34 protein-coding genes and 3 pseudogenes (1 of these 37 cut by a window edge) are annotated in these 47,388 nt (G+C 71.6%); 19 read left to right on the forward strand and 18 right to left on the reverse strand.

All coding sequences use genetic code 11. The features are described 5' to 3' along the window. The 7 genes from IE140_RS26760 to IE140_RS26790 form a co-directional block, all read left to right on the forward strand. Positions 1 to 867, forward strand: partial view of a LacI family DNA-binding transcriptional regulator gene (locus IE140_RS26760; protein ID WP_150194285.1) — the 3' portion only. The gene continues 234 nt to the left of window position 1, outside the view; the window shows 867 of its 1,101 coding nt (coding positions 235-1,101); the start codon falls outside the window, past its left edge; its stop codon occupies positions 865 to 867. Positions 868 to 925: 58 nt separating this feature from the next. After that, on the forward strand, positions 926 to 2,539 hold the full coding sequence (locus IE140_RS26765; RefSeq protein ID WP_093436000.1) for an FAD-dependent oxidoreductase: 1,614 nt from the start codon (positions 926 to 928) through the stop codon (positions 2,537 to 2,539). Between the two features lie 226 nt (positions 2,540 to 2,765). Continuing rightward, on the forward strand, positions 2,766 to 4,895 hold the full coding sequence (locus IE140_RS26770; RefSeq protein ID WP_150194283.1) for a hydantoinase/oxoprolinase family protein: 2,130 nt from the start codon (positions 2,766 to 2,768) through the stop codon (positions 4,893 to 4,895). After that, complete coding sequence (locus tag IE140_RS26775) at positions 4,892 to 5,524, forward strand: hypothetical protein (protein ID WP_150194279.1); 633 nt, start codon at positions 4,892 to 4,894, stop codon at positions 5,522 to 5,524. The genes IE140_RS26770 and IE140_RS26775 overlap by 4 nt, the downstream gene beginning before the upstream one ends. Before the next feature lie 4 nt (positions 5,525 to 5,528). After that, complete coding sequence (locus tag IE140_RS26780; RefSeq protein WP_032774640.1) at positions 5,529 to 6,809, forward strand: TRAP transporter large permease subunit; 1,281 nt, start codon at positions 5,529 to 5,531, stop codon at positions 6,807 to 6,809. 28 nt (positions 6,810 to 6,837) lie between these two features. Then, complete coding sequence (locus tag IE140_RS26785; RefSeq protein WP_150194277.1) at positions 6,838 to 7,875, forward strand: glycoside hydrolase family protein; 1,038 nt, start codon at positions 6,838 to 6,840, stop codon at positions 7,873 to 7,875. 108 nt (positions 7,876 to 7,983) lie between these two features. Then, a complete protein-coding gene (locus IE140_RS26790; RefSeq protein WP_150194274.1) occupies positions 7,984 to 8,940 on the forward strand; it encodes an alpha/beta hydrolase in 957 nt (318 codons plus the stop codon). Between the two features lie 35 nt (positions 8,941 to 8,975). Here the strand turns inward: IE140_RS26790 and IE140_RS26795 are convergent, their stop codons facing one another. The 3 genes from IE140_RS26795 to IE140_RS26805 are packed head-to-tail and all read right to left on the reverse strand — an operon-like array spanning position 8,976 to position 20,910. Further along, positions 8,976 to 16,337, reverse strand: a complete 7,362-nt coding sequence (locus IE140_RS26795) for a non-ribosomal peptide synthetase (protein WP_150194272.1) — start codon at positions 16,335 to 16,337, stop codon at positions 8,976 to 8,978. Then, the gene (locus IE140_RS26800) at positions 16,334 to 19,651 is read right to left on the reverse strand and encodes a type I polyketide synthase (RefSeq protein WP_150194270.1); all 3,318 of its coding nucleotides are present in this window, start codon (positions 19,649 to 19,651) and stop codon (positions 16,334 to 16,336) included. Before IE140_RS26800 ends, IE140_RS26795 begins: the two co-directional genes overlap by 4 nt. Beyond that, positions 19,651 to 20,910 carry an MFS transporter gene (locus IE140_RS26805; RefSeq protein WP_150194268.1) on the reverse strand — a complete coding sequence of 420 codons (1,260 nt, stop codon included), beginning with the start codon at positions 20,908 to 20,910 and terminating at the stop codon, positions 19,651 to 19,653. Before IE140_RS26805 ends, IE140_RS26800 begins: the two co-directional genes overlap by 1 nt. A 528-nt stretch (positions 20,911 to 21,438) precedes the next feature. On the opposite strand from IE140_RS26805, the gene IE140_RS36445 reads away from it, so the two are divergent. Together IE140_RS36445 and IE140_RS26810 are read left to right on the forward strand one after the other, a co-directional pair. Then, positions 21,439 to 21,570, forward strand: coding sequence for a hypothetical protein (locus IE140_RS36445; protein WP_268252789.1), 132 nt, complete (start codon positions 21,439 to 21,441; stop codon positions 21,568 to 21,570). Positions 21,571 to 22,159: 589 nt separating this feature from the next. Continuing rightward, the gene (locus IE140_RS26810; protein ID WP_150194266.1) at positions 22,160 to 22,753 is read left to right on the forward strand and encodes a hypothetical protein; all 594 of its coding nucleotides are present in this window, start codon (positions 22,160 to 22,162) and stop codon (positions 22,751 to 22,753) included. Between the two features lie 170 nt (positions 22,754 to 22,923). Here IE140_RS26810 and IE140_RS26815 read toward each other — a convergent pair whose 3' ends face one another. From IE140_RS26815 to IE140_RS26825, 3 genes are all read right to left on the reverse strand, one after another. Next, positions 22,924 to 23,664 carry a hypothetical protein gene (locus tag IE140_RS26815; protein WP_150194264.1) on the reverse strand — a complete coding sequence of 247 codons (741 nt, stop codon included), beginning with the start codon at positions 23,662 to 23,664 and terminating at the stop codon, positions 22,924 to 22,926. A 153-nt stretch (positions 23,665 to 23,817) separates the two neighbouring features. After that, complete coding sequence (locus IE140_RS26820) at positions 23,818 to 24,483, reverse strand: hypothetical protein (protein ID WP_150194262.1); 666 nt, start codon at positions 24,481 to 24,483, stop codon at positions 23,818 to 23,820. Beyond that, a complete protein-coding gene (locus tag IE140_RS26825; protein ID WP_032765492.1) occupies positions 24,480 to 24,944 on the reverse strand; it encodes a DUF2199 domain-containing protein in 465 nt (154 codons plus the stop codon). The genes IE140_RS26820 and IE140_RS26825 overlap by 4 nt, the downstream gene beginning before the upstream one ends. Positions 24,945 to 25,135: 191 nt before the next feature. Here IE140_RS26825 and IE140_RS26830 point away from each other — a divergent pair, with 191 nt between their 5' ends. Further along, entirely contained in the window at positions 25,136 to 25,642 is a 507-nt protein-coding gene (locus IE140_RS26830; RefSeq protein ID WP_109181095.1) for a DinB family protein, read from the forward strand. Between the two features lie 94 nt (positions 25,643 to 25,736). On the opposite strand, the pseudogene IE140_RS26835 reads toward IE140_RS26830, so the two are convergent. Then, positions 25,737 to 26,105, reverse strand: a pseudogene (locus IE140_RS26835) (transposase); the annotation flags it as partial. Positions 26,106 to 26,298: 193 nt separating this feature from the next. Here IE140_RS26835 and IE140_RS26840 point away from each other — a divergent pair. Continuing rightward, on the forward strand, positions 26,299 to 27,126 hold the full coding sequence (locus tag IE140_RS26840) for a hypothetical protein (protein WP_167533473.1): 828 nt from the start codon (positions 26,299 to 26,301) through the stop codon (positions 27,124 to 27,126). A 154-nt stretch (positions 27,127 to 27,280) separates the two neighbouring features. Here the strand turns inward: IE140_RS26840 and IE140_RS26845 are convergent, their stop codons facing one another. Further along, the gene (locus IE140_RS26845; RefSeq protein ID WP_150194258.1) at positions 27,281 to 27,733 is read right to left on the reverse strand and encodes a hypothetical protein; all 453 of its coding nucleotides are present in this window, start codon (positions 27,731 to 27,733) and stop codon (positions 27,281 to 27,283) included. Positions 27,734 to 27,912: 179 nt separating this feature from the next. Continuing rightward, positions 27,913 to 28,605 (reverse strand): hypothetical protein, encoded by a 693-nt coding sequence (locus tag IE140_RS26850; protein ID WP_150194255.1) that lies wholly within the window; start codon positions 28,603 to 28,605, stop codon positions 27,913 to 27,915. Between the two features lie 216 nt (positions 28,606 to 28,821). Here IE140_RS26850 and IE140_RS26855 point away from each other — a divergent pair, with 216 nt between their 5' ends. Then, positions 28,822 to 32,268 (forward strand): DNA polymerase III subunit alpha, encoded by a 3,447-nt coding sequence (locus tag IE140_RS26855; RefSeq protein ID WP_189460768.1) that lies wholly within the window; start codon positions 28,822 to 28,824, stop codon positions 32,266 to 32,268. Continuing rightward, positions 32,265 to 33,329 (forward strand): DNA polymerase Y family protein, encoded by a 1,065-nt coding sequence (locus tag IE140_RS26860; RefSeq protein ID WP_150192941.1) that lies wholly within the window; start codon positions 32,265 to 32,267, stop codon positions 33,327 to 33,329. Before IE140_RS26855 ends, IE140_RS26860 begins: the two co-directional genes overlap by 4 nt. A gap of 52 nt (positions 33,330 to 33,381) precedes the next feature. Here the strand turns inward: IE140_RS26860 and IE140_RS26865 are convergent, their stop codons facing one another. Both IE140_RS26865 and IE140_RS26870 read right to left on the reverse strand, forming a co-directional pair. Beyond that, the gene (locus IE140_RS26865; protein WP_229826909.1) at positions 33,382 to 33,630 is read right to left on the reverse strand and encodes a GyrI-like domain-containing protein; all 249 of its coding nucleotides are present in this window, start codon (positions 33,628 to 33,630) and stop codon (positions 33,382 to 33,384) included. A 3-nt stretch (positions 33,631 to 33,633) separates the two neighbouring features. Beyond that, positions 33,634 to 34,425 carry a DUF4328 domain-containing protein gene (locus IE140_RS26870; RefSeq protein ID WP_167533408.1) on the reverse strand — a complete coding sequence of 264 codons (792 nt, stop codon included), beginning with the start codon at positions 34,423 to 34,425 and terminating at the stop codon, positions 33,634 to 33,636. Positions 34,426 to 34,551: 126 nt separating this feature from the next. Here IE140_RS26870 and IE140_RS26875 point away from each other — a divergent pair, with 126 nt between their 5' ends. The 4 genes from IE140_RS26875 to IE140_RS26890 all read left to right on the forward strand — a co-directional run bounded on the left by IE140_RS26875 (position 34,552) and on the right by IE140_RS26890 (position 38,830). Next, the gene (locus IE140_RS26875; RefSeq protein WP_229826910.1) at positions 34,552 to 34,863 is read left to right on the forward strand and encodes a TspO/MBR family protein; all 312 of its coding nucleotides are present in this window, start codon (positions 34,552 to 34,554) and stop codon (positions 34,861 to 34,863) included. Positions 34,864 to 35,325: 462 nt separating this feature from the next. Further along, positions 35,326 to 36,564, forward strand: coding sequence for a lycopene cyclase family protein (locus tag IE140_RS26880; RefSeq protein ID WP_189460770.1), 1,239 nt, complete (start codon positions 35,326 to 35,328; stop codon positions 36,562 to 36,564). Further along, positions 36,561 to 37,277 (forward strand): class I SAM-dependent methyltransferase, encoded by a 717-nt coding sequence (locus IE140_RS26885; protein ID WP_109181090.1) that lies wholly within the window; start codon positions 36,561 to 36,563, stop codon positions 37,275 to 37,277. Before IE140_RS26880 ends, IE140_RS26885 begins: the two co-directional genes overlap by 4 nt. Continuing rightward, positions 37,277 to 38,830 (forward strand): FAD-dependent oxidoreductase, encoded by a 1,554-nt coding sequence (locus tag IE140_RS26890; RefSeq protein WP_150198721.1) that lies wholly within the window; start codon positions 37,277 to 37,279, stop codon positions 38,828 to 38,830. The genes IE140_RS26885 and IE140_RS26890 overlap by 1 nt, the downstream gene beginning before the upstream one ends. Positions 38,831 to 38,872: 42 nt before the next feature. Here the strand turns inward: IE140_RS26890 and IE140_RS26895 are convergent, their stop codons facing one another. The 6 genes and pseudogenes from IE140_RS26895 to IE140_RS36200 form a co-directional block, all read right to left on the reverse strand. Continuing rightward, entirely contained in the window at positions 38,873 to 39,874 is a 1,002-nt protein-coding gene (locus IE140_RS26895) for a Rieske (2Fe-2S) protein (protein WP_189460773.1), read from the reverse strand. Further along, positions 39,871 to 40,899, reverse strand: a complete 1,029-nt coding sequence (locus tag IE140_RS26900) for a phytoene/squalene synthase family protein (RefSeq protein ID WP_150196134.1) — start codon at positions 40,897 to 40,899, stop codon at positions 39,871 to 39,873. The genes IE140_RS26895 and IE140_RS26900 overlap by 4 nt, the downstream gene beginning before the upstream one ends. After that, the gene (locus IE140_RS26905; protein ID WP_189460775.1) at positions 40,896 to 42,413 is read right to left on the reverse strand and encodes a phytoene desaturase; all 1,518 of its coding nucleotides are present in this window, start codon (positions 42,411 to 42,413) and stop codon (positions 40,896 to 40,898) included. The genes IE140_RS26900 and IE140_RS26905 overlap by 4 nt, the downstream gene beginning before the upstream one ends. Beyond that, positions 42,410 to 43,618: a polyprenyl synthetase family protein gene (locus IE140_RS26910; RefSeq protein ID WP_150197115.1), complete on the reverse strand. Its 1,209-nt coding sequence runs from the start codon at positions 43,616 to 43,618 to the stop codon at positions 42,410 to 42,412. The genes IE140_RS26905 and IE140_RS26910 overlap by 4 nt, the downstream gene beginning before the upstream one ends. Before the next feature lie 239 nt (positions 43,619 to 43,857). Then, positions 43,858 to 44,726 (reverse strand): annotated as a pseudogene (locus IE140_RS36680) (DNA-3-methyladenine glycosylase family protein). Positions 44,727 to 44,841: 115 nt separating this feature from the next. Then, entirely contained in the window at positions 44,842 to 45,081 is a 240-nt protein-coding gene (locus IE140_RS36200; protein ID WP_229826911.1) for a hypothetical protein, read from the reverse strand. A 296-nt stretch (positions 45,082 to 45,377) separates the two neighbouring features. Here IE140_RS36200 and IE140_RS26925 point away from each other — a divergent pair, with 296 nt between their 5' ends. Continuing rightward, a complete protein-coding gene (locus IE140_RS26925; protein ID WP_150197116.1) occupies positions 45,378 to 45,806 on the forward strand; it encodes an ATP-binding protein in 429 nt (142 codons plus the stop codon). A gap of 280 nt (positions 45,807 to 46,086) precedes the next feature. On the opposite strand, the pseudogene IE140_RS36685 reads toward IE140_RS26925, so the two are convergent. Further along, a pseudogene (locus IE140_RS36685) lies at positions 46,087 to 46,498 on the reverse strand (Tn3 family transposase); the annotation flags it as partial. Between the two features lie 64 nt (positions 46,499 to 46,562). Here IE140_RS36685 and IE140_RS26935 point away from each other — a divergent pair. After that, on the forward strand, positions 46,563 to 46,880 hold the full coding sequence (locus IE140_RS26935) for an STAS domain-containing protein (protein ID WP_150197117.1): 318 nt from the start codon (positions 46,563 to 46,565) through the stop codon (positions 46,878 to 46,880). Positions 46,881 to 47,388 lie beyond the last annotated feature (508 nt).

Below are 47,388 nucleotides of genomic sequence, written 5' to 3' on the forward strand. Positions count from 1 at the left end.
GCCGCCGCGCGGAACAATCTGCTCGGGGTCTTCAGCTTCACGTCCACGTTCCCGACCGACGTGCAGCACTCGTACTACCCGTTCCTGGTCGGCGTCGAGCAGGAAGCCGCAGCCCGCGGCTACGACCTGGTGCTCTTCACCGGGTCCAGCACGGGCGGGGCGGGGGCTGCCGGGCCGAACGCCCTGGCCCGGGTCCGGCTCGCCGACGGCTGTCTGTTCCTCGGGCGGCACGCGCCGGCCGAGGAGTTGCGGCGGCTGGTCGCCGACGGCTTCCCTGTGGTCCACCTGGGCCGCCGGGACGAGCTGGAAGGGCTCGCCTGGGTCGGCGCGGACTACATCAGCGCCAGCCAGGAGGTCGTCGGCCATCTCACGGCGCTCGGGCACCGGCGCATCGTGCTGGTCCGGGAGGACGACGATGCGCCCGCCTCCACCGACCGTGAACACGGCTTCCTCAAGGGCCTGGAGGAGGCGGGGCTGCCCGGCGGTCCCGCCGCCGTCTTCCGCTCCGCCGACCCCGAGCGGGACCTGACCGCGGAGCGGCTGCGCGGCTGGCTCGACGAGGGCGTCACCGCGTTCGTCGCGGAGGAGACCGACACGGGGGACGCCTGGCGCGCCCTGCACGGAGCCGCCCACTTCGTCGGGATCGACTGCCCGCGCGACGCCTCGCTGGCGCTGCTCGGCAGCCCGCCGCCGGACCTGGCCGAGGAGCCCGCTCCCACCGGATTCGACATCCCACGGCCCCAGTTGGGCGCGGCGGCCGTCCGGATGCTCGCCGCACTGGTCTCCGGGGAGGAGGCGGCCGAACCCCTGGTCGCCTGCACCTTCCGGCCCGGTTCCACGGCGGGCCCGGCCCCCGCCCGGTACTGACCTCCAGACCTGAGGGCCTGTCACCGCACCACGTACATCCAGCACTTCAAGGAGAACCGTGATACCCGAACCCGACATCCTCATCGTGGGCGGCGGACTCGGCGGGGTCGCCGCCGCCATCGCCGCCTGCCGGGTGGGGCGCACCGTCGTCCTCACCGAGGAGACGGACTGGATCGGCGGCCAGCTCACCTCGCAGGCGGTCCCGCCGGACGAGCACCCGTGGGTCGAGGAGTTCGGCACCACCGCCTCGTACCGCACCCTGCGCGAGTCCATCCGCGACTACTACCGCCAGTGGTACCCGCTGCGGTCCGAGGCGCTGGCCCTGCGCACCCTCAATCCTGGTGCGGGCCGCGTCAGCAAGCTGTGCCACGAGCCACGCGTCGCGCTCGCGGTGATGGAGGCGATGATCGCCCCGTACCGCTCCGCCGGACTGCTCACGCTGCTCACCGAGCACCGGCCGGTGGCCGCCGAGGCGGGCGACGACGACACCGTACGGTCCGTCACGCTCGCCGACACACGCAGCGGCAACCGTCGTACGATCAGCGCCCGTTACGTCATCGACGCCACCGAGACCGGCGAGCTGCTCGAACTCGGCGGTGTGGAGCATGTGATCGGCGCGGAGGCGCGGAGCGAATTCGACGAGCCGCACGCCCCCGAGGAGGCGCAGCCCCTCAACCAGCAGGGCATCACGGTGTGTTTCGCGCTCTCGCACCACGAGGGCGAGGACCACACCATCGAGCGCCCGGCCGACTACGACTTCTGGCGCACCTACCAGCCGGAGTTCTGGCCCGGTCCGCTGCTGGGCTTCCTCGCCCCGGACCCGCGCAGCCTGGAGGCGGTCCCGCGCACCTTCGTGCCGAACCCGGAGCTGGACCCGCTGGACGTCAGCGCCGACCAGTCCGCCGACGCGGGTGACAAGGAGCTGTTCGGCTTCCGCCGGATCCTGGCCCGTAAGCTGCACCGTCCCGGCGCGTTCGACTCGGACATCACGCTGGTCAACTGGCCCTTGAACGACTACTGGTTGAAGCCTCTGATCGGCGACGGCGAGGAGACGGCGGCCGCCGCGCTGCACGGGGCGCGCCAGCTGTCGCTGTCGGTCCTGTACTGGCTCCAGACCGAGGCCCCCCGGGCCGACGGCGGCCGGGGTTTCCCGGGGCTGCGGCTGCGGCCGGACGTCACCGGCACGGCGGACGGCCTGGCGAAGGCCCCGTACGTCCGGGAGTCGCGGCGGATCAAGGCCGTCACCACGGTCACCGAGCACGACGTGTCGATCGACATCGTCGGCCCGTACGGCGGCACCCGCCACCGGGACTCGGTCGGCGTCGGCAACTACCGCATCGATCTGCACCCGTCGACCGGCGGCGACAACTACATCGACATCGGCTCGGTGCCGTTCGAGATCCCGCTCGGCGCGCTCATCCCCCGCCGGGTCCGCAACCTGCTGCCCGCGGGCAAGAACATCGGCACCACGCACATCACCAACGGCTGCTACCGGCTCCACCCGGTGGAGTGGAACATCGGCGAGGTCGCCGGCGCCCTGGCCGCCCACTGTGTCGCCGAGAACGTCGAGCCGCACCGGGTGCAGGCCGAGGACAAGCGGTTCGAGGTGTTCGCCCGGCTGCTGGAACGCGACGGCATCCAGCGCCACTGGCCGGACGTACGCGGCTACTGACCGGGGACGCCCCGGCCCGCCCCGTGGACGTCCCGGCCCGCTCCGGGGACGTCCCGGCCCGCTCCATCTGCACGACCTGTTTCACCGCACGGCCCCCAGGGGCGGTCGCGGAGCGCCGGGCGGGCGCAGCTCCACCTGTACCCGCCCGGCCCAGGACCCACGGCGTCTGCCGACACCCGGTCCTGCCGCCCTCGCCCTGCCCACCCGCACGAGGAGGTGCCCAGCCATGAACACCCACCGCATCCGCGTCGGCATCGACGTGGGCGGGACCTTCACCGACGCCGTGGCCGTAGACGCCACGACCCTGCAACTACTGGGGCAGGTGAAGGTACCCACCAGCCACCACCACGAGGACGGTGTCGCCCACGGCATCGTCGAAGCTCTCGACCGGCTGCTGGAGCAGACCGGCCACACGCCCGAGGACGTGACGTTCCTCGCCCACGGGACGACCCAGGCTACCAACGCCCTGCTGGAGGGCGATGTGGCCACCGTCGGGCTGATCGGCATCGGCACCGGTCCGGGCGCCACGCTGACCCGCCGGCTGGCCGCCTTCCGCAAGCTGGAGCTGACCCCGGGCAAGCGGCTGCCGCTCGCCTACGCCCATGTCGCCGACCCGGACGACGCCCCCGCCGTACGCGCCGCGCTCGACGAGGTCGTCCGCGAGGGGGCCGAAGTCGTCGTCGCCAGCCAGCCGTTCAGTGTCGACCGCCCGGAGGGCGAGGAGGCGGTGGCGGTGGCCGCCCGGGAGCGTGGGCTGCCGACGACGGCCGCCCACGACATCACCTCGCTGTACGGGCTCCACAAGCGAACCCGGACGGCGGTGGTGAACGCGGCGATCCTGCCGCGGATGCTCGCCACCGCCGACCTGGTCGACGCCTCGATCACCAAGGCGGGCGTGAGCGCGCCGCTGATGGTGATGCGCTGCGACGGCGGGGTGATGTCGCTGGACGAGATGCGGCGCAGACCGCTGCTGACGGTGCTGTCGGGTCCGGCGGCGGGCGTCGCCGGGGCGCTGATGCAGGAGCGCGTCAGTGAGGGCCTGTTCCTGGAAACCGGCGGCACGTCCACGGACATCAGCGTCGTGCGACGCGGCAAGGTCGCCGTGCGGCACGCCACGATGCTGGGCAGGTCGTCGTACCTCTCGGCGCTCGACGTACGCACGGTGGGCGTGGGCGGCGGTTCGATGGTCCGGATCGACGGCGGCAAGGTCGTCGGCGTCGGGCCGCGCAGCGCACACATCGCGGGCCTGCCGTACGCCTGTTTCGCGGACGCGGAGGACCTGCGGGACGCGAGGGTGACCACGATCCGGCCGATGGCCGACGACCCGGCGGACTACGCGGTGCTGGACGCGGCGGGCGGCCGGTTCGCGATCACCATGACCTGTGCGGCGAACGCGCTCGGGAGGGTGCCGGAGGGCGACTTCGCCCGCTGCGACCAGGAGGTGGCGCGGGCCGCGCTCGCCCCGCTGGCCGCCGCGCTCGGCACGGATGTCGCCACGGCGGCGACGAAGCTGCTGGACGCGGGTACCGACCAGGTGAAGTCGGTGGTCGAGTCGATGATGCGCGACTACCGCCTGGAGAAGGACACCGCGGTGCTCGTCGGGGGCGGCGGAGGGGCCGCCTCGGTCACCCCACACCTGGCGGCCGTCACCGGCCAGGAGGGGCGGATCGCCCGGCACAACGAGGTGATCAGCCCGATCGGGGTGGCCCTCGCCCTGATCCGCGAGCAGGTCGAGCGGATCATCCCGGGCGCCGGCCAGGAGCAGATCCTCGCCGTACGGGCGGAGGCCGAGGCGGCCGTCATCGCCCAGGGGGCCGCCGCCGACGGGGTGGAGGTGGAGGTCACCGTCGACCCGCAGACCAGCACCGTACGGGCGGTCGCGACCGGTGCGACCGAGCTGCGCACCCAGGACCGCGCCCACCGGGCGGACGACGCGGACCGGCTGCGGGCCGCCGCGACGAGCCTACGCACCGACCCGGCGTCCGTGCGGGTCCTCGCGGGCACCCCCGCCCACACGGTGTACGGCACCGAGGTGCGCCGCCGCTTCCGCGCGGACCGGCACCCGGTGCGGGTGGTGGACGCGGACGGCGTCGTACGGCTGCACGCCCCGGACGCCCGGGTCGAGACGACCACGGTGGGGCGTGCCCCCGAGATGCTGGCGGGCCTCGTGAAGGAGGCCACGTCGTACGGGGACGGCGGGGTACGGGCTCCGGCGCTGCGGCTGCTGCTCGGCTCCCGGATCGCCGACCTGTCGGGGGTGCTCGATCCGGACCCGCTGCTGGCGCTGGCGCGCAGCGAACTGCGGTCGCGGGCGGCCGACGAGCCGGTCGTGGCCGTGGTGGAGGTCCGGTCGTGACGGCCGCCCTGCTGGACCGCGCGGCGCGCGCGGCGATCGCGGAGCTGGAGGCCGCGGACGACGTCGAGTTCGGCGTACGGCTGCTGCGGAACACGCCCACGCACGAGCGGCGCGATCCGGCGCTGCTGCGCCACTGGGCCGCGACGGCCGACGCGTTCGGGGCGGGGCTGGAGCCGGTCGCCGCCACGGCGCGGATCGTGGAGAGCGACGGGGGCCTGGCGAGGGGGCTGCTGGCCCGTTACACCTCGCGGCCGGTGCCGACCGTCGAGCTGTTCACCGACACGCTGGCGCTCGCCGACGAGCTGATCGACCTGCTCGGCTGGCGGCACTGGTATCCGGCGGGGTCGGTGCGTGCCGCGGCCGTCGCCCACGAGGCGGTGCACGAGCAACTGCACCACGGGCCGCGGAAGAAGGACCTCAAGCGCGCCCTGGACCACGTCGTGCTGCGCGCCGGACGGCACACCCTGTACGGCCATGTCGCGGGCGCCGACGAGATCGCCGCCCATGCCCACGCCCGCACGGTCTGCGGCCTCGGCCGCAGCCCCCTCCTGCTGACGGCGGCGCTGGCCACGGCGGCCGAGCCGCAGCACGGGTCCCCGCAGGGATCCCCGCACGGAAGAGAGAAGTAACGCCATGGGCGTCGTCATCCTTCTTGTCATGGCGGCCGGTGTCGCCGCGATGCTCACCCGCAAGCTCCCCACGGGCTTCGCGCTCGTCCTGCTGGCCGTCGCCATCGCCTTCATCGCGGGCGCACCGCTGACCGGCGAGAACAGTGTCCTGGACACGGTCCTCCAGGAGGGCGCCCCGGCGCTCGCCGCGACGATGGTCGCCATCCTGCTCGGCTCCTGGCTGGGCAAGCTGCTGGACGAGACCGGTATCGCGGGCACCCTGGTCCGCAAGATCGTCGAGTTCGGCGGGGACCGGCCGGTGGTGGTCGCCCTCGGCGTCCTCGCGGTCTCCACGCTGGTCGGTACGGTCACCGGGTCGGCCCCCGCGGCGATGCTCGCCGGGATCATCGGCATCCCCGCCATGATCGCCGTCGGCATCCCCAAGGTCACCGCCGCCGGGACCATCCTCATGGGTATCGCCGCGGGCATGCCCTTCGAGCTGCCGATCTGGCAGTTCTTCTCCACGGCGCTGGAACTGCCCGTCCCGACGGTGCGCGGCTTCATGCTGAAGCTGTTCCCGTTCGCGCTGGCCGCCGCCGTGCTGTTCGTCCTCGTCGAGACGCGGCGGCGCGGCGTGGAGCACGCCTGGTCGCTCAAGTCGGCCTCGGCGAAGCCCGTTTCGCGCCGTGAGCAGCTCGGCGACGCCCCGTGGTACGCGCTGCTCACGCCGGTCGTGCCGCTGGTGCTGGCCCTCGGCTTCGAAGTGGCGATCCTGCCGTCGATGCTGGCCGGCGTGCTGTACGCGCTGCTCACCACCACCCGGCCGCGCGAGATGAACAAGCGGCTGCTGCGCACCCTGTACGGGGCGTTCGAGGTCGCGGCGGCCCCGATGGTGCTGTTCATCGCGATCGGCATCCTGCTCGCGGCGGTCAAACTGCCGGGCGCGGTCGAGTCGTTGGAGCCGCTGGTCAAGGCGGTCAGCCCGCAGAACCCGGTGCTGTTCGTGCTGGTGTTCACGCTGCTGGTACCGCTCTGCCTGTACCGCGGTCCGCTCAACGTCTTCGGTCTCGGCGCGGGGATCGCCGGGGTCCTCATCGCGGCGGGCATCTACCCGGCCGTCGCGGTGCTGGGTCTCGCCACCTCGTACAACCAGGTCTTCGGGGTGTCAGACCCCACCAGCACCCAGACCGTGTGGAGCGCGCAGTACGCCGGGGTGACCCCGCAGCAGGTGATGCTGCGGACCCTGCCGTACGTCTGGGCCGTCGCGCTCGGCGGCTTCTGCGTCACCGCCGCCACCTACCTGTGATCCATCACTTCTCGGGACGGAGAACGACATGACACAGCACCAGGACTCACCCCGCACGCCCGACGCGGAACAGCCGAGCCGCCGGTTCTTCCTGCGCGGGACGGTCGCCGGGATCGCGGCGACCGCCGGACTGGCCGCCACCGGAGCGACGGCGAGCCCGGCAGCCGCGGCACCGGGCGGTTTCCCGGACTACAAGCACCTCAAGCCGCTCCTGACGCCCTCCCAGCTGAAGTACAACCCGACGGGTGAGATCATCTTCCCCTGCATCCGGGGCGTCTACGACCGGCTGGCCAACCCCTTGGGCCGCTACTACCTCTACTACGCCCCGCACGACGCCCCCGGCGGCATCTGCCTGGCCTACGGGAACTCGTTGGAGGGCCCGTTCACGGAGTACCCGGCGAACCCGATCGTCTCCAACAACTGGCAGCCGCACTACAAGGTCAGCCATGTCTCCTCGCCGCACGTCCTGTGGAACGAGGACGTCAAGGAGCTCTGGCTGTACTTCCACGGCGAGAACCACACCACCCGGCTCGCCCGCTCCAAGGACGGCATCAATTTCACGTACGACAAGACCGTGCTGACCAAGGACATGCTTCCGGCCGGCACCAGCGAGACGTCGTACGCACGGGTGTTCCGGCACAACCTGCCCGCGCGCGACGCCCGTTACGTGATGCTCTTCATGGTCAACAACCAGTCGAACCACCGTGACATCGGCTGGGGCTGGTCGAAGGACGGCCGCAACTGGACGTTCGCGCAACAGCCGTTGATCCGGCATTCCGACGTCGGCGCGAACAACATCAGCGGCGCGCACCTGCTGACCCGCAACAACAGCACCTACGTCGTCTACCACACCGGCAAGGAGACCGGCGGGAACATGCTGATCACCGAGGTCGGCAACGACTTCTCCCGCCGCAACCACCTCGGCCTCTTCTACGATTCGAGCAACGCCGCACCGGAGAACGGCCGGGCCGCCGCGCCCAGCTTCGGTACGGACCGGGGTGTGCCGTACATGGTCTACGAGGCGGGCGAGCGCCTGAAGGGCTCGATCTGCGTGGCCCGCGGCTGACACGGGAGCGCGGGGGTGTGCGGGGGCGCCTGTCCCCGCACACCCCCACGCTGTACGCCACACCACGGACACCCGCACCTTGTCGCACCGAGGAAGGCTTGGCCCGCCATGCCCCACCACCCCAATCTGGACCCCGAGATGGCCGCCGCGCTCGCGGCCGACCCGCCGCCGCCCACCGTGCTCGACGGGCTGCCGTACGAGAAACTGGACGCGCTGCGGGCCGAGCGCGCCGCCCGGTCCGCCGGCCCGCCCGCCGAGGGCGTCGTGGTGACCGACCACCGGCTGCCCGGCCCCACCCCGCTCCGGGTCCGGACCTACCGGCCACGGGCGGCGGGCGCCCGCGCGCTGCCCTGTCTGGTGTGGATGCACGGCGGGGGCATGGTGCTGGACTCCCCCGAGACGGACGACGCCCGGGTCTCCGCGTACGCCCTGGAGGCCGACTGCGCCGTGGTCTCGGTGGACTACCGGCTGGCGCCCGAACACCCGTATCCCGCACCCGTGGAGGACTGCTACCGCGCCCTTCGCTGGGCGGCGGACCAAGCGGAACCGCTGGGGCTCGATCCCGGGCGCCTGGCGGTCGGCGGGATCAGCGCGGGCGGCGGGCTCGCGGCCGCCACCGCACTCCTGGCCCGGGACAGCGGCGGCCCCGGTCTGATCTTCCAGTTCCTGCTCTGCCCGATGCTGGACGACCGCAACACCTCCGGTTCCAGCCGGGAGTTCACCGAGGCCGTCAAGTGGCCACGCGCCAACAATCTCTACGGCTGGGCAGCGCTGCTCGGCCCGCTCACGGAGAGCGACGACGTCCCTCCGTACGCCGCACCCGCCCGCGCGACCGACCTGTCGGGACTCCCTCCGGCGTACGTCGACGTCGGCGAGCTGGAGGTCTTCCGCGACGAGTGCGCGCGGTACGCGCTGCGCCTGATCGAGGCGGGGGTGTCGACCGAGTTCCATCTGTGGCCGGGCGCGTTCCACGGCTTCGACGGCGTGCTCCCCCACCTCACGCTGCCGCGCCGGGCGGCCCGCGAACAGATCGCGGTGCTGCGCCGGGCACTGGGCGGGGGTTGAAGGGCGGCCGTAGTCTCCGACCGCCCTTCTCCGGGTCAGGCCCCCGCTTCGCGGGGCGCCTCACCCACCTCCTCCCCCAGCAACCGCACGTACTCGCGGGTCCACTCCTCGATGGTGGTGGCGTCCCAGAGGTCCGCCGAGAACTCCACCGCGCCCTCCAGCACATCGCCGGTCGGAGTGAGCACCATGATGAACTCCGACCGGGCCGCCTCGGGGGCGATCTCCGCCACGGTGGCGGTGAGTCCGAGCAGTTCCAGCCCGGTGTCCAGCGAACTCTCGTAGGCCAGGCCGATGTCCAACCGGTCCGGGATGCGGATGCCCTTGCGCCGGAGCATCGCCGGGACCACCCTGCGCGGCGGCATCGCGTGCTCCATGCCGAGGACCGTGGTGCGGCCCACCCGGTCCACCAGCTCCGCCAGCGTGCCGTCGCGGGCGTCGCGGACCCGCAGGGCGAATCCGGTGGCCGTACAGCCGACCAGGGACTCGAACGCACGGCTGTCCCGGCCCGCGTAGGAGATGTTCAGGACCACCTCGTCCTGTTCGGCCCGCGTGGTCAGCAGGCGGCTGAGCGCGGCGGCGGCCACCGCGAAGGGCGTGGTGGACCGACGGGCGGCGAGCCGCTCCGCAGCCGCCCGGACCTCGGCGGGCACGGTGAACCGGACCACGCCTCCCCTGCCGCTGAGCTTCTCCGGCCGGGGCCGGTCCAGGGGGAGGCCGAGGGTGAAGGAGGCGTCGGCCAGCTCCTCGATCCAGTAGTCCGTGCGCCGCTCGTCCGTCGCCTCGTAGTGGGCGGCCTGCCATCGGGCGAACTCCACCTGCTGGGGGGCCGGGGGCAGCCCGTGCCCGTCCCCGGTGACCGCCGCGCGGTACAAGGCGGCGAGTTCCTTGAGCAGGGTGGTCACGGCCCATCCGTCGCACGTGCAGTGGTGTGTCACCAACAGCAGCATCCACTCCTCGGCGGCGGTGCGCAGCAGCCGGACGGCGAGGACGTCGCCGGTGGACGGGTCGAGGGCGGTGTCCGACGCCTGTTCGACGATACGGCGCACCTCCTCGGCCCGCTCGGCCTCCGGCCGGGAGGTGAGGTCGTCCAGTGGCAGATCGACCGGCTCGTGGTCGAGCACTTCCTGCCGCCAGCCGCCGGAGTCCTCCCGGACCAGTCGAGTGCGCAGCGACTCGTGACGCCGCACCAGGTTCTGGATCGCCCCGTGCAGAGCGGTGGTGTCCAGCGGTCCGGAGAGGTCGACGCGCAGCCCGACGTTGAAGACCTGCGGCCTGGCGTGCTGGGAGTGCAGGTTCGCGAAACGGGCCTGCTGTTCGGTGGTGGGGCCGACGCGGACGACGGTCCGCGTCCCGGTGTCACCACCGGCCAGGAAGGCGGTCAGGGCGCGCAGGGTGGGCTCCTGGTAGAGCCGGGACAGCGGGTACTCCACGCCCCACTTCTCCCTGATCCGGTTGATCAGGCGCATCGCCGTGAGCGAGTGCCCGCCCAGGTCGAAGAGGGAGGCATCGAGGTCGACGCGGTCTGCGACGAGGTCCAGTTCGGCCGCCCAGAGCACGCGCAGCCCCCGCGCCACGTCGACGGGCGAGCCGGCCGGAGTGGGCGACGTGTCCGCGCCCGGTTCCGGCTCGGCCCCGGCCGGGGCGGCCGGTTCCACCGACGGGAGCCGGTCGCGGTCCAGCTTGCCGCTGCTGTTGAGCGGCAGCCGGTCCAGCGTCCGCCAGGAGCGCGGCACCATGTACTCGGGCAGGCGCTGTTCCAGCTCGCGGGCCCACCGCTCGGTGCGCCGCTCGTCGTCCGCCGCGTCCCCGGTGTCGGGCTCGGCGGGCACCACGTAGGCGGCGAGATACGCCTCGCCGTTGCCACGGCGGCGACCGACGACGGCCGCCCGGCGGATACCGTCGAGACCGTTCAGCACCCGGGCCACCTCCTCCGGCTCCACCCGGTAGCCCCGGATCTTGACCTGGTCGTCGGTGCGTCCGACGAACTCCAGCCGTCCGTCCGGCCGCCAGCGGACCAGGTCCCCCGTGCGGTATCCGGGCCCCTCCGCCATGCCGGGCGCCGACGTCGTGAACCGCTCGGCCGTGAGGTCGGGCCGGTGCAGATAGCCGTCGGACACGCCGGGACCTCCGACCAGGAGTTCACCGACCTCCCCGATGGGAACCGGTTTGTCCGACGGATCCACCACACGCACCGTCACGTTGTCGACGGGCCGGCCGATCGGGACGGCCTCGGTCCTGCCGTCGGGGGCGTCGCCGACGGCGGGTTCGACCGTCTCGGTGAGGCAGAGGACCGTCGTCTCGGTCGGGCCGTAGACGTTGACCGTCTCGTACGGGGCCTCCGGTCGCGGCCGGGTCCGCAGCGCCTCGCCGCCCAGCAGCAGGTGACGCAGCGGAGGCTGGTCGGCCGCCGGGAGGCGCAGCACCTCCTCGCCCAGGGCGGTCGGCAGGACGCTGAAGTCGACGGCCCGGTCGGCGAACCAGCGGGCCAGGGCGAGCGGATCACGGCGGGTGGCGTCGTCGGCGACCACCAGCGTGCCGCCCCCGGTCAGCGTGGGCCAGATCTCCAGCAGCGAGGCGTCGAAGCTCTGGCTGCACACGACGGCCGTACGGTGTTCACCGGTCAGTCCGAAGCGGTCGTGGTGCCATCGGCAGAGGTCGACCAGGGAACGGTGGCTGAGCACCACCCCCTTGGGGGTGCCGGTGCTGCCCGAGGTGTAGATGACGGAGCAGGGGGACGCGTTCGTGACACGGGGGGCGGTGGAGGGGACGGTTCCCGGGGCCGGTTCGGCGTCCGGTGCGACGACCCGTACCGCGGCGGGCAGCGACAGTTGCCGTGCCCCGTCGGGACCGCTGATCACCAGCCGGGCACCGCTCTCGGCAATGACCTGCGCGGCACGTACGGTGCCGAGCGAGGGGTCGAGCGGCACGGCGGCGCACCCGGCCCGGGCCACGGCGAGCACGGCCCTGACGAAGTCCGCGCCGCGCGGCAGCCAGACCGCCACGACCGGGGTGGGGTCCCCGGCCGCCGCGAGCGGGGTGAGCGCGGCGGCAAGCCTGCGGGAGCGCTCGTCCAGCTCCGCGTAGGTCACGGCGGTGTCGCCGTCCAGCACGGCGGTCCGGCCGGGGTGGGCGGCCGCCTGCTGGGCGAACCGGTCGTGGACGGTGATGTCCGGAACCGGGCGCCGGGGGCCGTTCCCCCAGCTCTCCGGTACCTCGTCTCCCTCGGCGGGTACCCGGGAGAGGAGCGAGAGCGGGGTGCCGGGGCCGTCGGCGGCGGCCGCGAGCAGATCCTGGAAGACCTCGAAGAACCGGTCGACGGTGCCGGGGTCGAACAGGTCGGTGTTGTACTCCAGGTGGCAGCGGATGCCTTCCGGCCGGTCGGTGAAGTACACCGTCAGATCGGTGAGCGCCTTGTCGGGGCCGGCCTCCATCGGGACGGCCCGCACTCCGGGCAGGTCGAGGCGGAAGGGTTCGTCGGACTGGAATTCCGTGAACACCTGGAACACCGGGGTCCGGTCGGTGCTCCGGGGCGGTGCCAGGGCGCGGACCACGTCCTCGAAGGGTGTCTCGGCGTGGTCGTAGGCGTCCAGGGCGACGGCCCGCACCCGGTCCAGCAGGGTGGTGAAGCCGGGGTCTCCGGTGAGGTCGACCCGCAGGGCCACCGTGTTGACGAAGAAGCCGACCAGTTCCTCGGCCCGCCGCGGCCGGTCGGAGACGGGAACACCGATGACGATGTCGTCCTGGCCGGTGACGCGGTGCAGCATCGCCGCCCATCCGGCCACCAGGGTCATGAAGACGGTGGCCCGCCGGTCGCGGCCGAGCCGCCGCAGCCGGTCGCTCAGTCCGGCGTCGAGCGAATGGAAGACGGCCCGGCCCCGGGAGCTCATCACGGCCGGGCGGGGCCGGTCGGTGGGCAGGTCGAGGACGGGGAGGTCGCCGTCGAGCACGCGCAGCCAGTGCGCCAGGTCCTGCCGGGCCCGCGGCCCGTCCGCGGCCTCGCGCTGGTCGCGGGCGTAGTCGGCGTAGCTCCAGTCCGGTTCGGGCAGGCCGGCCCCGGTGCCGTCCAGCTCCGAGCGGTAGAGGGCGGAGAGGTCCCGGCACAGGATGGTCGCCGAGGCGGCGTCCACCACGATGTGGTGGAACGCCATCACGAGGACGTGCTCGTCGTCGCCGGTCCGCACCACCCGGGTGGTGAACAGCGGCCCGTTCTCCAGGTCGTACCGGCGGTCGCTCTCCTCGGTCAGGACGTCCCGTACGGTGCGCCCGTCCCCGCGGACGCCGTCGACCACCGCGAAGTCGGGTTCGAGGGTGTCCCGGACCACCTGCACCGCCGAGTCACCGGCCGCCCGGAAGACGGTGCGCAGTCCGGCGTGGCGGTCGACGAGCCGGCGCACCGCACCGTGCAGGGCCCCGGTGTCGAGCGGGCCGTGCAGCCGGATCGCCTTCACCTCGTTGTAGGCGGTGCGTCCGGGCAGCAGGCGTTCCAGGAACCAGATCCGTTCCTGGCCGGAGGAGAGGGGAGCGTCCTGCGGGGTGGCGGCGGGGCGCCGCTCCCGGTGGCGGCGGCGCAGGGCGTCCAGGCGGGGCAGGCCGGCGCGCAACTGCTCCGCGCCGACGCCGAAGTCGACCAGGGCGACGATCTCGTCCGCGCCGGCGTCGGCCACCGCCTGGGCCACCGGCAGGGTGGAGTCCACATCGCCGATCAGGGCCCGCTGGTCGCAGTAGCGGCTGTAGGCCCGGCGGAAGACCACGTCCAGGTCGTCCTCGCTGAGCGCCTTGAGGTCGGCGGAGAGGCCGAGACTGTTGGTGACGCCGCTGAACAGGGCCAGGGAGGCGCGCATGTAACGGGCCATCGGTTCGAAGGCGTCGGCGCGGGCGCTCTCGTGGTCTGCGCCGAGGTAGGTGTGCAGCAGGACGGCGACCCGCCCGGCGTCCGGGTCGAGGCCGTGGCGGCTCCGGGCCCGGCGGTAGCGGGCGATGTTCTCCCGGAGCTGGTCGACGTCCTGGGTCATCAGGTTGGTCACGATGCCCAGGTCGTGCTCGGCGGCCCGCTCATAGGACTCCGGGTTCGACACGACCGCCGTGTAGAGCGGTGGCATGGGCTGTACGGGACGGGGGAAGAGGCGGATGTCGCGCTCCCCGTCGCCGGTGGTGCGGCGCAGCGCCTCACCGCGCCAGAGGCGCTTGACCTCCTCCAGCCGGTCGTACATCTCCTCCTTGTGCTGCCCGAAGCGCTCGGGGAAGAAGACGAAGTCGTCGGCGTTCCAGCCGCTGGCCACCCCGAGACCGACGCGTCCGCCGGAGAGGTTGTCCGCCATGGACCACTCCTCCGCCACCCGGATCGGGTCGTGCAGCGGCATGACGACCGAACCGGCGTTCAGGCGGACGCGCCGCGTTTCCCGGGCCAGGGCGGCGGCCAGCACGGCGGGGTTGGGGAAGAGACCGCCGAAGGAGTTGAAGTGCCGCTCGGGCATCCACAGCGCCTCGAAGCCGTGCTCGTCCGCGAACCGGGCGGCCTCCATGAGGAGTTCGTAGCGCCCCTCCTGCGGCCCGGAGCCCTCCTGCGGATAGTCGCCGAAGAAGTAGAGGCTGAAGTCGGCGCGCCGTGACGGCGTGGACGCGGTGGCGACGGGGACGGGTGCCGGGCCGGCGGGCCCCGGCGGCCGTGTCGCGGGGGCCGTGGGGCGGGGCTCCGTCCCGGGCGCGGGTGCGGCCGGTTCCCCGGCCGCGACCGCGTCGGTGGCCGTGGCCCCGGGGGCCTGGCGCGGTGCCGTGGCGGGGGCGGGGCGGTCGTGGCCGGACCGGCGCGCGGTCGTGGTGGCGGTGCGGAAGAACCCCGCCTCCCGCAGGTCGGTGAGCGATCCGCGGACGGCGTCGGCCACGTGCTCGATGTCGCTGTCGGTATGGGCGGTGGAGAGGAAGAAGTTCCGCCACTCCCATACGTGCACGCCACGCAGCATCAGGTGCGGGTAGAGGAGTTCCATGTCGGCGCGGTGCTCGAAGCGGAACTGGGAGCCGAACCAGCCCATCCGCAGCGGGAAGTCCTCGTTCTCGAAGAACGCGTTGAGTCCGGTGGCCAGTTCGGTGGTGCGGGCGTTGAGCCGTTCCTGGAGGCGGGGGCTGTGCTCCTTGAGGTGGGTGAGGACGGCGTGCGCCGCCGTCATCGACACCGGGTGCTGGAGGTAGGTGCCGCCGAAGAAGGTCGTGTCGGCGGTGGGGCCGCTGTCGTCGCCGTAGCTCCAGTAGCCGCCGTCGACGCCGTCCATGATGTCGGCGCGGCCGGCGACGGCGCCGATCGGGAAGCCGCCGCCGAGCAGCTTCCCGTAGGTGGCGAGGTCCGGGGTGACCCCGTAGAGGTCCTGCGCACCGCGCAGAGCGGGACGGAACCCGGTCAGCATCTCGTCGAACATCAGGACGATGCCGTGTCGGGCGGTCAGCTCGCGGAGCCGGCGGACGAACTCGGCCGGCCGGAGCGAGGGATGACGGCTCTGCACCGGCTCCACGATGACCGCGGCGATGCGCTCGGCGTCCTGTTCGATCGCGTGCAGCGCGGACTCGCTGCCGTACTCCAGCACCGTCAGCTCCGCGACGGCGCTGCCGGGTATGCCCCGGGAGACGGGAACGGTCCCCTCCTTGCCCGCCTGGCGGCCCAGCACCTGGTCGGCATGGCCGTGGTAGGCGCCCTGGAAGGTGACGATCCGGTCGCGCCCGGTGGCGGCACGGGCGAGCCGGATGGCCGCCGCGTTGGCCTCGGTGCCCGAGTTGGCGAACGCCACCCGGTCCATCCCGGTCAGCTCGCACAGCAGGTCGGCGGCCTGGCCGGTCTCGACGCCGCGCGGGCCGAGCCGGATGCCCCGGGACAGGTGCTCGCGGACGGCCTCCCGGACGAAGGCGGGTTCGTGGCCGAAGAGGAGCACCCCGAATCCCATGGTGATGTCGGTGTAGCTGTTGCCGTCGATGTCCTCGATCCGCGCACCCTCGGCACGACGGGCGGCCACCGGGTACAGCATCTCCTTGGTGGACCTGCGGTATCCGACGATGGCCCTGCTGTCGGCGAGCCGTCGGCGGTGGCGCTGGGCGAGCTGTTTGGAGGCCGCCGTCCGTGCCGTGTAGCGGCGTATCAGGTCGTCCAGGTGCTGCTGCTGGGAGCGGGAGGAGCCGGTGCGGACCATGCCCGCGTCCGGGGCCACCTCGACCCGCGGCCCGTGCATCCGGGGCTGCTCGGCGCTCTCCACCGCGGCGGACGCGGCCGGTGATGCGGCGGGGGACGCGGCCGGTGATGCGGCGGGGGACGCGGCCGGTCCGGCGTTCATCTGCTCGTTGATGCGCTGGACGAGTCCGGCCATCGCGGCCAGGTCCTGGTCGAGGGTGGCGGTGAGCCTTCGCTGCTCGTTCACCGGACTCCCTCGCGCGCCGGGGCGGACACGGTCGCGCCGGCCTGCAGGGTGAGCAGTTGGGAGAGCTGAGTGAGCATCTGGAGCTGGATCCGGGAGAGCTGCTCCACTCGCCCCGCCAGCTCCTGGTACTCCCTCCGGGTGATGAACGCGCTGTCGTCGGCGTCGGGGGCGGACTCCGGGCCGGCCGACGGCGGCGGGGACGCCGGCAGCTGCGCTTCGGCGGACGGGGCGGCGACGCTCTGCTGCCGTACGGAGGAGGGTTCGGCGGACCGCTGCTGCGGCACGGGCGACGGGGCGGCGGGCACGGGGGCGGGGATGGTCGTGCGGTGCTCGCGGGGCAGCCGGGCGGCGATGAGTTCGGCGAGGAGGCGCGGGGTGCCGGTCTCGTCGAAGAGTTCACGCATGGTGACCTTGACCTGATGCTCCTCCTCGATCTCCCGGAGCACGTTGATCATGAGGAGGGAGTCCGCTCCGAGGTCGAAGAACGGGGTGTCGGCCGCGACCGAGGTCAGCTCCTCACCGAAGGCCCGGGACAGCACCCCGAGGATGCCGTCCAGAAGGTGCGTGGTCTCCGTCGTCTCTGCCGTCACAATGCGTTCCTCTCTGACCGGATTCATGGTGGCGCGCGGCCGGGGAGGTTCCCCGACCCAGTAGTGGCGGTGTTGGAAGCGGTAGCCGGGCAGCGGGACGCGCCGCCCGGCGGTGCCCGCCAGGAACAGCTCCCAGCGGACGTCCGCTCCCGCGCGGTGCAGCGCCGCGGCGGCGCCGTAGAGCGCGGTCAGCCCGGAGCCCCGGTGCAGCGACGGGGTCGCCCGCACGGTCGGCAGAGCGCGACGGGCCAGGCCGCTGAGCGTGGTGTGGGGCCCGATCTCCAGCAGTACGTCGGGGTGTTCGGCCGCCACGGAGCCGAGCGCCGCGTCATAGCGGACCGGCCGGCGGACGTGGCGCAACAGGTACTCGGCGTCGGGGGTCCAGCCTGGTGGCCGGGTGCGTCCGTCCAGGGAGCTGATGAAGGGGGTACGGACGGGAGTGAAGCGCGTCGTCGCCAGGACCGCCCGGAACCCGTCGAGCATCGGATCCATGGTCGCGGTGTGGAAGGCCCGGTCCACGCCGAGGCGTTCGTGGGCGATGTCCCGGTCCGTCAGGCGGGCACAGAGGGCCTCCATGTCCGCGACCGGGCCCGCCAGGACCTGGGAGCGCTTCCCGTTGGTCACCGCCAGCTCCACGCCGGGGCAGGAAGCGGCCAGCTCCGTCGCCTCCTCCCGTCCGAGCATCACGGCCACCATGAGGCCGGGTTTGCAGTGGTCCCGCATCAGCCGGCCGCGATGCGCGCTCAGTGCGAGGCCGTCCTCCAGCGAGAGCGCCCCGGCCGCGTGGAGCGCCGCGTACTCCCCCACGCTGTGCCCGGTCACCGCGGACGCCTGTATGCCCGCCTCCTGCCAGAGCCGGACCAGGGCGCACTGGAGGGCGTAGAGGGCAGGTTGCGCGGTCTCGGTGGACAGGCCGCCGTCAAAGGCGTCGGTGTCCCCGGTGGTCAGGATCGGCAGTAACGATTCATCGGTGCGGTGGCGGTGGTGTTCCTCGCAGATGTCCAGCACCTCGCGGACCACGGGGAACCGCTCGTACAGCGCCGCCGCCGCGCCGGGGCGCAGGGACCCCTGGCCGGTGAACTGGAACACCACCCGGGTGGCGGCGTCCGGTGCCGGTGCATGGTCACCTGCGGGCTCGGGTGACTTCTCGGCGCGGGCCAGCCAGTCGTCCAGGGCTTCGGCCAGGTCGACGGGGGTGGTGCCCCGGACCGCGATCCGGTGCCGGCCGTGGGTGCGGCCGAGGGCGGCGGTGGTGACCAGGTCGGCCACCGGCAGGGCGGTGTGCCGGCGGAGGTGGTCGCGCAGCGAGCGAGCGTTGTCGGCGAGAGCCTCCCGGCTCGTCGCGGAGACCAGGAGCACGTCCGGCGGCGGGGCGGCCCCGGGGGTGCGCGGCGCGGGCTCGGGCGCCTCTTCCAGGACGATGTGGACATTGGTGCCGCCGACGCCGAGCGAGGTGACGCCTGCCCGGCGAGGAGTGCCGGTCTCCGGCCAGGGCCGCAGGGCGTCGGGCACGTAGAACGGGCTGGACTCCAGTCCCAGCAGCGGGTTGGGGGTGCTGAACCCCGCGATCGGCGGGATAACTCCGTGTTTGATCACCAGCAGGGTCTTGACGAGTCCGGCCAGCCCGGCGCCGACGTCCAGGTGCCCGATGTTGGCCTTGATCGCGCCGAGCGCGCAGTATCCGGTGCGGTCGGTGTCCTGGCGGTAGGCCGCGCTCGCTCCCGCGAGCTCGATCGGATCGCCCTTCAGCGTCCCCGTACCGTGGGTCTCCAGGTAGCCGATGGTGTCCGCGCCGACGCCCGCGTGGTCCAGGGCGCGGCGGACCGCCTTCTGCTGGCCGCTCTCGCTGGGTGCCGCGAACGTCTTCTTGTCGGAGCCGTCGTTGCAGACGCCCCAGCCGCGGATGACGCCGTGCACGGTGTCGCCGTCGGCGAGGGCGCGGTCCAGCCGCTTGAGGACGACGGCGAGGATGCCGGTGCCCCCCACCGTGCCGTCGGCCGAGGCGTCGAACGCCCGCAGACGGCCGGTCTTGGAAAGGATCGACCCCTTGACGTAGTGGTAGCCGAGGACCTGCGGGACGTGGATGGATCCGGATCCCACCAGCGCGATGTCGCATTCGTCCAACAGCAGTGAGTTGGCCGCCAGCTGGACGCCGACCAGGGAACTGGAGCAGGCGGTCTGCACGTTGATCGCGGGGCCGGTGAGGCCGAGGCGGTAGGCGACCCGGGTGGCGTTGAAGTCGGTGAAGTTGCCGACCATCACCTGCATCCCGGCCAGCCAGTCGCCGATGTCCTCGTTCGGCAGCACGTTGTTCATCAGATAAGACTGCATGTTGTAGAGGTGGTAACCCGCGCTGGCGTAGACCCCGATCCTCCTGCCGTCCCGCTCGTCGGGGTAACCGGCGTTCTCCAGCGCGTGCTGCGCGCATTCCAGGAAGAGCCGCTGCTGGGGGTCGGTGAGGCGGGCCTCGCGGGCGGTCATCCCGAAGTGCCGGGCGTCGAAGCCGGAGATGTCGTCGAGGATCGCGGACGTGCCGATGAAGTCCTCGCGCCCGTACAGTTCCTCGGGGACACCGGCCGCTTCGAGGTCGTCCCGGGTGAACCGGGTGAACCGGCTCTCGCCGTTGCGGATGACACGCCACAGGTCCTCGGGGGTGTCCGCTCCGGGGAGGCGGAAGGCCATGCCGACCACGGCGATGCTCGGGTCCCGTTGCTCGGCGCCCATCACCTGTGCTCCTTTCTCAGAACGCTGTCGGCCGGAGACGGCACCTGTTCCTCCGGTCCGGCCGGGGACCGGCGCAGCACCAGGTAGGCCAGCAGGGCGAGGCTCCCGACGATGGCGAGACCGTGCAGTGAGGCGACGACCTGGAGGGGCGAGAAGGCCTCCAGGAGAAAGCCGCTGACCAGCATTCCCAGCCCGAACCCGGCGTTCTCCACCGATGCGGAGAGCCCGAAGAGCCGACCGCGCTGCTCGTCCGGGACCGCCTGGAGCCTGGAGACGTAGATGACTTCGGTCACCCCGTCGGCCGCTCCGGCGATCAGCGCCGTTGCCAGCGTCATCCCGATCGGCAGCCCGGTGAAGACGATGATGAAGGCGCCCGACATGACGCAGGCGCCGATGGCGAAGGCCCGCTCGCCCGGGGTCCGGCCGGTGCGCCGGGTGTACCGGGCCAGCACCTGCTGGGCGATGATGTTGCCGACCGCCCAGGTCGCCCAGAACTGGCTGATGAACGTGGCCGGATGGTCCGGGTCTAGCAAGCTGGAATGCACGGGCAACGCCACGTTGTGCGACGAGGATCCCAGGCCGTCCATGGCGCGCAGGGCGATCATCGCCATCAGTACCGGTGCCGCGGCCCGCAGCATCCGCAGCGAGCCGTACCCGGCGCTCGGCGGGGTCTTCACCGTGTCCTGCGACGCCTCCTCGGCCCGCGACCTGGTGCGCAGAGGCAGCAGCGCGAGGATCGAGGCGGAGATCAGGAAGGTGCACGCGTCCAGCAGGAAGGCCCAGGTGTAGCCGAACTGGGCGACCACGACGCCGGCCGAGGAGAATCCCGCGATCATGGCGAGCGAACGACCGGTCACCAGTAGGCCGTTCGCTCGGGCTCGATGCTCGGCCCCCACGATCTCCGGGATGCTGCTGCGCAGGGCCACCTGGGAGAGCGTCGAACAGCTGCCGGTGACCACGGCGAGGCAGTACAGCAGCGGGAGGCGGCCGGCCTCCGGGGCGACCAGCAGGGCCAGCAGGGCCACCGCCTGGCCGAGATCCGCGCAGATGATCAGCCGCTTGCGGTCGTACGCGGAGACCAGACGCCCGCTGACGAACCCGGACGCGACACTCGTGCCGAGCCGCACCGCCATGAAGAGACCCGCGGCGAGGGCGCTGCCCGTCACGTCGTAGACGAAAACGTTCAACGCCACCATGTTCAGATAACTGCCGTATGCAGACAGGCCGTTACCGAGGACGAGTAAGCGGAAGCGCTTCATGCGCACCCTCGTCGGGCTCGTCGGGACGTCTCCGGCGCGAGCGCCAACCCGCCGCCGCGCCGTTCGCCGATACCGCGCCGGTCAGCCAACATTCTTCCTCTCACCCGCCCCATGCGTGCCTCCAGACCCACTCATGGGCGCGGCGATTCCGTCAAGCCCCGCCCTACCGTCACGGGACCCCTACCACGGCTGAAAAGCGACGCCGCCTGTACGGCTCGGCCTGGGGAGTTCAGGCCGGCGACCGGCTGGTGCGTGATGGGTGAAAGGGGGCCGGCGGGCGGGAGGGCCGGGCCGGAAAGGGACGCGCGAGCTGGACGACTAGAGCGGGACGAGCGCTGCGCCGGACGCCCCGGAGCAGTCACGGACCGAGGAGCAGGGGCAACGCGCACTTGGCGGAATCCCGACGTCCACCGCCCGTACGCGGCACAGGCATCAGGGCCGGTGCGGGAGCCAGGTCCGGCCACCCGCCGCTCGTCAACCCCTCACTCCCGAGAGGCCCTCGGGTCAGCGGACTGCCTCACCCCCAACATGCCCTTCACCGACGTCGCGGACTGGATGGGCCACCGCAGCCTCGACATCACCTTCAAGATCTGCCGCCACCTCATGCCCGACTCGATCGGCCGCGCCGCCAGGATCCTGAACCTCGACCTCGCCGCCTGAACGTGCGAGGCCCCCTCCGCGGCCAAGGAGGGGGCCTCGCCTGCATCCGACCAAGCGACCTCAACCGGCGGACAGTCGCTGCTGCTTCGCCCAGGCTTGACCCCCTCTCGACGATGGTCAGCATCTGCCGGAGAGAATCACGCGCGGAGACTCGTCCGGCTGAACCGGAATTCTGCGCCAGGAAACCCTCCTCGCCCTCACAGCCGTGTTTCAACAGGGTCCGGAGATCCTGGAGGATGCCACGGACACCAGCCTTGGCCAGGTCGCGGACAGCCCCGGGGCGGCCCAGAAGAACCACGGCCGAGTCACGTTGGGAACGAGGAACCACCCGCTCCTCCTGCTCCGGCCATCCTTTATCGAGTAGCACAGTTCGTCCCTGTGAGTCCGCTTCGTTCGATGGACATCAGGATGCGTCGACGGCCGCTTACGGGTCGGCTGATCGGTCAGCGGGGCCTCCCGGCAGTCACGTAGCAACATCGGTACCACGATGGCGCCGGGCCCGGGGGCCGGGGGCTGTGGTCCGTGCGACGAACACCTCGGACCGTATCTGGCCGACAGCCCCGCCTGACCGCGTCCTAGCCTTTCCAGTATGGGACTGGACATCACCCTGCTCGCCGTCGACTGGGCCCACCTGCGCGCGATCCCGGCCGACGCGCGCACCGCGTGGCTGGAGGACGCCGCGTGGCCCGACGACCAGTGGCCGCCGCATGAGGAGTACCAGTCGGGCTGGACCTGGCCGGAGGGGCCGGGCGAGCAGCACTGGGCGCGGTACGCCTTCACCATGAGCTCGTACAAGCCACACTTCTGGGCCGGACGTAGGTGGGACGACGTCCGGGACGCCGCCCATCCCGAACTGCGGCTGGCTCTCGACACGTATCTGCTCGCGCTGGTGTGGGCAGGGCCCGACGGCGACGTCCGGCACGACGGCCCGGTCTTCCCCGGCGACCCGTGGGACCCGGAGCCGCTCGCCGTGTGCCGGCCGGCCGACTTGCCCGCGGTCGCCGAAGCCTGGGAGCGCGCCGCACCGCTGCTCGACACGTTGCGCGCGCCGTACGCGGAGCACGCCGAGGATCCTCATGGCTGGATCAGGGACTTCGACCAGTTCGCCGCGTTCGTCCAGGAGTGGAGCGTGCCTGTCGAGGAGGCCGCCCGTCGCGGCTGGGGCCTGATCGGGCTGCGCTGACCGCCGCGTCCGGCGGCGGCCGTCCGTGGGGACATCCTGCGGCGCGTCCGCTCAACCGTCGATGAGAATGCTCAGCCTTCACTGCGAGGGGTTGTTACCGTGCACGTCAGCTGGCCCGAAGGGCCATGTCCGCGCTCACCACGGAGCGGCCCCGCAGACGTCCCGGTAAGTCAGGGTGTGGGCGAGGCCTCGGTGAGCGCCATCCAGTTTCGGATCGTCTGCTGGTGCGAGCCGCTCGCCGTGCTCGCAGCTACCGCTTCAGCGTCCCCGGCGGAGCACGGCGCCCCTGCTCGGGAGAGCAGAACGAGTGGCCAGGTAGGCCCTGCGCCGGCGGGTTCGTCGTCGAAGGCAGTCCATTCCCAGGGGCCGTCGAACCGCCATGCCCGGCCCGCGGCGTCGGCGACCTCGTCGCCTGCCTGGAGAGTCGCGTACGGACGCATCAGCCGTTCGAAGGTGAAGGGGATCCCGTCGCCGGGGTGGATGGTGTACCCCGAGCCATTGAGATGGCTCTCATCTGGGAACTCGCGATAGGACAGGCCTCGGCGCAGCACGGTCACGGTCCGGGCGGGATGCGGCAGCCACACCGTCTCCAGCGGGGGATCATGGTGGTCGACGGCCGTTACGTGCACCACGGTGGGCGGTACGCCGACCCGGCAGACGTCTCCGGCTTTCAGTTGTTCGGGGGGAGGGTCCGTTCGGAACAGCTCGAACTCCGCCTCGGGCACGCCGCTGTCGACGCCGAGGGCGACGATCCCGTTCCATTGCCCGAACTCGTTACTGCTGTCGATTTCCCACCACGGCCATCGCACCGACACGTGATCCCAGGTGACACCCTGCTCGACTCTGGTGTCCGTGAAGGGGCACGCGACCGACAGCACGTCACCAACCCGGAAGTCCCCCTCATCCATCATGAGGCCAGGGTAGAGGGGGGGCCTCTCCGGGGTCCACGAGGGCCTGCCGGCCAGTGGCCTGCTCGGGCCCGGGGGTGCGCGCAGTCACAGTTGTTGTGACTGAGCAGGATAGTTGGCCCTGCTGGCCAAGTAGGGCTCAGGCCCGTGCGCGGGTCAGCCTCCGTGGAGACCCCGCGCATCGAGACCCCCGTAGATGTGCGCTTCAAGGCATTGCGGGGCGTCAAGGCCCACGGCCTCGCCTCGGTACAGGGCGACGAGCGAGTCCCTGCCCCGCCACCAGGTATCGGTCACGCCCTGTACCTCGGGCACCGGTTCGTAGCCGCCGAGGTCCAGTGCCGCCGCGACCTCGCCCGTGAGCCGTGTGACGGTCTTGGCCCACCGGCGGGCATGCGCGGCAAGTGCCAGGGACTCCACCCATCCGTCCGTGGTCGCGTGCAGGGGTGTCCAGCGGTGGGCGTGGATCCCGAATGCCCCATCGGGGCCGATCATGAATCCGTAGGCCATGGACACCCGGCAGTCCCCCGCCGGGAAGAACCAGCCCGCCGCGGCTGACCCTTCGGGGAGGTCGGCGCCCAGGATGCGCGGGCCGCCCTCATAGAACGGAGCCGGTGGGAGGGCGAGGCCGCCCCAACGGTCTTGGAATGCTGCGGCCCGTTCCACCTCGGCAGCTGGGATGCCGTACCCGGTCCACGCATCGCCATGCTGCCGGAGGTCCTGTCGAGGAAGACGGATACCGTCCGCCGCGACGAACGCCTGGGCTCGGCGGCTCAGACCGCCGGGCCCGACCGCAACGGGGGACACGGGCTCGTCAGCCGTCACCGCTGCTCGCCGTCACCGGAGTGGAGAACAGCCGCAGCGATCTCCTGCACGCGGTCCAGTGTGATCCCGGTACGCTGCTCGACGGCGAGGGGATGGTCGGTGGGCTCCAGTTCGACGAGGGGGCGTTCACCGACCGGGCGGGTGTGCACGTGCGTCTTCAGGTTGAGGGTCGGGGTCGGGTAGACGGGCAGGTCGGTGGTGAGCCAGCCGAAGTACGGTTCCTCGGCCTCGCGGCCGGGGGTGTCCCACAGATCCGCAGCCCGGGAGAAGCTCTCGCGGCTCAGCGATACCCAGACGCCCCAGGAGAACACCTCGTCGCTACCGATGACCGGTATCTCGATCATGCCCTTGACGAAGTAGTGCTGCGCTTGGACCACGCACTGGTCCGAGGAGAGCAGGCAGTCATCCGCGTCGGCGAAGGACGGATCCCACACCGCCGGCGCCCCGACCGTGTAGTTCATCGGCAGCTCGGAGTGGTGGGCCCCACAGCACGTACAGGTGAAACCGAAATCGCTGGTCATGGCGCCGGAGCCTAGTGATGGGCTCCAGCGCCATCGCGGGCGGTCCCCCTCCAACAAGGCTGGGGCCAGCTATCACGCTCACGTGCCAAACCAGGGAGCGTTTCGAAAGTGGATCAAGCTAGTGTGCCCCGATGACACAGACGCGACGACGCCGCGACGTAGGCCCGCCTGGCAGCGACTCCGACGAGAAGTCGACATTGCTCACGTTCCTGAACTATGTCCGTGAAGCAGTGGTCGCGAAGGCGCAGGGCCTTGATGACAGGCAGGGGCGAACGCCCGGGGTGCCCTCTGGCACCAGCGTTTTCGGCCTGGTCAAGCACCTGACGGCGGCGGAACTTTACTGGTTCGCCTGGGCCTTCGAGGGTGCCGATGTCGAGCATCCGGATTTCAGCATGGATCTCTACGAGGGTGACACCGTGGACAGTCTTCTTGCTGCCTACCTCGTTGCCATTGAACGGTCCAACGAGATCATCAAGCGTTGTGACAACTTGAACCGTCCGTGTGCTCGGGCGGCAGGCCAAGCGGGTGCTGTGCGACCGATGCGGTGGGTGCTGGTGCACATGATCGAAGAGACGGCTCGTCATGCGGGCCACGCCGACATCCTTCGCGAGCAGGCTGACGGTTCCATCGGCAGGTAACGCACTACTGCGCTCGATCCCAGGTGCCCCACGAACGGCAGGCGCATGCGGACTACAGCCATTCGTTGATGGCCGCGACGAGGACAGTGTCCTCGGCGTACGCCTTGTCGGCCCGCACGCGATGGGGGCGGACGCGTGGCCGCCCCGGCCCGATGCGGGGCACGCGGACTTTCTCCGGCACCGGTTCGAACTGCGACGAGTCTCCGCGCTGCCCAGCGGTCACCACGATCGGCATGGGATCTTGGCCCTGCTCGACGGCCAAGTGCAGTTTGGTAGTGAACCCGCCGCGCGAACGTCCCAGCCCGTGATCACCGGGCTCGGTGAACACGCCGCCCGGTGGCTCCTTCCGCAAGTCGCCCTGCTTGCGAGCCCCGGCCGCGTGCTGGTGGGCGCGGCACACCGTGGAGTCGACGCTCAGGTCCCACACGATCGCGCTCTTCGCGTCGGCCAGGGACTGCGGGCGGGGGAACCGTATGCTGTCGATCAACTGCCGCCGGGAGTGATCCACTTTCGCTACACGGCCCAGAACGCGCAAGGGCCAAGTAAGACGCCCGGCCACAGCTGTTGTGACTGAGCGCTCTATTGGCCTGCCCGGTCAGATGCACGCTCAGAACACGGTGGAGCCCGTCCGCGGCGTCCCGTACGGTCGGTCCGTGATGATCAGAGCGGGCGGCCCCCGCACCGTCGGTGTCCCTTCTCCCGAGGCGCGGTTGCGCTTCGGGACGGAACTGAAGGAACGCGGCGGCGGGCCACGTCGCCGCTTGCTCATGGTCGACGACGAGCCTGCCTTCGAGCTCAGCTTCTACTGCGGAACATGCCCGCTCCTCTTTCGCCGGCTGGAGACCGCGAACGAGAAGCTGCACTTGGAGGACATGCAGGAACGGCTGGGCGGGCCGCTGGAAGACCCGGACGACAACGGCGTGACCGAAGCGTTCGGAGCTCTGCTGCCGGAGGGCGAGTACCTTCCGCTCCTCCTGGACGTGGAACCCCGGCTGGTCATCCCCGGCAAGGAAGGCGACTACTTCAGCGGCGAACAGGTCACGGCGTGGGGGCTCGACCAGTTCTGGGGACTCCCGCAGTACCCGCACACGCCGTACTACCGGACCTTCGAGACCGTGGTCGATGCGAACGCCCACCTCTACGAGTTCGTCGTGCCCATGGTTCCCCCGACCTGGAACGAGAGAGGGCGCGTCGAGGAGTACGTCGCGCTCATGGAGCGGGGAACGGTTCCCACCGCGGTGGCGATCTCCACGCTGGACGTGTGCCAGTCCGCCCTCGGCCTGGCAGATGACCCCGCCGCGCACTGGGGCCTGACCCACTTCCTCCTCGACGGCCACCACAAACTGGAAGCCGCTGCCACCGCCCGCCGCCCGGTGCGACTTCTCTCGCTGCTGACCTTGGGCGAGAGCCTGGCCGGAGGCGAAGACGCCGCCCGGCTGCCTGCCCTGCGCGCGCAATCCCGCTCGGCCAGAGCGACCGGATAGCTGTCCCGAGAGGTCCTGTCGGCACCAAGCCGGGCCCCTCCTTCCCGCGCTCGCCCACACAGCCCTGATCGAGGCTCCGGAGCGACCGGGGACGCCGTTGCGCGTCTCCGGCCAACTACAGCGCCCAGTGGCCAACCGGTTTCGCAGCCGCGAGTCAGTAGAACCAGACGACAAGGCGTACGTTCTCGGCCCCGTGGATCTCGCTGAGGATGCGCATGACGCTCCAGACCCGGCTCCAGTCAGTGCCGGTCCCGGCGGCCGAGGCGCGGGTTCGTGTTCCTGAAGCATTGGTTTCCTGCCAGTCCGCGGCGTCGAGCTCGGCCCAGGTCAGCCAGGTGGTCCCGTGGACATCGTGAGGGCCGCCGTAGCCGGCGAACTCGGCTCGCAGCCCGTCCGAGGCGTCGTCGGGGAAGCCGCGATCTTCTGCCAGGGGACGGAAGCCGTAGGAGTTCCGGACTCCGAAGAGGCACGCCAGGCCGTCGTAGGCGTTGCCCCTGTTGAGGAGGAAGAGATCGATGCCCGCCTCCCAGACGGAGTCCTCGTCGTCGGGGCCCCACAGGCGGGCCCCCGGCCGGCATTCGATCATTCCGCTGACGTCGGTCGACATGAAGAGATCCTGCCTGTACAGGCCTGGATCCGGCACCTCCATTTCCCGGACTCGCGCGCTATGGGGAGCCTCCGGACCGGCCCGGCCCGTTTCGCTCGAATCCGGCCAAGTAGGACGCTCGGTGGCCAACTACGCGCACACCGCGGGACGGGAGGCGGAGGTGCGGGACCGCGTGCAGGTCAGAGCTCCCAGTCAGCAGGGGGATCCCCGGCGTGGGCAATCTGCGGTCCGGTCCGGCCGTGGACCGCCACTGCTCCCAGCACAGGGAGACTGTCCGGGTACCAGTAGTGCGCGGTCGCCCCGGTCTGTTCGAACCGGTCATCGGTCAGCGTCCATGGCCCGGCTGCTCCCCCGCCCCACCACCAGTACGGAAAGTGTCCCTGCCGGCCTGCAGGGACCTCGCCGCCCAGTGCGTCCGCCACCTGTCGCGGTGTCATCCCGAACCGCAGCGGACCGACCGCCTTCAGCGGAGACCAGTCCCAGTGCGAGCGCTCCTGGTCGGTCTTCACCGGCCAGGAGCCGCTGTTCTTCTCCCACTCCCGGACATCGCGCCAATGCAGGACCGGCCCGGTTTCGTAGGGCGATTCGGCGAGCTCGGCACTGACGAAAAGGGCAAAGGTGATCATCCTGTCCTTCCGCCCAGAGTGCCCCGTGAAGGAGATCCCGTACTCCACCGCGGTGCCCATGGACACCCCCCACGCCGCGATCTCGGGATCACCGCTCCAGTTCACCCGCACTGCGGCATCCTCGCGGCGGGCGAGGTGTCCGATCTCCGCGCGGGCCCGGGACGGCACCCTGGCGATCAGCTCGACCTCCCGGAGCCGGACCAGCAGGCCCTCCATGGCATCGATCGCGACGCAGACCAGGATCATCCCCGGGCCGTAGGCGACAGATACGCTCCGCGGCCAACCTCGACCCTCGCATCGCCCAGCCAGAACGCTCACTGGCCGACTACGGCGCTCAGTCACAGCTGTCCTGCTGGCCTAAATTCACGTGCCTCGAACTCGCATGTTCGAATTAATGTTCGATACAGTCGATGGAGAAGAAGTCGATTGGTGACACTTTGGGGGTTATGGGCGGAGGATGCCATGCGGGAAAGCGTCCCTCACTTGCATGTCAGCAGTGGATTTTCGGCCCGCTACGGTGCCTCGCACCCCCAGGACCTCGTCGCGCGGGCATCCGAGCGCGGGATCAGCGCCGTGGCGCTGACCGACCGCGACATGGTCACCGGCACGGTGCGCTTCGCGAAGGCCGCCACGGCCGCCGGGGTGAAGCCGCTGTTCGGCGTCGACCTCGGCATCGCCCCTCATCTGCCCTCGGTCGAGGCCCGCCGCCGTACCCCGGTGCGCGGCGGGGCCCACGTAGCCGAGGCCCCCTTCCGGGCGACGTTCCTGGCCCGGGACGGGGCCGGGTGGGCGCGGCTGTGCCGGCTGGTGTCCGCCGTGCACGCCGAGGCCTTCGCCGCAGGTACCCCGCCGGCGGCTTCGTGGGAGGTGCTCGGCCGGTACGCGGGTGAGGGGCTGGTGGTGCTGCTCGGTCCGGCGTCGGAGCCGCTGCGGGCGCTCGCCGGTGGCCGCCCGGACATCGCCGAGCGGCTTCTGGCCCCGTGGCGGGAGGCCGTCGGTGGTGGGCTGCGGCTGGAGACCGTGTGCTGGGGCCGGTCCGGCACCGGCCCGGGGTCGGTCCGCCTGGCCGCGCACACTCTGGCGCTCGCCGACCGCCTCGGTATCCCCGCCGTGCTGACCAACGCCGTACGGTACGCCGACCGGTCCCAGCACCGGGTCGCGGACGTCCTGGACGCGGCCCGGCTGCTGCGGCCCGTCGACCGGCGGCGGCTCGACTGTGGGGAACGCTGGCTCAAGGACGGGCCGACGATGACGGAGATCGCCGATCGGGTCGCGGCCGCGTACGGGGGCGGCCGGGCACGCGCCGTGCAGTTGCTCGCCGACACCGTGGCCGTCGCGGAGGCATGCGAGGTCGACCCGGTGAAGGACCTGGGGCTCGGCGTGCCGCACTTCCCCGAGCCGTCCGTCGTCGGCGCGGAGGCGGGTGCGGGCGGGGCGATGCGGCTGCTGCGGCAGCGGTGCGAGAGCGGGATGGCCGCCCGCGGTCTCGACCGGGACCGCCGTTCGATGGACCAGCTCGACCACGAACTCGGCGTGATCGGGCGGCTCCGCTACGAGCCGTACTTCCTCGCCGTGGCCCAGGTCGTCGCCGACGTACGGGACATGGGCATCCGGGTCGCCGCCCGCGGCTCCGGAGCCGGATCCATGGTCAACCACAGCCTGTTCGTCGCCACGGCGAATCCGCTGGAGCACAACCTGCTGTTCGAGCGGTTCCTGTCCGAGCGGCGCTCGTCGCTGCCGGACATCGACATCGACGTGGAGTCCGCGCGCCGGCTGGAGGTCTACGACCGGATCATCGATCGCTTCGGGCGGGAGCGGGTCGCGGTCACCGGGATGCCCGAGACCTATCGGGCCCGGCACGCCCTGCGGGACACCGGCCTCGCGCTCGGGATCGCCCCGGCCACGGTGGACCGGATCGCGAAGTCGTTCCCGCACATTCGGGCGTGCGACATCCGCTCCGCTCTCTCCGAGCTGCCGGAGCTGCGGGAGCTCGCGGCGGAGGCGGGGCGGTACGGGCCGCTGTGGGAGCTCGCCGAGAGCCTGGACGCGCTGCCGCGCGGGATCGCGATGCACCCGTGCGGCGTGATCCTCTCCAACACCAGCCTGCTGGACCGGCTGCCCGTCCAGCCCACCCCCGGTGGGGAGTACCCGATGCTCCAGGCCGACAAGGAGGACGTCGAGGACCTCGGGCTGCTCAAGCTCGACGTGCTGGGGGTGCGGATGCAGTCGGCGATGGCGCACGCCGTCACCGAGATCCGCCGTACGACCGGCAGAGTCATCGACCTCGACAACCCCGACCACGTCCCGCTCGACGACCGGTTCGCCTTCGCTCTCATCCAGGCCTCGGACACGGTGGGGATGTTCCAGCTGGAGTCCCCCGGCCAGCAGGACCTGGTCGGCCGGCTCCAGCCCCGCGATCCGCAGGACGTCATCGCCGACATCAGCCTGTTCCGCCCCGGCCCCGTGCAGGGCGGGATGCCCGCCCTCTACATCGCCGCCCGCCACGGCGCCGCACCCACCTACCCACACCCGGACCTGGAACCGGTCCTGCGCGACACCTACGGGGTGACGATCTGGCACGAGCAGATCATCGACATCCTCGCCGTCATGACCGGCTGCGACCGCGCCCTCGGCGAAGTAGCCCGCCGCGCCCTCAGCAACGAACAACGCCTGCCGAAGGTCGAGGCGTGGTTCCGGCAGCAGGCCGGCGCACGCGGGTACAGTCCGGAGGTCCTCGACGAGGTCTGGGACGTGGTCGCCTCGTTCGGCGCGTACGGGTTCTGCCGGGCCCACGCCGTCGCGTTCGCCGTGCCCGCGCTCCAGTCCGCCTGGCTCAAAGCTCACCACCCCGCCGCCCTCTACGCGGGGCTGCTGGAGCACGACCCGGGCATGTGGCCGGCCCGCGTCATCGTCGCCGACGCCCGCCGCCACGACGTCCCCGTCCTGCCCGTCGACATCAACACCTCCCAAGCCCAGTACGCGGTGGAGCGGACCGGATCGGGGTGGGGTGTACGGATCTCCCTGTCCACGGTCCACGGGATCTCCGAGGACGAAGTCGCCCGGATCGCCGCAGGCCAGCCCTACACCTCCCTGCAGGACTTCTACGCCCGCGCCCACCCCAAGCTCCCCACCGTCGAGCGCCTCATCAGCATCGGCGCCCTCAACCAGGTCAAGGGCGAGGCGTCACGTCGGGATCTGCTGCTGCAGGCGACCGAGCTGCACCGCCAGGCCCACACCCGCCCCGGGGCCGGGCAGCTGCCGCTGGCCGCCACCCCGCTCGCCGCCGGGGCGTCCGGGCTGCGGGAGATGACCGCCCGCGAACGCCTCGACGCCGAGCTCGGCGTCCTCAAGATCGACGTATCCCGGCACCTCATGGAAGACCACCACCGCCTCCTGTGCGAGGTCGGCGCGACGGACGCAAAGCATCTGCAGGCGATGCATCCCGGGCAGCGCGTCCTGGTCGCCGGCGTCCGCGCCTCCACCCAAACCCCACCCATCGCCTCCGGCAAGCGCGTCATCTTCGTCACCCTCGAAGACGGCAGCGGGTTGGTCGACCTGGCGTTCTTCGAGGACTCCCACGAGCGCTGCGCGCACACCGTCTTCCACCACGGCCTGCTCCTCGTACGCGGCACCGTCGAAGCCCGCGGCCCCCGGCGCACCGTCGTCGGCGAGATGGCCTGGGACCTCGATGAACTCGCCACCGCCCGGGCCACCCACGGGCCCCAGGCCGTCCTCGACCTCCTCGGCCAGGCCCCCTCCCCCACCCCCGCCCAGCCCGCACCCGGGCGGACAATCCCCGACGGCACCGCAGGCGCCCGTCTCCACCCCTGGAGCGACCTCCAGCCCGCCGGAACGCGCTCGGCCGACCTCACCCGCTTCGGCCACAGAAGCCCCGGGAGCGCCGGATGAACGGCACCACCAGGTCGCGGCCGCGCGCGATCCTGCGGATCCACTTCCACCCCGCCGAACGAACCGAAGAGCTCTACGGGCAACTCCTCGCCGTCGTCGACGGCATCAGCTCCCGCGTCGAACCCCTGCCCGCCGACTGGTCCGCCTACATCGACCTCACCGGCGCCCTGACCTACTGGGGCCGCGACACCGAGGGCCTGGTCGCCGTCCTACGGCTACGCCTGCTCGCCCTCCACGGCGTGCAGTGCTCCGCCGGCGCCGGGCCCACCCGCTCCATCGCGGCCATGGCCGCCGACGCCACCCCGCCGGGCGCCGCCACCGTGGTCCGCGACGACCCGTACGAGATCGCCGCGTTCCTGCGCACCAAACCTGCCTCGGCCCTGCCAGGCATCGGGTCGAAGACCGCCAAGACGCTCGCCCGCTACGGCATCACGTCGGTCGGCGACATCGCCGATACCCAGCTCCCCACCCTCCAGCGCATCCTCGGAACCACCGCCGCCCGCCTGGCCCACGACCGCGCCCGCGGTATCGACGAGCGCCCCGTCGTCCCCGGTGCCGCGCCAAGGACGATGAGCGCGAGCCGCCGTTTCGACCGCGACGAGCTCGACCCCGACCAGCACCACCGCGCGGTTCTCGGCCTGGTCCAAGACCTCGGCGGACGGCTGCGTACCAGCGGCGAGATCGCCCAGGCGCTCACGCTCACCGTCACCTACGCCGACCGCACCCAGACCACCCGCACCCGGACCCTCGCCGAACCCACCGCCCATACCCCCGCCCTGGCCGGCACCGCCCGCGAACTCCTCACCGGTCTCGGCCTCCAGCGCGCCCGGGTCCGCACCCTCACCCTCCGCGCCGAGCGCCTCCGGTCTGCCGAAGAGACCGTCCACCAGCTCACCCTCGACGGCCGCGACGACAAGCTCCGCCGACTCGAAACCGCCCTCGACAAGGCCGCAACCCGCTACGGACCCGGCATTGCAGGAACCGCCTCGACTCTCCCGCGGGCCGGGGAGTGGATCACGCCGGTTCGACCAGGAGCCACTGTTCGCAGGTCGCGGTGCTGAAGTCGTTCGCGCGCTCCAGGATGGCAACGATCGAGGGGCCGGGCCGCAGTTGTTATGGGTTGGAGGGGAACCACTCGGTGGCAGTGGCGGCCGAGGTCGTCTGCAGGGTCTGGGGGTGCGGTCCGCTGGTTCGGAAGGCGGCCCACTGCCCGGTCGGCACCTCGATGACGTCGAGGTTGTCGGGGGCGGACGTGTACTTGCTCAGGACAATTCCGTGCGGGTAGGTGCGTTCGCTGCCCGCGGCGGCATCAGGATCGAGGCCGTCGCTGACCTGCAACAGGCCCGTGGGCTCGGCGTTCATGTCCTAGGACGTCAGACTGCCGCGGCGCGCCTGCTGGAGTGTGGTCAGCTGCGAGACGTACAAGGCGGTCGCCACGACGATGGGTACGACAAGGAGGTGCAGGGTCACTGCCAACCACCCGGTCGTCCCCAGCTCGTGCGTGTACCACCAGTCATAGTCCACTCCGCTGGTCCCGCTGCTCTCGCTTTTCAGGTTGTCAGCGTCCGCCCACACAATGGCTTCCCAGTAGTGCAGCGGCGAGGTCAGCATGGTGAATACCCAGCAGCCCCACCAGATGTTGAGTCTCGTCCTCGGAGCCGTCGCACCGGTCGGGGAGGGAGGGCTGGAGGCATGCCAGACGTCGTCGGCGATCTGTTTGGGAAGGTAGAGGTTGCCGAACGGGATGAGCCAGGAGCCGACAGCCATCGCAGGGCTGTAGCGCAGTCGTCCCGGCGCGAACTCCTCGGCGGCGGCCCGCGTTCTGGAACACCAGATCAGCCAGGCTGCGGCCAGCGCGACGGCGGCACCGGCCTGCATGATGGTCCAGGTGAAGGTCAGAGCTTCGGGCTCGGTGGACGACTCAAAGGTGTCCCCCAGCAGGTTCAGCTGCGTAAGGGCGGCGCCCAGCGACGCCACCGCGTGCAGCGCCAGTGTGACGTACACCATGACGGTGGCCGGACCTGGGCCGTTGCCGCCGTTGCGTTCCTCAGCCAGGGTGCGCGTCGGCCTTGGCGGCGGTGTCCCGCCCAGGGGCTCCTCTCCACGCTGCCGCAGGTCGGGTTCGGTGACCGGTGCGGTTTCGGGGAGGACGGCCACTTTCGACGTGCTTCACCTGCACTTCGGGTTCGACACGCAGGACCCCGCGGCGTTGAGCGAGCTTCTCGCGGCGCTGCGCAGGAACGGCAAGCCGCTGGTCCGGCGGCCTGCGACGTGCCGGCTCCGGTGTCCGTGCTGTACGGGATGATCGTGGTCGCGGGCTGGCTGGCCGCCCGCGCCCCCGTCCCTGCCCGACGGCCGACGTTCGCAGCCTGGGGTGTTCAGGTGCTGCTCAACGCACTGTGGACCCCATTGTTCTTCGGCGCCGACAAGTACGGCCTGGCCCTCGTCGACATCTGTCTGCTGCTGGCAGCCCTCGGTGCCACGGTACTGCTTGCTGCGCGGGTGGATCGCCGCGCGTATTGGCTGCTGACGCCCTATCTTGCTTGGGTCAGTTACGCAGCGGCTCTCAACCTCACGCTCTGGCCGACCAACTGAGCCGGCCCCCGCTTTACGCTGTCCCGAGCACGCCCGGGGCACATCCCGATCGTCGTGGTTCCCACCGGGGAAGCTCAGCAGGCCGACTCGAAAGCCGGGCCTTCTGCTACACCCGGCTTTATGACGGGCATTCCAAGCGAAGCGGCGCCCGCTCTTCGCCCCGCTGACTGGCAAGCTTCCCTCTGTGCATAACTCGAAGGCATACAGCATGCATGGTCTGGGGCCCCAGACCACCGAGGCGCTCGTCGTTTGTCCGGCTGGGAATCGGATACCCGTCGCTGTCGTGCCAGGTGAAATGCAGTTCCGGTAGACGAGGGGAAGGCTGGTGAGTGTGGTGAGCGAGGAGGCGGCCCGTGGGCCTCTCGAACGTCCCACGATGCCCCAGGAGGAGGCCGAAATCGTCCGCCCAGCTCGTCGACGGTGCGCCGCACCGTCTCCGCGCAGTCTGTAGGAAAGGGTGCCGTGCCTGCTGATTTCGCCGAAGTCGATGTGGTCATCGCCGGGGCCGGGGCCGCCGGTCTCAGCCTGGCCCACCACCTGTGCGCGCCCGGCGGCCGTCCGCTGTCCGTGGTAATCGTCGACGCGCCGCCGGGTCAGCTGAGTCCGCCGCGGCGGACCTGGTGCTTCTGGGAGCCGGAATCGGGCCCCTACGACGCGTCGCTGACCGCCTCCTGGTCCCGGCTGCGGGTGCGTGCCGCTGACGGCAGGACCGTGGTGGCCGGGCTGCCTCGGCTTCGCTACAAGATGTTGCGTTCCGACGACTTCGAGGCTCTCGTGCACCGGAGGCTCTCCGGTGCGCCCGGGGTGCGACGGGTGGCGGCCACGGTGAGTTCGGTACGCGACCTCCCCGGCGGCGGAGCTGAGGTCCGCGTCCGGGACGGGGCCGGTGAGCGTGCCCTGGTGCGTGGCCGCTACGTGTTCGACTCCCGTCCGCCCCGTGTTCTGCCGTCCGCACGCACCACGCTGCTCCAGCACTTCACCGGCTGGTTCGTCAGAACGGAACGGCCCGTGTTCGACCCTGCCGTACCGGACCTGATGGACTTCCGCACATCCCAGCCCGAGCGGGGCCTGTCTTTCGGATACGTTCTGCCGCTCGACCCGCACACCGCGCTCGTCGAATACACAGAGTTCTCCCCCGCGCCGCTGACCTCCGGGGGCTACCGGCGGGCCCTGGACCGGTACACCCGGGAGATTCTCCGCCTGGGAACGTTCGAGGTGACGGCGCGTGAGCACGGGGTCATCCCCATGACCGACGGCCGCTTCCCGCGCCGCGTGGGGCGTTCGGTGTACCGCATCGGGACCGCGGGTGGCGCTACCCGCCCCTCGACGGGGTACACCTTCGCCGCGATCCAACGGCAGAGCCGTGCCGTGGCCGGCCGGCTGCGCTCGGGCATGCCTCTGCGGGTGCCGCCCGCCCACGGGCTGCGGGCGCGGGCGATGGACTCGGTGATGCTGCGGGCGCTGGACACCGGCAGGATCGACGGGCCGGACTTCTTCGGCCGCCTCTTCCGCGGCGTACCCGCCGAACGCCTGCTGACCTTCCTGGACGGCGGCTCCCGGTGGCACGAGGACCTGCTCATCGGGGCAAGGACACCGGTCGCTCCCATGCTGCGGACCGTCGCCGAACTCCCTTTCGTCCCTCGCCGTCCGCCCCGGCCCCTCCCTCCCCCGCCCGTCCGTCCGGAAGAGAGCAGCTCATGACCCTGTTGCGCGGTGACGCACTGTCCGAAGCCTTCAACGAGGGCTCAGCGGCCTACGACCGGCTCGTCGCGGCCAGCCCCGGCTACCACGCGCACCTGCGTCGCTCCGCGAGACGTCTCGGCCTGGCGGACGGGGGGGCGGGACTGCGCGTGCTGGATCTGGGATGTGGGACCGGCGCCTCCACCGAGGCGCTGATCGCCGCAGCCCCGCTCGCCCGAGTCACCGGTGTCGATGCCTCCGCGGGGATGTTGGAGCGGGCGGCGGCCAAACCTCGGCTGACGCATGTCGAGTTCGTCCACGCCCCGGCGGAGGCGCTGGCAGACCGATGGGCGCCGGGCTCCTTCGATGCGGTGTTCGCGGGCTACCTCTTCCGCAACGTCCAGGACGCCGACGCGGTGCTGGGCCTGGTGCGCCGGCTGCTGGTCCCGTCGGGCCGGCTCGCCGTGCACGAGTACACGCTCGGCGGCTCACCGGTGGACCGGGCTGTCTGGAACGCGGTCTGTTCGACGATCATCCGGCCCGCCGGACGGCTCGCCGGGGACGCGCGGCTGTACCGTCATCTCCAGGAGAGCGTGAACACCTTCGACACGGCTCCGGAGTTCGCCGGACGGCTGCGAAGGGCCGGATTCCAGGGTGTCCGCGTCCTGCCGCTGCCCGGCTGGCAGACCGGCATCACGCACACCTTCGTCGGCCGCACCGCGCAGGAGACGTGATGGCGCCGAGGCAGGGCGGCTCCGGCAGCCGTCACGGCAGGGACCGGCGGGCCGCGGTGGTCCAGGCGTACGGCGGCCGGGCCCGTTTCACGGGTCAGGCGCCCGAGGCCGCGGTCGTCGGCGGCGGCTTGGCCGGGATCGCGGCCGCCACCGGGCTGGCCGAGCGAGGCGTGCGTGTCACCCTCTACGAGAGCGAGCCGGATCTCGGTGGGCGCCTGGCAGGGTGGCCGACACGGCTCGCGGACGGTTCGAACGTCACCATGAGCCGCGGCTTCCACGCCTTCTTCCGGCAGTACTACAACCTTCGCGGGCTGCTACGCCGGGTCGACCCTGGGCTCGACTCACTGACACCGCTGCCCGACTACCCCCTGCGGCACAGCTCCGGAGTGCACGACAGCTTCGCCCGCGTACCGCGCACCCCGCCTCTCAGCGCTCTCGGATTTGTCGCGCTCAGCCCGACCTTCGGCCTGCGCGACCTGGCCAGGATGAGTCCACGCGCAGCGCTGCCGCTGCTGGACGTACGGGTGCCGGAGGTCTACGAACAACTCGACGGGGTCAGCGCCCACGACTTCCTCGCCCGCATCCGCTTCCCCGAGGCCGCCCACCACCTGGCCTTCGAGGTCTTCTCCCGCAGCTTCTTCGCCGACCCGCGTGAACTGTCGGCCGCGGAGCTGGTCCTGATGTTCCACATCTACTTCCTCGGCTCCAGCGAGGGCCTGCTCTTCGACGTACCCGCCGAGCCCTTCCCCACCGCCCTGTGGGACCCCTTGCGCGGTTACCTGGAGAGTCACGGCGTCTCCGTGCGCACGAGCACTCCCGTCCGGCAGGTGCGCCCTCAGCCCGACGGCGGTCTCAACGTCACCACCGATCAGGACACAGCGCGCTGCGACGCCCTCGTCCTCGCCCTGGACTGCGCCGGGCTGCGCCAGGTCGTAGCCTCCTCTCCTGAGCTGGGTGACGCGGACTGGCGCGCGCGGATCGACCGGCTGCGGACCGCCCCGCCGTTCCTGGTGTCACGGCTCTGGCTGGACCGCCCGGTGGCACCCGGCCGGCCCGGATTCCTCGGCACCAGCGGCTACGGCCCGCTGGACAACGTGAGCGTCCTGGACCGCTGGGAGGGCGAGGCAGCACGCTGGGCCCGGCGCACGGGCGGCTCGGTGCTGGAACTGCACGCCTACGCTGTCTCTCCGGACGCCGACCGGGGCGCGATCCAGGCGGAGGCGGTCCGTCAGCTGCACCGGGTCTACCCGGAGACGTCCCGGGCGCGGGCGGTCGACGAGCGCCACGAATGGCGGGCGGACTGCCCAATGTTCCCGGTGGGCGGCTACCAGGACCGGCCTGGCGTCCACAGCCCGGATCCCGCTGTCACGGTGGCCGGGGACCTGGTGCGCACCGGGCTGCCGGTGGCGCTGATGGAACGCGCGGTCACCAGCGGGTTCCTCGCCGCCAACGCGCACCTGGAGCGGTGGGGCGTACGCGGGCAGACCCTGTGGACGGTCCCGCGCACCGGACGGTCCCTGCCGCTGCGGGGGCTCGCCGCACTCGGCGGCTGACGCCCGAACAGGCGGTTCCCCGGCCGGTGTCGCCGCACGATGTCAGCCGGGGAACCGCCCCTGGGCCCGCAGATCCCAGCGCCGCTCGGCGTACGCCAGGTCGTCGCGCCACAGCCGGCCGGCCGATGCCCGCATCAGCGGACGGAGCATCGGCGCCGCCGCACGGGCCACCGCGAACCCCCTGCGGTCGGAGGCCGCGACGAGTGCCTCGATGACGGCGGTGCGGGGCCGGCCCTGCTCGTCCGGGGCCAGCGGGGTGGCGTGGGTCTCGACCACGGACCCCGCCCCTTCGCCTTCGATGATGTGCATGACGACAGTGCGGGGCTCGGGCGCGGTGAACCTGGCCAGGACCGGGACGACCAGCCGCCCGGCGACCTTGAAGGACACCTCGACCAGGAACCCGTCGTCGGCGGCACTGTCGTCGGATGCTTCGGTCACGGTCAGGTCGACGAAGGAGTACGGGTGGAACCAGGCTCCGTGCCACGGGTCGAGCCGGTTGGCCACCACGTCCTCCGGCTCGCACCGCCCCACCCCGCTGTAGACCGCGTCCACCCCGTTGCCCAGGCGCGGCCGGATCGGAGTACGGGGCCGCTCGGTGGGCTTCTCACCGCCCATGCCATCCAGGCGTACCCAGAGCAGCACGCCGTCGTCGAAGGCCGGGTAAGGCCCCCATCCGGCGACCGGCCCGCCGTCCAGGGAGAGACCGTGCCAGTGGCAGACCAGCGTCCCGCAGCGCACAGGGCTCTCCCGGAGGGGCGCCCCGAGGTGGGGGCAGGCCCCGGGGCCTGTGCGCAACCGGCCGTCGCCGTCGCGCCAGGCAACGATCTCGGTCGAACCGACCGTGATGCCGAGAGCCTTACCCGGGGGAAGGCCGCGTGAGGCGCCGATGACGTACCAGTTGCCGGAGGGGCGGCTCTGCGCCCGTTTCAGGGCCTGGGCAATGAGGGAAGGTTTCGCGGCCCGCCAGGTCGGCTCCTGCCGTTCCCACGGCACCGGTGCCCGCCGCAGTCGCAACGGGATGCGACGTCGCGCGGATGGCTTCACGCGGCCTCCCCTCGTACGGGCGCGGCGATGCCGGTGATGACCGTACGGGCCAGTGGGGCGGGCCGCCGGGCAGTCATCGTCTTCGGCCGGTGCCGGGCAGGGGCGCGGGCGACGAGCGCCCGGGCGAGCCCGTCCAGCGCCACGACCGCCCGGCGTCGGCGTGGGACGACGGCGCGGCGGTGCAGGACCGTGTAGTCCTCGGCCTCGATGGCGTCGAGGATGCCGCTGTAGAGCACGAACGCCGTACGGATGCAGGGCCGGGCGACCGGGTCCAGCAACCCCAGCCCGGGCAGGGCCTGGCGGTAGACCGTCCTCGTGTGGGCGGCGAACGCCCGCAGCGCGTCGGTGATCCTGGGATCCCGCGCGCCGGTGCGCCGGCTCCATTCCAGGCGTGCCCGGTCCACTCCGTGGGCGGCGATCAGGTCGGCCGGAAGGTAGAGCCTGCCGCGGTCCAAGTCCTCGCCGACGTCCCGCAGGAAATTGGTCAGCTGGAAGGCGACACCCAGCGCGGCCGCGGGTCCGGCGGCTTCCTCGTGCCGGGTCACCGTTCCCAGCACCGGCAGCATCTGCAGGCCGATCACCGCGGCCGACCCGTGCATGTAGCCGCCCAGGTCCTCCAGCGAGGTGTAGCCGGTAACCGTCAGATCGCTGCGCATGGAAGCCAGGAAATCGGCGAAGTGCCGGTGGGCGATGCTGTAGCGACCGGCCGTGTCGGCAAGCGCCCGGATCACCGGTTCGGTGGCCCGTCCGTCGCGCAGCCCGCTCTCCAGCTGAACCTCCAGAGCCGTCAGAGCTGCGGCGCGCTCCGAGGCGGTGGCGGTGGAGTCGAGGTCATCCACGATGTCGTCGGCCCACCGAGCGAAGCCGTACAAAGCATGGACGGCGGGCCGCCGGTCGACGGGCAGGAGTCGAGTCGCGAGGAAGTACGTCTTGCCGTGCCGGGCGTTGAGGTCGCGGCAGTGGGCGTAGGCGGCGCGGAGGCCGGGCTCGTGAATACCTGCGGCGTCCAGCTCACGGGCGGTCATGCGGCGGTGCCTCTCGTGCGGTGGGTTGGGGCGGTGGGTGGGCCGGTGATCCGCTGGGCGGCCAGCTTCCCGGAGATCAGCACGGTCGGCACGCCGACGCCCGGAGTGGTGCCGCACCCGGCGAGGACAGCGTTGGCGGTGCCCCGCACCAGGTTGCGCGGACGGAACGGGCCGGTCTGGGGGAAGGTGTGGGCTACGGCGAACGGCGTACCGGCCGCGTGCCCTTGGGCAGACCAGTCGACGGGAGTGACCAGCCCTTCCTGCTCGATGGCCGCGCCCAACCCCGGCATCTCGCGCCGCTCCAGCCACCCGAGCAGCTCGTCCCGATAGCGGGGGCCCAGCTCCCGCCACTCGTGGACGCCGGGCCCGATCGTGGTATTCGGGCAGGGCGCGAGGATGTAGTGGAGGTGTTTGCCGGGCGGGGCGAGGGAGGGGTCGGTGGTCGTGGGCCGGGTGATCAGGAGCGAGGGGTCCGACATCAGCTCGCCGGTGCGGGTGAGCTGTCGGAAGGTGCTCTTCCACGCAGCCCCGAAGGAGATGGTGTGATGCGCGAGATCTGGCCAGGTGCGGTCCGTGCCCGCGTGGAGGATCACCGCGGACGGGGAATGTCTCAGCGGCAGCGGCCGGCGCGGGGCGTGGCCCAGGAGGCGGTAGCTGACCGGCAGGTCGGGGGTCAGCACCACCGCGTCGCACGGAATGCGCTCCCGGTCGGTGACGACCGCGGTGATCCGGTCACCGGAACGCTCCAGCCGCTTCACCGTCTGCCCGTAGCGGAAGTCGCCTCCAGCGTCGGCGGCCGCGTCGGCCATCGCGGTGGGCAGGGCGTGCATGCCGCCGCGCGGGAAGTACACCCCGGCGACCGTGTCCATGTAGGCGATCACCGCATACGCGGCCAGGGCCCGGGCCGGGGGCACCCCCGCGTACAGCGCCTGGAAGGAGAAGACGCGGCGCAGCCGCTCGTCGGAGACGAAGCGCCCGATCCGGGCGTCGAGCCGGCCGAACCCGCCGAGGGCGGCGAGCCGTACGAGGTCGGGGTGCAGCAGTTGGAGGGGCGAGTCGAAGTTCGCGTCGATGAAACGGCGCATCTGGACCTGGTAGAGCCGCTCCAGCCAGCTCCGCAGCCGCCGGTAGCCGCCCGCCTGCCGGGCCCCGGCGAACTGCTCCACGGCCGCCTCCATGGCCGCACCGTCGGTGTGGACGTCGAGCTGTGACCCGTCCGCGAACCTGGCCCGGTAGGCGGGGTCCAGCCGGACCAGTTCCAGGCGGTCGGCCATGGTGGAACCGACGGCGGCGAAGGCGTCCTCCACCAGGTCCGGCATGGTCAGCACCGTCGGCCCCGTGTCGATGCGGTATCCGCTCTCCGCCACGAGACCGGCTCTGCCTCCGGGCAGCGCGTCCCGTTCGACGACGGTCACACTGCGCCCCGCTCCGAGCAGGTGGAGCGCGGCGGACAGCCCGGACAGTCCCGCGCCGACCACCACGACATGGTCGACCGGTCCCTTGATCTTGATCACTGAGTACGGCCTTCCTGGAGCAGGGTGAGAGGGACGGCGCGGGTCCCCGCCACTGCGTTCAGCAAGCCCAGCAGCTGCTCACCCCCGTGTGCGTCGAGTTCGGCCTGGGCCAGCCTGCGGGCCGCGCGGTCCCCCAGGCGCTCCGCCTTGTCCTCCACCATGGCGCGGGCACCGGTGGACTCCAGCACGGAACGCGCCTCCTCAAGGCCGGTCTCGTCGAGGTCAGGGTTTCCGACGGCCCGGTCAAGCACGGCCAGCGCCCGGTGGTCGCCCGCGGCGTCGGCACACGTACGGGCCACCGCCACCAAGAAGGTCGGCTTGCCCTCCCGGATGTCGTCGCCGGACGGCTTCCCGGTGACCGCCGGATCTCCGAACACCCCCAGCAGATCGTCACGAAGCTGGAAGGCCACACCGGCGCACCGGCTCGCCGAGCACAGAGCATCGGTGGTCCACTCGTCGGCCCCGGCCAGAGCAGCGCCCAGCGCTACTGGCCGCTCCACCGAATACAGAGCGCTCTTGAGGTAAGCGGTGCGCAGGGCCCGCGCCGCCGAGACTCCGCCGTCGATCTGGCCGCGCAGGTCCAGGTACTGCCCGACGATCATCTCCCCGCGCATGGCCCGCCACAGAGCCCTGACCTGCCGTCGCCGCCCGAGCGGCAGGAACGTCTCATCAACCGTGTCGTCGGCCCACACCAGCGCGAGGTCGCCCGCGAGCACCGCGGCGGAGGCGCCGAAGACCGCACGCGCACCGGCGTCGGCCGCAAGGCCCCTCTGCTCCGCCAGCGCGATGTGGACTGCGGGCCGCCCTCGCCTGGTGGGCGAACGGTCCATCACATCGTCCTGGATGAGAGCGCAGGTCTGAATCAGCTCCAGAGCCACGCCCAGCCGCAGCGCGGCCTCGCTTTCAGCGCCGCTGCAGGCGCGCATGGCCCACCAGAGCAAAAGGGGCCGCATCCGCTTGCCACCACGCAGAGCAAAGTCCGCGACCAGGCGCGCCACCTCGTCGGAAAACTCGGAGTCGTGGAGGGTCGCTTCGGCAACGCACTCCGCCAACACGGAATCGGCCGTTCGCTGGAGGGCCCCGACCACATCTTCGTCGACGGCATGCGCCACCTGCTGGGGCCCGAGGTGCCAGAACTCCGGCAGGTCAACGTGAGGTGGCACTGGGCTGGCGAACGCGTGGTCCGCAGGAGGCAGACGTCCCATCTCGGGCCCTTTCCGTCGAAGGTGACGACGAATGCCTCGCCATCCGCTGCATCACGTACCCCTCCGGCCACATTCCTACCGAGTCCACCCGCGTGACAGCTAGTAAGGAACGTTGCCACCACTCAGCCATCGGAGCATCCCGGTGATCGTGGTGCGGCAGTTGCGGGCAGCGCGGCAAGCTCCGCTCCGCTTGTCGTCGTTTCGATCCACACGTCCCCGGCCATCGCCGCACGGCCGTGTCACATAGGGGCGATGCGGCTGTGCGGTGCCCGGTGGGCGCGCCGTTTCGGCAACAGGCCGCCGAGCAGGATGAGACGGGCGGCGCGGTGACGCTGTCCGGCGTACGGCTCCAGGAGTAGGAGCATTTGTTCGTCGGTGCCTCCCCGATCCCCGGTGAGGGCGTAGCCGACCTGGACGGGCAGGTGCTGGTCGCCGAGGGTGAGGGCGTCAGCTGCGCCGAGGGTGCGTTGCAGGGTTCCGGCGGCGGTCCAGGGGCCCACACCGGGTGTGAGCTGGAGCCGGTTCATCACTTCCGGCAGGGTCGTGGCCGCGGCTCCTTCAAGGTGCGGGGCGTAGAAGCAGGCGCGCAGGATCGCCCCCGCTCGGGACCGGTCGACTCCGGCCCGGTGCCATTCCCAGCTCGGCACCATCCGCCACACCGCCGCCGAGGGCGCGATCCGCATCCCCTCCGGTGCCGGGCCCGGAGACTTCTCCCCGTACCGGTTCAGCAGGTGCCGCCAGGCGTGGTGGGCGCTGCCGGTGGTGATCCGCTGTTCCAGCACGCTCGGCACAAGGGACTCCATCACCAGTCCGGTCCGGGCCGGCCTATGCCCGTCGTGCTTGCGGTGCGCGGCGGCCACCACCCGGTGACGGGGCCGGAAACGTCCGGCTCGTCGTCGGCACCGAGCAGCGCCGGCAGCTGGTCCAGCGCCCAGTCGGCACCCGGGCCCCACGCCCTGCCGGTGATCAGGCGTCCGGCGACGACGAAGAGGTCGCCGCTGATCCGGAGGGTGAGCGGGCCGGCCGGGGGAGGGGAGCACCGCCACCAGGTACCCTCGGGCTCCTGCTGGCAGGCCGGGTCCCCGCGGATGCGCCGCAGCACCCGCACCGTGCGGGTGCTGCGGCTTGTGCGGCTTGCTGCCGTGGTTACCGCGGTCGCACTCGACCTTGAACCTCCGCTGCTTCGGGCCCGCAGGGACGACCCACACCAGCTGGTAGGTGCCCTATGGGAGCAGGTACGCCTCGCTGCACGCACTGCCGTTGATGAGCGGGAGTCTGTCCCACAGGGTGGTGCCGGGCGGCACGGTCGGAGGCTGTTCGGTGATCGTCCAGGGGACGGAGGGGAACGACTCGAAGTTGCTGCCCTGATCGGCCGATAGCGCCTGGGTGGAGCCCAACGCACAGACCGGGTGGAACGGACGGCCCCAGCGCCAGACCAGGCCGGGCTCACCATCTGCACGCAACCAAGAAGCTTCCAACACGCGGAGCAGTACGACGGCTCACTCGGCTTCACTTCCACCGCGAAGCCACCCGTGCCGTACGTCGTCACGCACGGCAGCTGCCTCGGCCCCACGACCGGCCCCGCGTTCGGGGCGGAGGGTCCCCCTCAATACGGGCCGGGTGGCTTAGAAGGCGCGGGGGCGGGTACTAACGCTGGCGGCTACGAGGTGTGGCCAACCGGAACGGGGTGCTCATGCCACTGGCGAATGCTCACGCGGGTGCAGACCGAAGATGGCTGGCGGAGGTCACCACGGCCACCATGCGGCGCAGCTCCGCGTACGAGATGACCTCGGAGGACATAGGTCGCACCCGCGGCTTCGTGCGGGAGTTCCTGGCAACGGGTCAGTCACTGCATGCGTGGACAATCTCCGGGCGGGCGACGGACATCGCGCAGCTGGTGGCCAGCGAGCTCGCCACGAACGTGTTCAAGTACGCCCCAGGTCCGTGTCTGCTCGACGTCGAATCCGACGGCACCATGCTGAGCATCACGATGTGGGACTCCGGCGCTGTCCTTCCGTCCCCCTCGCCCGCCGACCCGACCCGGGTCGGGCAGCACGGCCTGGAACTCGTGCTCGCGGTCTGCCAGAGCTTCGAGCTCCGCCGCGAAGCCGTCGGCAAACGCGTGACCGTACAGATAGCCCTGCAGGACAGCACCGAGGGACCCACCTCGGACCAGTCTGCCCGGTAGTCGCCGCTCGGGCCTCGACCGGCGGCGAACCCCGACACAGGTCATCCGTCCCATGGGCGTTCCACCCTCAGCGCATCAGGTCATATAGCGGAGACGGCGGTGCGGATCGCGACGCGGCCGACGCGGTGGTCGCGGGCGAGGGCGGCGACGGAACGGCCTTCCAGGTACCCGGTGCGCACGGCCTCGGCCGTCGCGGCCGCGACGGCGGCGCGGCGCGCCCGCCCTTGTTGCCCTTGGCCTCGGCGACATTCAGGCCGTCGTACGTCAGCTCGCGTTCGCCTGCTGGGACGCTTGCGGTGAAGCTGTAGCGGCCGAGCGGGTTCAGGTTGCGGTGCTTGAGCGGGGAGAGCCGGGCGATGTCTTCGTCGCGGATCTCGTGGCCTTCGGTCTGGAGCTGTTCCAGGCGGCGTGGATGTACCTCGTAGCCCCGGGAACGATGGCGTTGAGGACCAGTCCGAGCGCGCCGAGCTGATTCTCCGTCCCATCGCGGTACGCCTGGTGGATGATGGCGCGCTTGCCGTGGCACACGCGTCCTGCGCGAGCTTGTGGAGAGACCTCTGCACGGTGAGCTGCCGGTTCATCTGCCGCCAGTAGGTGTCGTCCACCGGGTCGACGACCCGCAGCAGGTGTTCGGCCTTGGCGATCCGCCTGTACTCGGCGAACGCCGCCCCGAGCGGGGTCGGGCGGCCGTCATGCGACGACAGCAGTATGCCCCTGGGAACCGATGAGATCTCACGGCAGGGGATACTCACCACCATGTCGACCCCCGAGCGCAGACACAGCAGCGTGCCGCTGGCCGTCATAGCACCCCGCGGCGAGTTCGATCTGGACTCCCTCCCACCCCTCCAAGCACAGATTGACACCGCCCTGGTAGATCACACCGGCGTGATCCTCGACGCCAGCGGCATCACCTTCGCCGACTCCATGTTCCTCAGACTCCTCCTCACCACCCACCAACGCACCGACCTGCGCATAGCCGCCCCCTCCGAAACCATCGAACGCCTCCTCGCCGTCGTCGGCGCAGACGCCTTTCTCCGCATCTACCCCACCGTCGACCAGGCCCAGAACACCTGACCCACCGCCGATACTGCTGTGGCGGGGCGCACCCCAGCGCCCCACCCCGGCGACCTGCAGCCCAAGAGCAGCCAGCGCAGGGGCGCCCGCCCAGAGCCACGGTGACCGATCCAGCCGGGCCGACCGGGTAGCAAGAGCGGTGCTGTGGTGGGGGTGCAGAACCGCCCCCTGACAGAGCCAGGTTTCCCGCCGAGCCGCGCATGACGGCCCGTCGAACCATAAAGATCGTCCAAGGCCCGCAGCCATGGGACACACGGGAGGCGAGCTGCCCGCGCCTCAGGAGGAAGGTGCGAGTTCCGTCAACAGCTGGCGGACTTCCAGCAGCAGCTCGCCCCCGATGGCCGACGCCGATGGTGCCTGACGGTGAAAAGCGTCGGTGAGTGAGCTTCTTCGAGTTGGCCACCGATCGGGTGACGGTCCGTGAAGCGGAACGAGCGAGGCCCCCGGGCTGTTGATCGAGATGTCTGACGTCTCAATCACGTTGCTCGGGGGCCTCGTTGGTCGTCCA

The organism is Streptomyces parvus (assembly GCF_014648875.1).
GTDB lineage: Bacteria > Actinomycetota > Actinomycetes > Streptomycetales > Streptomycetaceae > Streptomyces > Streptomyces parvus.

Excerpts from the sequence above, each read along its gene's own strand:
- IE140_RS26770 (WP_150194283.1), top strand. The coding sequence starts at position 2,766 with ATGAACACCCACCGCATCCGCGTCGGCATCGACGTGGGCGGGACCTTC.
- IE140_RS26780 (WP_032774640.1), top strand. The coding sequence starts at position 5,529 with ATGGGCGTCGTCATCCTTCTTGTCATGGCGGCCGGTGTCGCCGCGATG.
- IE140_RS26785 (WP_150194277.1), top strand. The coding sequence starts at position 6,838 with ATGACACAGCACCAGGACTCACCCCGCACGCCCGACGCGGAACAGCCG.
- IE140_RS26790 (WP_150194274.1), top strand. The coding sequence starts at position 7,984 with ATGCCCCACCACCCCAATCTGGACCCCGAGATGGCCGCCGCGCTCGCG.
- IE140_RS26800 (WP_150194270.1), bottom strand. The coding sequence starts at position 19,651 with ATGGGCGCCGAGCAACGGGACCCGAGCATCGCCGTGGTCGGCATGGCC.
- IE140_RS26805 (WP_150194268.1), bottom strand. The coding sequence starts at position 20,910 with ATGAAGCGCTTCCGCTTACTCGTCCTCGGTAACGGCCTGTCTGCATAC.
- IE140_RS36445 (WP_268252789.1), top strand. The coding sequence starts at position 21,439 with ATGCCCTTCACCGACGTCGCGGACTGGATGGGCCACCGCAGCCTCGAC.
- IE140_RS26810 (WP_150194266.1), top strand. The coding sequence starts at position 22,160 with ATGGGACTGGACATCACCCTGCTCGCCGTCGACTGGGCCCACCTGCGC.
- IE140_RS26815 (WP_150194264.1), bottom strand. The coding sequence starts at position 23,664 with ATGATGGATGAGGGGGACTTCCGGGTTGGTGACGTGCTGTCGGTCGCG.
- IE140_RS26825 (WP_032765492.1), bottom strand. The coding sequence starts at position 24,944 with ATGAACTACACGGTCGGGGCGCCGGCGGTGTGGGATCCGTCCTTCGCC.
- IE140_RS26830 (WP_109181095.1), top strand. The coding sequence starts at position 25,136 with ATGACACAGACGCGACGACGCCGCGACGTAGGCCCGCCTGGCAGCGAC.
- IE140_RS26840 (WP_167533473.1), top strand. The coding sequence starts at position 26,299 with ATGATCAGAGCGGGCGGCCCCCGCACCGTCGGTGTCCCTTCTCCCGAG.
- IE140_RS26845 (WP_150194258.1), bottom strand. The coding sequence starts at position 27,733 with ATGTCGACCGACGTCAGCGGAATGATCGAATGCCGGCCGGGGGCCCGC.
- IE140_RS26850 (WP_150194255.1), bottom strand. The coding sequence starts at position 28,605 with ATGATCCTGGTCTGCGTCGCGATCGATGCCATGGAGGGCCTGCTGGTC.
- IE140_RS26855 (WP_189460768.1), top strand. The coding sequence starts at position 28,822 with ATGCGGGAAAGCGTCCCTCACTTGCATGTCAGCAGTGGATTTTCGGCC.
- IE140_RS26860 (WP_150192941.1), top strand. The coding sequence starts at position 32,265 with ATGAACGGCACCACCAGGTCGCGGCCGCGCGCGATCCTGCGGATCCAC.
- IE140_RS26865 (WP_229826909.1), bottom strand. The coding sequence starts at position 33,630 with ATGAACGCCGAGCCCACGGGCCTGTTGCAGGTCAGCGACGGCCTCGAT.
- IE140_RS26885 (WP_109181090.1), top strand. The coding sequence starts at position 36,561 with ATGACCCTGTTGCGCGGTGACGCACTGTCCGAAGCCTTCAACGAGGGC.
- IE140_RS26890 (WP_150198721.1), top strand. The coding sequence starts at position 37,277 with ATGGCGCCGAGGCAGGGCGGCTCCGGCAGCCGTCACGGCAGGGACCGG.
- IE140_RS26900 (WP_150196134.1), bottom strand. The coding sequence starts at position 40,899 with ATGACCGCCCGTGAGCTGGACGCCGCAGGTATTCACGAGCCCGGCCTC.
- IE140_RS26910 (WP_150197115.1), bottom strand. The coding sequence starts at position 43,618 with ATGGGACGTCTGCCTCCTGCGGACCACGCGTTCGCCAGCCCAGTGCCA.
- IE140_RS26925 (WP_150197116.1), top strand. The coding sequence starts at position 45,378 with ATGCGGCGCAGCTCCGCGTACGAGATGACCTCGGAGGACATAGGTCGC.
- IE140_RS26935 (WP_150197117.1), top strand. The coding sequence starts at position 46,563 with ATGTCGACCCCCGAGCGCAGACACAGCAGCGTGCCGCTGGCCGTCATA.